The 57,671-nt window shown below is 40.3% G+C and carries 51 protein-coding genes and 1 riboswitch (2 of these 52 running past the window's edge); of the genes, 2 read left to right on the forward strand and 49 right to left on the reverse strand.

What is annotated here, in order from left to right:
- Positions 1 to 595 carry the 5' end (the start) of a cellulase family glycosylhydrolase gene (locus tag bhn_RS09050; RefSeq protein WP_071176391.1) on the reverse strand. The gene continues 1,004 nt to the left of window position 1, outside the view, so the window shows 595 of its 1,599 coding nt (coding positions 1–595); its start codon is at positions 593 to 595; its stop codon lies beyond the left edge, outside the window.
- A gap of 197 nt (positions 596 to 792) precedes the next feature.
- Between bhn_RS09050 and bhn_RS09055 the strand changes: the two genes are divergently transcribed.
- Positions 793 to 2,838 carry a HelD family protein gene (locus tag bhn_RS09055; protein ID WP_071176392.1) on the forward strand — a complete coding sequence of 682 codons (2,046 nt, stop codon included), beginning with the start codon at positions 793 to 795 and terminating at the stop codon, positions 2,836 to 2,838.
- Between the two features lie 65 nt (positions 2,839 to 2,903).
- Here the strand turns inward: bhn_RS09055 and bhn_RS09060 are convergent, their stop codons facing one another.
- The 47 genes from bhn_RS09060 to bhn_RS09290 form a co-directional block, all read right to left on the reverse strand.
- A complete protein-coding gene (locus bhn_RS09060; protein ID WP_071176393.1) occupies positions 2,904 to 3,959 on the reverse strand; it encodes a CPBP family intramembrane glutamic endopeptidase in 1,056 nt (351 codons plus the stop codon).
- A 27-nt stretch (positions 3,960 to 3,986) separates the two neighbouring features.
- Positions 3,987 to 4,592: a L,D-transpeptidase gene (locus bhn_RS09065; protein WP_071176394.1), complete on the reverse strand. Its 606-nt coding sequence runs from the start codon at positions 4,590 to 4,592 to the stop codon at positions 3,987 to 3,989.
- A 122-nt stretch (positions 4,593 to 4,714) separates the two neighbouring features.
- A complete protein-coding gene (locus bhn_RS09070; protein ID WP_071176395.1) occupies positions 4,715 to 6,055 on the reverse strand; it encodes an MATE family efflux transporter in 1,341 nt (446 codons plus the stop codon).
- 182 nt (positions 6,056 to 6,237) lie between these two features.
- Positions 6,238 to 8,007: an arginine--tRNA ligase gene (gene argS / locus bhn_RS09075; protein ID WP_071176396.1), complete on the reverse strand. Its 1,770-nt coding sequence runs from the start codon at positions 8,005 to 8,007 to the stop codon at positions 6,238 to 6,240.
- Between the two features lie 55 nt (positions 8,008 to 8,062).
- Entirely contained in the window at positions 8,063 to 8,554 is a 492-nt protein-coding gene (locus bhn_RS09080) for a prolipoprotein diacylglyceryl transferase family protein (protein WP_161487315.1), read from the reverse strand.
- A 125-nt stretch (positions 8,555 to 8,679) separates the two neighbouring features.
- Positions 8,680 to 9,264 (reverse strand): hypothetical protein, encoded by a 585-nt coding sequence (locus bhn_RS09085; protein ID WP_071176398.1) that lies wholly within the window; start codon positions 9,262 to 9,264, stop codon positions 8,680 to 8,682.
- Positions 9,257 to 9,973: an epoxyqueuosine reductase QueH gene (locus bhn_RS09090; protein ID WP_071176399.1), complete on the reverse strand. Its 717-nt coding sequence runs from the start codon at positions 9,971 to 9,973 to the stop codon at positions 9,257 to 9,259. The genes bhn_RS09085 and bhn_RS09090 overlap by 8 nt, the downstream gene beginning before the upstream one ends.
- Positions 9,970 to 11,370, reverse strand: coding sequence for a shikimate dehydrogenase (gene aroE / locus bhn_RS09095; RefSeq protein WP_071176400.1), 1,401 nt, complete (start codon positions 11,368 to 11,370; stop codon positions 9,970 to 9,972). Before aroE ends, bhn_RS09090 begins: the two co-directional genes overlap by 4 nt.
- 133 nt (positions 11,371 to 11,503) lie before the next feature.
- Complete coding sequence (locus bhn_RS09100; RefSeq protein WP_071176401.1) at positions 11,504 to 11,917, reverse strand: hypothetical protein; 414 nt, start codon at positions 11,915 to 11,917, stop codon at positions 11,504 to 11,506.
- Positions 11,918 to 12,064: 147 nt separating this feature from the next.
- Positions 12,065 to 12,820, reverse strand: coding sequence for an ABC transporter ATP-binding protein (locus bhn_RS09105; RefSeq protein WP_071176402.1), 756 nt, complete (start codon positions 12,818 to 12,820; stop codon positions 12,065 to 12,067).
- A gap of 10 nt (positions 12,821 to 12,830) precedes the next feature.
- The gene (locus bhn_RS09110; protein WP_071176403.1) at positions 12,831 to 13,631 is read right to left on the reverse strand and encodes an ABC transporter ATP-binding protein; all 801 of its coding nucleotides are present in this window, start codon (positions 13,629 to 13,631) and stop codon (positions 12,831 to 12,833) included.
- Positions 13,622 to 14,434: an ABC transporter permease gene (locus bhn_RS09115; RefSeq protein WP_071176404.1), complete on the reverse strand. Its 813-nt coding sequence runs from the start codon at positions 14,432 to 14,434 to the stop codon at positions 13,622 to 13,624. The genes bhn_RS09110 and bhn_RS09115 overlap by 10 nt, the downstream gene beginning before the upstream one ends.
- The gene (locus bhn_RS09120; protein ID WP_071176405.1) at positions 14,434 to 15,378 is read right to left on the reverse strand and encodes an ABC transporter permease; all 945 of its coding nucleotides are present in this window, start codon (positions 15,376 to 15,378) and stop codon (positions 14,434 to 14,436) included. The genes bhn_RS09115 and bhn_RS09120 overlap by 1 nt, the downstream gene beginning before the upstream one ends.
- 26 nt (positions 15,379 to 15,404) lie before the next feature.
- Positions 15,405 to 16,994 (reverse strand): ABC transporter substrate-binding protein, encoded by a 1,590-nt coding sequence (locus bhn_RS09125; protein ID WP_071176406.1) that lies wholly within the window; start codon positions 16,992 to 16,994, stop codon positions 15,405 to 15,407.
- A gap of 110 nt (positions 16,995 to 17,104) precedes the next feature.
- Positions 17,105 to 17,617, reverse strand: coding sequence for a transcriptional regulator NrdR (gene nrdR / locus bhn_RS09130; RefSeq protein WP_071176407.1), 513 nt, complete (start codon positions 17,615 to 17,617; stop codon positions 17,105 to 17,107).
- Positions 17,618 to 17,792: 175 nt separating this feature from the next.
- Positions 17,793 to 19,040 carry a cell division protein FtsZ gene (gene ftsZ, locus bhn_RS09135; RefSeq protein WP_071176408.1) on the reverse strand — a complete coding sequence of 416 codons (1,248 nt, stop codon included), beginning with the start codon at positions 19,038 to 19,040 and terminating at the stop codon, positions 17,793 to 17,795.
- 110 nt (positions 19,041 to 19,150) lie between these two features.
- Complete coding sequence (locus bhn_RS09140; protein ID WP_236845901.1) at positions 19,151 to 19,852, reverse strand: cell division protein FtsQ/DivIB; 702 nt, start codon at positions 19,850 to 19,852, stop codon at positions 19,151 to 19,153.
- Positions 19,853 to 19,970: 118 nt separating this feature from the next.
- A complete protein-coding gene (locus bhn_RS09145) occupies positions 19,971 to 21,113 on the reverse strand; it encodes an FtsW/RodA/SpoVE family cell cycle protein (protein ID WP_071176410.1) in 1,143 nt (380 codons plus the stop codon).
- Positions 21,114 to 21,134: 21 nt separating this feature from the next.
- On the reverse strand, positions 21,135 to 22,511 hold the full coding sequence (gene murD / locus bhn_RS09150) for a UDP-N-acetylmuramoyl-L-alanine--D-glutamate ligase (protein WP_071176411.1): 1,377 nt from the start codon (positions 22,509 to 22,511) through the stop codon (positions 21,135 to 21,137).
- Between the two features lie 31 nt (positions 22,512 to 22,542).
- Positions 22,543 to 23,508, reverse strand: a complete 966-nt coding sequence (mraY, locus tag bhn_RS09155; protein ID WP_071176412.1) for a phospho-N-acetylmuramoyl-pentapeptide-transferase — start codon at positions 23,506 to 23,508, stop codon at positions 22,543 to 22,545.
- Between the two features lie 18 nt (positions 23,509 to 23,526).
- Positions 23,527 to 25,764, reverse strand: coding sequence for a peptidoglycan D,D-transpeptidase FtsI family protein (locus tag bhn_RS09160; RefSeq protein WP_071176413.1), 2,238 nt, complete (start codon positions 25,762 to 25,764; stop codon positions 23,527 to 23,529).
- A 68-nt stretch (positions 25,765 to 25,832) separates the two neighbouring features.
- Positions 25,833 to 26,273: a cell division protein FtsL gene (locus bhn_RS09165; protein WP_071176414.1), complete on the reverse strand. Its 441-nt coding sequence runs from the start codon at positions 26,271 to 26,273 to the stop codon at positions 25,833 to 25,835.
- Between the two features lie 32 nt (positions 26,274 to 26,305).
- The gene (gene rsmH, locus bhn_RS09170) at positions 26,306 to 27,241 is read right to left on the reverse strand and encodes a 16S rRNA (cytosine(1402)-N(4))-methyltransferase RsmH (RefSeq protein ID WP_071176415.1); all 936 of its coding nucleotides are present in this window, start codon (positions 27,239 to 27,241) and stop codon (positions 26,306 to 26,308) included.
- A gap of 9 nt (positions 27,242 to 27,250) precedes the next feature.
- The gene (gene mraZ / locus bhn_RS09175; protein ID WP_071176416.1) at positions 27,251 to 27,691 is read right to left on the reverse strand and encodes a division/cell wall cluster transcriptional repressor MraZ; all 441 of its coding nucleotides are present in this window, start codon (positions 27,689 to 27,691) and stop codon (positions 27,251 to 27,253) included.
- Between the two features lie 270 nt (positions 27,692 to 27,961).
- On the reverse strand, positions 27,962 to 28,858 hold the full coding sequence (gene lgt / locus bhn_RS09180) for a prolipoprotein diacylglyceryl transferase (protein WP_083385872.1): 897 nt from the start codon (positions 28,856 to 28,858) through the stop codon (positions 27,962 to 27,964).
- Positions 28,859 to 28,870: 12 nt separating this feature from the next.
- Complete coding sequence (gene ychF / locus bhn_RS09185; protein ID WP_071176417.1) at positions 28,871 to 29,968, reverse strand: redox-regulated ATPase YchF; 1,098 nt, start codon at positions 29,966 to 29,968, stop codon at positions 28,871 to 28,873.
- A 364-nt stretch (positions 29,969 to 30,332) separates the two neighbouring features.
- Positions 30,333 to 30,539 (reverse strand): hypothetical protein, encoded by a 207-nt coding sequence (locus bhn_RS09190; RefSeq protein WP_071176418.1) that lies wholly within the window; start codon positions 30,537 to 30,539, stop codon positions 30,333 to 30,335.
- 39 nt (positions 30,540 to 30,578) lie between these two features.
- A complete protein-coding gene (locus tag bhn_RS09195) occupies positions 30,579 to 31,175 on the reverse strand; it encodes a helix-turn-helix domain-containing protein (protein WP_071176419.1) in 597 nt (198 codons plus the stop codon).
- A 328-nt stretch (positions 31,176 to 31,503) separates the two neighbouring features.
- Positions 31,504 to 32,277 (reverse strand): methyltransferase domain-containing protein, encoded by a 774-nt coding sequence (locus tag bhn_RS09200; RefSeq protein ID WP_071176420.1) that lies wholly within the window; start codon positions 32,275 to 32,277, stop codon positions 31,504 to 31,506.
- A gap of 254 nt (positions 32,278 to 32,531) precedes the next feature.
- Positions 32,532 to 34,379 carry a serine hydrolase domain-containing protein gene (locus bhn_RS09205; RefSeq protein WP_071176421.1) on the reverse strand — a complete coding sequence of 616 codons (1,848 nt, stop codon included), beginning with the start codon at positions 34,377 to 34,379 and terminating at the stop codon, positions 32,532 to 32,534.
- A gap of 60 nt (positions 34,380 to 34,439) precedes the next feature.
- The gene (locus bhn_RS09210; RefSeq protein WP_071176422.1) at positions 34,440 to 34,991 is read right to left on the reverse strand and encodes a flavodoxin domain-containing protein; all 552 of its coding nucleotides are present in this window, start codon (positions 34,989 to 34,991) and stop codon (positions 34,440 to 34,442) included.
- A 12-nt stretch (positions 34,992 to 35,003) separates the two neighbouring features.
- On the reverse strand, positions 35,004 to 35,606 hold the full coding sequence (locus tag bhn_RS09215; protein ID WP_071176423.1) for a TetR/AcrR family transcriptional regulator: 603 nt from the start codon (positions 35,604 to 35,606) through the stop codon (positions 35,004 to 35,006).
- A gap of 173 nt (positions 35,607 to 35,779) precedes the next feature.
- Complete coding sequence (locus bhn_RS09220; protein WP_071176424.1) at positions 35,780 to 36,358, reverse strand: xanthine phosphoribosyltransferase; 579 nt, start codon at positions 36,356 to 36,358, stop codon at positions 35,780 to 35,782.
- A gap of 41 nt (positions 36,359 to 36,399) precedes the next feature.
- Positions 36,400 to 37,392 (reverse strand): ABC transporter permease, encoded by a 993-nt coding sequence (locus tag bhn_RS09225; protein WP_071176425.1) that lies wholly within the window; start codon positions 37,390 to 37,392, stop codon positions 36,400 to 36,402.
- Positions 37,392 to 38,492, reverse strand: a complete 1,101-nt coding sequence (locus bhn_RS09230) for an ABC transporter permease (protein ID WP_071176426.1) — start codon at positions 38,490 to 38,492, stop codon at positions 37,392 to 37,394. The genes bhn_RS09225 and bhn_RS09230 overlap by 1 nt, the downstream gene beginning before the upstream one ends.
- Before the next feature lie 2 nt (positions 38,493 to 38,494).
- The gene (locus tag bhn_RS09235; RefSeq protein WP_083385874.1) at positions 38,495 to 40,027 is read right to left on the reverse strand and encodes an ABC transporter ATP-binding protein; all 1,533 of its coding nucleotides are present in this window, start codon (positions 40,025 to 40,027) and stop codon (positions 38,495 to 38,497) included.
- 99 nt (positions 40,028 to 40,126) lie between these two features.
- Complete coding sequence (locus tag bhn_RS09240; RefSeq protein ID WP_071176428.1) at positions 40,127 to 41,389, reverse strand: BMP family ABC transporter substrate-binding protein; 1,263 nt, start codon at positions 41,387 to 41,389, stop codon at positions 40,127 to 40,129.
- Positions 41,390 to 41,533: 144 nt separating this feature from the next.
- Positions 41,534 to 41,635: riboswitch (purine riboswitch) on the reverse strand.
- Positions 41,636 to 41,761: 126 nt separating this feature from the next.
- On the reverse strand, positions 41,762 to 43,495 hold the full coding sequence (locus bhn_RS09245) for an ABC transporter ATP-binding protein (RefSeq protein WP_071177491.1): 1,734 nt from the start codon (positions 43,493 to 43,495) through the stop codon (positions 41,762 to 41,764).
- 2 nt (positions 43,496 to 43,497) lie between these two features.
- A complete protein-coding gene (locus tag bhn_RS09250) occupies positions 43,498 to 45,276 on the reverse strand; it encodes an ABC transporter ATP-binding protein (protein WP_236845902.1) in 1,779 nt (592 codons plus the stop codon).
- Positions 45,236 to 46,699, reverse strand: a complete 1,464-nt coding sequence (locus tag bhn_RS09255; RefSeq protein WP_071176430.1) for an ABC transporter ATP-binding protein — start codon at positions 46,697 to 46,699, stop codon at positions 45,236 to 45,238. The genes bhn_RS09250 and bhn_RS09255 overlap by 41 nt, the downstream gene beginning before the upstream one ends.
- On the reverse strand, positions 46,696 to 47,406 hold the full coding sequence (locus bhn_RS09260) for an energy-coupling factor transporter transmembrane component T (protein ID WP_071176431.1): 711 nt from the start codon (positions 47,404 to 47,406) through the stop codon (positions 46,696 to 46,698). Before bhn_RS09260 ends, bhn_RS09255 begins: the two co-directional genes overlap by 4 nt.
- Complete coding sequence (locus tag bhn_RS09265; protein WP_236845903.1) at positions 47,406 to 48,011, reverse strand: MptD family putative ECF transporter S component; 606 nt, start codon at positions 48,009 to 48,011, stop codon at positions 47,406 to 47,408. Before bhn_RS09265 ends, bhn_RS09260 begins: the two co-directional genes overlap by 1 nt.
- Before the next feature lie 130 nt (positions 48,012 to 48,141).
- Positions 48,142 to 49,107 carry a helix-turn-helix domain-containing protein gene (locus bhn_RS09270; protein ID WP_071176432.1) on the reverse strand — a complete coding sequence of 322 codons (966 nt, stop codon included), beginning with the start codon at positions 49,105 to 49,107 and terminating at the stop codon, positions 48,142 to 48,144.
- Positions 49,108 to 49,318: 211 nt separating this feature from the next.
- On the reverse strand, positions 49,319 to 51,313 hold the full coding sequence (locus bhn_RS09275) for a right-handed parallel beta-helix repeat-containing protein (protein WP_071176433.1): 1,995 nt from the start codon (positions 51,311 to 51,313) through the stop codon (positions 49,319 to 49,321).
- A gap of 26 nt (positions 51,314 to 51,339) precedes the next feature.
- Positions 51,340 to 52,197 (reverse strand): carbohydrate ABC transporter permease, encoded by an 858-nt coding sequence (locus tag bhn_RS09280; protein WP_071176434.1) that lies wholly within the window; start codon positions 52,195 to 52,197, stop codon positions 51,340 to 51,342.
- Positions 52,197 to 53,108, reverse strand: coding sequence for a carbohydrate ABC transporter permease (locus tag bhn_RS09285; protein ID WP_071176435.1), 912 nt, complete (start codon positions 53,106 to 53,108; stop codon positions 52,197 to 52,199). The genes bhn_RS09280 and bhn_RS09285 overlap by 1 nt, the downstream gene beginning before the upstream one ends.
- 131 nt (positions 53,109 to 53,239) lie before the next feature.
- The gene (locus bhn_RS09290) at positions 53,240 to 54,700 is read right to left on the reverse strand and encodes an extracellular solute-binding protein (protein WP_071176436.1); all 1,461 of its coding nucleotides are present in this window, start codon (positions 54,698 to 54,700) and stop codon (positions 53,240 to 53,242) included.
- Positions 54,701 to 55,069: 369 nt separating this feature from the next.
- Here bhn_RS09290 and bhn_RS09295 point away from each other — a divergent pair, with 369 nt between their 5' ends.
- Entirely contained in the window at positions 55,070 to 56,056 is a 987-nt protein-coding gene (locus bhn_RS09295; RefSeq protein ID WP_071176437.1) for a helix-turn-helix domain-containing protein, read from the forward strand.
- Between the two features lie 26 nt (positions 56,057 to 56,082).
- On the opposite strand, the gene bhn_RS09300 is transcribed toward bhn_RS09295, so the two are convergent.
- Positions 56,083 to 57,671 carry the 3' portion of an ABC transporter permease gene (locus bhn_RS09300; RefSeq protein ID WP_071176438.1) on the reverse strand. Its footprint extends 733 nt past the window's final position, so only the last 1,589 of its 2,322 coding nucleotides appear in the window; its start codon lies off the right edge, out of view; its stop codon occupies positions 56,083 to 56,085.

Here is a 57,671-nt window from a genome sequence, read left to right on the forward strand (position 1 = left end):
ATTCCTGACCGTGTCCTACAAGTCTTGGCTCGTTCATTGTCTCGAAAATAAGGTGATAATCATAATCCTTGAACTCATTAGCAATCTGTGTCCAAACAGACTTAAAATATGCCTCAGAGCGGCTCTTATTTGCGTTGTTTGGTACATAGAAGCAATACTCAGAAGTAATATCATGATGTGTATTAAGGATTACATACATATCATTTGCGATACAATAATCTACTACTTCTTTTACTCTTTCCATGAAGAAATCAGGAATTTCGTAGTTATCTCCTGTAGTGTACTGGCCCCATGAAACCGGGATACGTATTGTATTAAAGCCAGCCTTAGCTACTTCATCGATCATCTCTTTGGTTGTCTTTGGATTTCCCCAAAATGTTTCAAGTGACATAGTGTAAGGAAAGCTTGATTTCTGTCCAACTGAGTCCAGAGTGTTTCCAAGGTTCCATCCTACTGTCATATCTTTTACAACTTCTGTAGCAGTTTTACTTGTACCGCCAGCAGCGTGAACTGTCTGTACAGGAATAGCTGTAAAGAATAAAAATAATGCTAATAACAATGTAAGTCTTCGTGTTCTGCGTTTTATATTTTGCATTATTACCCTCCATATATTCTGTCGCGACAACATTATAATATGTGAGGCTGGCTCTTACGTCAATAGATTTTTGACATTTTTTGTAAATATTTGTAATTTCTTGTAATAATCTCTTCATTGCTTTTATATGTTATACTTAAAAGATAACCACAGTAGTAACTTACGATATTTTTTAATCTTTATATGAGGATATTTTTATGGAACAAGAAATATTTGATAACGAGCAAAAGCACCTGACCAAGACCTACAACAAGCTCCTTGATATGAAAAAAGACTTGGAATCTCAGATCATGAACCTTGACGCTAAGGCAACTGATGAAAAGAACGATATTCGTGACAATATCCGTTTTGACTATGCTGATGCAGAGACTACCATGGAAACACTTGGTGAGATTGAAGTTTGGAACAGATACATCGACACCTACAATATCGAGAGCAGTTCTTTAGGCAAGCGCCTTGGAATAGTAAAAAAACTCCTGGAATCACCATATTTTGCCAAGATACAGGTTCAGTTTGATCCTTCAGAGCCTGTCGAGGATTATTACATAGGCCGCGCTGCCATCTCAGAAAATGGCTACGACCAGATGGTGATTGACTGGAGATCCCCTATTGCAGAAGTTTATTACAACCAGGAAAGCGGACATACAAGCTATAAAGTTGAAGACAGAGTGATTCCTGTAGATTTAAAGCTAAGGAGACAGTTCAATCTAAACAAGGATAAACTCATCTCCTTCTTTGATACTCAGATTGCTATCGAAGATCCAATGCTTCTTAAGTCTCTGTCACAGACTCACACAGACAAGATGCAGGCTATCACCGCTACGATCCAGAAGGAGCAGAACACTGTCATCAGATATCCTGATGTTCCAGTGCTTTTAGTAAATGGTATCGCCGGAAGTGGCAAAACTTCTGTCCTCTTGCAGCGTATAGCATATCTCTTTTTCCAGAAAAGAAATACCTTAAGGCCTGATCAGGTATGCCTCATGACACTTAATCCGGTATTTAGGGACTATATAGACAACGTACTTCCAGATCTTGGTGAGTCCAATCCTCTGACCATCACCTGGCAGGAATTCCTTGAAATGGTCCATGTACCATTTGAGGCAAAAGAGATTGATTCTACCGAAGCGGAAAATCTTAAAAAGATCCATGAAGTACTTCCTACCTTGATTCCAGAGGCAGAAGACTTCCATGATATCAAGCAAAAAGAAACACTTGTGATGACCAAAAAAGAAGTTCTATCAGTAATAAAGATGTTCAAGCAGTTCCCGATGGGAATGAGGCTTATCCAGACAGCTTCAGATGAACTGGAGCTCAGAGCCAAAAACTCATTAAGAAACATGGATAGAGACACTGATGATGAGACAACTTCAGTATCCAAGTCAGATTCAGCTGAAAACAACAGGATTGAAAATGACTTTGGCGGAGCTCTTAGAGATATCAAACACTGTAGCTTTGTAAATGTTACTCACATTGCTCAGAGAATTCTAGGAACTAAGCGCATAACTCCTTGCGAGTGGCTCTTTACCAAAATGGAGCTTACAGGAATGTGCGATAGGAACATGCGCTACGTAATGATAGATGAAGTTCAGGACTACACCAAGGCTCAGCTCCTTGTATTTAAGAAATACTTCCCTAATGCAAGATTCATGCTGCTTGGAGATGAGTTCCAGGCTATCAGAGAAGGCACTATTTCTTTTGACGAGATAAAGGAAATGGCAAAGGAAGATAATAAGAGCTTTGTAGAGCTTCCACTTATGACAAGCTATAGAAGCTCACCGGAGATCACAGATATGTTCGCAGCTCTTTTACCTGAAGACAAAAAGCTGATGGTATCATCTGTGCAGCGTCCTGGCGAATCAGTCACAATCAAAGCCTGTAAGAATGATGCTGAATATTATAAAGAGTTAAATGATAAAATAAAAGAGTTTGAGAAAAATGATGGCCTTACTGCTATTATCTGCAAAAAGCAGTCTACTATCGAGAACATTATCGTTAATCTTGGAGAAAAGGCACCTGTCATTGTATCTGGTCACGACTCTCTTCCAAAGGAAGGCGCGTTTATCATAGAGCTTCCTCTTGCTAAAGGTCTTGAATTTGACCATGTTATTCTGGCAGATGCTGATTCAGAAGGGTACCCTGATGATGAACTTGGAAAACACTGCCTGTATACTGCAATGTCCAGAGCAACTCAAAACCTCGCCATCTTATCAAATGGTAAGCTATCACCAAATATTAACTAAATAAGCTCAAAAAGCCCTTGCTCACTCTATGTAAGCAAGGGCTTTCTTATTATCTTCTCAAATTATTACGCATTCTTTTGCTCTTCTTTGTCTTTTCTTAGCTTGCCATAAACAGGTGCAAGGATAAACAAGAAGAACAATATATTCTGAACTAGCATGATAGGGAGCATTCCCCATGTAACTGTCTGGTTCTGAAGAACATTAGCATCACCGCCAGCAAATACAGCGATCATGTTATTGTTGATATAGTGCATGATTGAAATTGCCCATATGTTCTCTGTTTTCATGAATGCATAGCCAAAGAAGATTGCCATAGCAAGACATGTAATGATCTGGCTTACAAACATCTGAAGACCTGTCTCTTTTGCATAGAAAAGATAATCAACAAAGATGTGCCAAACTGCCCATACAAGACCAAGGAGTAAAACACCAAGTCTTAAGCCAAATTTCTTTTGCATAATGGGCTGAAGATAATATCTCCATCCATACTCTTCACCCAAAAACGCGATAAATGTAAGTGGGAAGTTGATGGCAAGTGCAATGAGCACTCTGATTATAGTAGGGTCCATCAAAGAACCGCTTAATGTATCAATATTTGATCCGCCTGTAAGGGCATCAAACATAAGACTTGAAATAAGACTTCTAAGTAAATATAAAACGATAAATAAGATTACAAGCAGGATACTAAGCTTAACCTTATTTCTGCTAAGTCCTGCGTTCGCTCTCTTTTCTTTGCCACATACCCAGAAAAGGATATATGCCACAAAGCTTCCTGCTATGAGCACATACTGTGAATAGATATTCCAGTTAGAATACTCTGTAATTCCATTATCGATCATCACTTCTGGGAGGAAAACTGAGAGAATAGCAAGTACCATCATAATGGCTGTTGTCACAAGAACTGTGATATATCCAGCCATAGGGAGCTTTTTGTCTTCTTCCCTAAAGAAAAGCTTACCTAAGATGACACCGCACATAGGGTAAGCCATCTGAACGTTAACAAAAGCTGTGAGATCCTTGCCGTTGTTCTTGCCAACGATCATAAGTAAACTCATTAACACTGTCACACCGTAGGCAATGGCAATAAACATCCAAAGCCTCTTTTTTTCAATACTTTTCATACCTTTTCTCCATATTATATCTAATAGTTAATGAACAATCACCGCTGTTCCAACATCTACCATATCATACAATGTATAGGCTACGCTAGTAGGCAAATTAACACACCCGTGAGAACCATCCGTTTTGTAGATGTTGCCCCCAAACTTTCTTCTCCAGCTGGCATCATGAAGTCCCACTGCGCCAGTAAATCTCATCCATTTATCCACCCACACATTCCAGGTAGGTCCAACAAGGTATTTTCCAGGTGTTTTAGTCTCAATATGATAAAATCCCGTGGGCGTGCCATTTCCAGAGCTAACATTACCTGTGACGCATTCAGAAACAAGAACCGGTTCACCAAGTTGATAGTAAACAACTGTCTGATTAGCAATATCTACGTCTATATACGTGGCTCCTGATAGGCCTGCAGGAATCCCAGCTGCCTCTTCCTCTGCATTCTGAAACCTTCCCTCAAAGATTCCATATTGCATATAGTGCTCATAAAGAGCTTCAGCACCATTTCCACAGGATGCCACTACATCCGGGTATCTCCGGCCATAGTAATCTGCATCAAATCCATCTGCTTTTACTGTTGTTTTGGGAATAATGACAAAGACAATGATCAAAGAAACTACAAATAATATTCTTTTCATAGGTTGTCCTCGCAATAAATTATTACACTCTTTTATTTCTTAAGAGTGTAATAATATTGTATTCCGAGAACTTCACACCTACGATAAACAAAGACTAAAAAAAGACTAAAAGTTTTTTGGGATCAGGAAACGACCTTGTGGATCCACTTGTTGCTCCTAAATCTGATCGTAAAGATAATACCTCTAACGCCCCAATCAGCGAACATACCGATCCATACGCCCATTGCACCAAGTCCTACTACTCTTATAAGGAATGTAGCAAGGGTAACTCTCAAAAGCCACATAGTAAGCGTAGCAACTATCATTGAGAATTTAACATCTCCTGCAGCCCTCATGGCATAAGGAGTAATAAATGATGGTGACCATAAAAGCGGCTTAACGATAGTGATCCAGCCCAACATAAACAGGCAGAGCTTCCTACTTTCTGGTGCCATACCTGCAAGTATCGTCACAGGTCCAGCAATTGCATAGGTAAAAAGACAGCTAACGAGTATTGCTATATATCCCCATCCTATCATCTTCTTGGTGTAATATATAGCCTCATCCTTGCGTCCGGCACCAAGGCACTGACCTACAATAGTCATAAGCCCGATTCCTACGCCAATTCCAGCAACACCATTAACATTTTCAAATATATTAGTCATGGACTGAGCTGCAATAGCTGCTGTTCCAAGGAGTGAAACAGATGACTGAATGGCAAGCTTACCAAATTGGAACATAGAGTTCTCTATTCCATTTGGGATACCCATTGCAAGGATTCTCTTTATCTTGCCACCATCTGGTCTTATCTTGTGATAATCCTTTACAAATATCTCAAGCTTATCATTTCTTAAAAATGCCAAAAGAACTATCGCTGAGAATATACGTGAAATAAGTGTAGCTAAAGCTGCTCCATAAACTCCAAGTCCAAAGCCCCAGATCAAAAGCGCATTACCAGCCACATTTAATATATTTGAAGCAATTGCGATATTCATCGGAAGTCTTGTATTGGACTGAGCCCTGAAAATAGCACTTCCAGCCGCTGCAAGGGCCACACCAGGATAGGATAATATCGTCAAAAGGAAATAGATGCCTGCAGCTTCCATAACGTCAGCATCAACAGTACCAAAGATAAGTCTTAACAGCTGCATCCTGAATATAAGACCAAGTATCATCATGGTAACTGAAATACAGGTAGACACAAGAAGTACCTGCCTTGCTGAATCTCTTGCTCTTTCTCTATCTTTCTGACCTATATAGGTAGAACAGATAATGACTCCACCTGTAGCCATGGCGTTAAATGCCTGTACCACTAAATTGTTGATGGAATCAACAAGAGATACTCCTGAAAGAGCCGCTGCTCCTACGTTACTAACCATCATAGAGTCAGCCATACCCATAAGGGAGTTCAGAAATTGTTCAGCTATAATAGGAATCAGCAACAGAAAAAGCTTCCTGTTGCTGAAAATGTGTTTATCTTCCATTTATCCACCATTTAGAGCGATATACGGATTGCTCCGCTTCGCTCTCGCAATCCTACGTCCATTCGGAAATCAATCCGCTCGCTATGCTCGCGTATCTTTTTTCCTCATGTCCGTTCAGTCTTCAGAAAAATCCAAATCTCTGTGCAAGCACAGATTTGGATTTCCCTTCATCCTTATATCGCTCACATCCTCTCAGGAGCACTGAATCCTAACAGATCAATACCTGTTTCAAGAATCTTGAGTGTTGTAGTAAGAAGTGCAATATAGCTGCTCTTCTTATTTTCATCAGCTTCTGCAAGGATCTTGGTTCCATGGTAGAAACTGTTAAATGCATTACTAAGGTCGTAGATATATGCACAGATTCTGTTTGGTGCAAGGTCTGCTGCTGCACTCTCTACTGAATCTGCAAATCTTGTAAGAAGGAGCATAAGTGCCTTCATAGCGTCGCTATCAGGGTTATCAAGCTTAGCATCCTTGACCACTCCACCTTCTGCCTCATATTTCTTGAGGATAGACTTGATACGAACCATTGTGTAAAGGATGTATGGGCCTGTATCTCCTTCAAATGAAGTGAATTTATCAACATCAAAGATGTAATCCTTAGAAGGCTGATTAGAAAGATCACCATACTTGATAGCTGAAAGGGCTACCTTGTGAGCTGTATCCTTAGCCTCTTCGTCGCTGATATCAAGGTTTCCTTCTTTGATCCTTGCATACATCTTTTCATCGATCTCAGCAATAAGATTCTCAAGACGCATTACGCCGCCCTGTCTGGTCTTGAATGGCTTGCCATCGCTGCCATTCATAGTACCAAAGCCTACGAAATGAAGCTCTGTCTCTGGAAGAACAAGCTTGGTCTTGCGTGCGCATCTAAATACCTGTGTGAAGTAAAGTTCCTGTCTCTTATCTACAACGTAGATAAGTCCCTCTGGATGGAACTCTTCCATACGCTGCTTGATAGTTGCAAGATCAGTTGTATTGTAAAGAGATGCTCCATCTGACTTAAGGATCATGCATGGTGGGATCTCTTTGGTATCTGTCTCTTCTGCTACGTCAACAACAAGGGCGCCCTGGCTCTCATGAGCATATTCGTGCTGCTTCATGTAATCTACCATTCCAGGAATAACCTCATGGACATCTGACTCACCTCTCCAGAGGTCAAAGTCTACAGAAAGCTTCTTGTAGTTATTTTTAAGATCAGCAACAGAAACATTTAAGATATGATGCCAAAGAGCTCTGTATGGCTTATAACCGTCCTGTAAGAGCTTGGTTGCTTCCATCGCTTCTGCCTTGAACTGCTCATCTTCTTTTGACTTCTTGCTGGCTGCAGGATAGATCTCTTCAAGCTCTGATACTGTAAATGGAGCCTCTTTTGGATAAGCTCCCTGATAATCAGGATCAAAATAGCAAAGATCTGGTTTTCTCTCTTTGAGACCTGTGATAACAAGGCCCATCTGAAGTCCCCAGTCACCAAGGTGAATATCACCGATAACCTTGTGTCCTGTATATTTAAGAATTCTCTTGATACTCTCACCAATAACAGCTGAGCGAAGATGTCCTACGTGAAGAGGCTTAGCAACGTTAGGTCCGCCGTAATCAAGGATAAATGTAGGCTCATGACCTGGAAGTGTAACTCCCATGTGCTTTTCATGAAGCATCTTAACGATGTAGCTTCTAGCAAAGTCTCCACTTACGATAATATTCAAAAAGCCTGGCTTAACAGACTCTACCTTATCAAACATTCCGTTGTTCTGAAGCTTCTCAGCTACTTCATCAGCGATCATAAATGGCGCCTTACCATATTTCTTGGCTCCAGCCATAGCACCGTTACACTGATATTCACAAAGATCAGGTCTGTTTGAGATAGTTACCTTTCCAAGCTCCCTATCATATCCGGCAGCTTCAAACGCATCTCCAACCTCTTTTGATATAAGTTCAAGTACCTTTTCCAAAATTCTTCCTTCTTTCAATCAATTTGATTATTTTTCGTTAACGTAAAAGATTTTATCAAAATAAAGCTTTTCTATCAATGGCAAAAATACATAGTAATATAGCAAATGTTACAAGGCATGCTCCCTGATTAAAAGAGATGATCTGCTCTACATGAGTATCCCTTAAAAAATCAAGTAAAAACTTAAGCACTGTGCAGACCATCACTAATACCACTGGCTTAAATGTGTCTTTTTTCACCAGATAAAAAGAGATCAAAAACAATATGATAAAGCTTATAGCCTCTATCACCTGAACAGGAACTCTCTTTCCGTGTATGATCGATCCGCCGCAGCATCCCTTGTAAGCGCAGGCAAGCTTACCAATTCCATATACAAGGGGCATGAGCAAAAAATACGACCTGTAGATAGCTTTCTTGGCAAGAGGAACTATTCTGCCCATAACAAAGCAGGCAAGTATCATTCCCAATGCTCCGCCTGTGCTGTCACACTTGATGGCCCTAAAGCCCGACGACAAGTACCCGCACATAACTGCAAAGTATATACCCATGCTCAAATTCAACATCACAGAAAACCCGATGACCTGCCTGGATACTTTTGCCTTATGAAGTTCAAAGCAGGCTCCTCCTATACCGGAAAAGCCTGCTAAAAGGATCAGAAAAATATACATAGTAATTATCCAGAAATACCTGAGCACACAGTTTCAATAAAATATACAAATAAAATAAATGCTACCACAATCAATACAACTCTCAAAACAAGGTCGGCTATGTATACCCACATAAGTCCCTTACCAAATCTGTTCTTCGGATACTTGATCCTGACATAGATCATAAGTACATAACTGGCAATTCCTGCAAGTCCGATAAGTGCCCCTGGAGTAAGTTTGATATAATCCTCGCCATCAAGCGATGAAAAAACATAGCCAAGGCTCCATCCACCAATCCTGCTGATGATCCAACAGATAAGAGATGACCAGCATAACTTCTTGGCCGTAGGATTGATATTATCTGGATGCTCTACCTGATTCATGTCTGGCTGAGGATACTGCTGATACTGTTGTTGTTGATACTGCTGCTGTTGATACTGTTGCTGTTGATACTGCTGTTGCTGATACTGCTGTTGCTGATACTGCTGTTGCTGAACCTGAGGTTCGATTACTGGAACCTCTACCGGCTCTGGCATTATAGGCTGTCCTGTCTCAGGATCATGCCCCATTCCACTAAAAACTCCATTTTCATTGCTCTGCTGATTATCCATTTAATTCCCCTTCTCTTTCCTTCTTTTCCTTTTCTCTCTGAGCCTTAGAAAAACTGCATCCACAAAAATCCTGTCTGTATAGCCCAAACTTTTGTGAAAGCTCTATAGAGCGCTTATAGCCGTTCTTTTTCTTAAAATCAGATGGTAAAAAAGTGATAGTCTTGCCTGATTTTTGTGACATGTCCCTTGCAGCCTCTTCTCCAACTTCATTTAGAACGTCGGCGTTCTTTAAAGGGCTGATAGTAAGCGTAGTTGTAAAAAACTCAAATCCGTTTTCTGCTGCGCTCTTTGCAGTCTCTAAAAGTCTAAGTTCAAAGCACTTTCTGCATCTTTCTCCGCCCTCTTTGCAGTCTTCATAGCCCTTAACTGCATCATAGAACACTTTAGGATCATGATTTCCCTCGATAATACCAATCTTTCTGGCATTCTCATCAGAGTTCATACCATCAAAGCATCCTTCATCTATCTGCCTGTTGTATTCCTCTATAAGCCTCTTTTCTTCTGCAACTCTTTTGCTATATTCCCCCTCAGATGTGATATTGGGATTATAGAAAAAGACTGTCACATCAAAGAACTCTCTTAGATACTCAAGGCAATAGGACGAACACGGCGCGCAGCACGCATGTAATAATAGCCTTGGATACTCCTTCTTTTTCTGAAACTCAGATATTTGATTTTCTAATTCCTTTGCATAATTTCTTTTGTTCATCTAATTCCCAATTTATCGACTATCTCATTAACTACTTCTTGGACAGTCTTATTATCTGTATCTACCACAATATCTGCGGCATCTTCATAGGCTTCCATTCGGGACGCCATCAGCTCTTTTATCTTAGAAAGAGGATCCTCGCACCTAAGAAGCGGTCTCTTGTCATCGCCTTTTACTCTCTCGTAGATGGTCTCAGGACTAGCTTTCAGGAACACGATCTTGCCGGCTTTTCTAAGAAGCCTTCTATTTTCCTCTCTAACAGGCATTCCACCTCCAAGTGATATAACGAATTCTCTCCAATGATCTCCTGTTATAGCTTCAAGAAGGTCTGTTTCCATGTCTCTAAAAGCCTTCTCACCCTCTTTTTCAAAAATCTCATTTATAGTGCTGCCTTCCGTCTCCTCAATGATCTCATCTGTATCGACAAGCTCCATACTAAGCTCATCAGCCAAAAGAGCTGAGACAGCGCTTTTTCCACTTCCCATAAAGCCTTCAAGTATGATATTGCTGGCTCCTACTACATCCAGCATAAGTGATCTATAGACAACGTCGGCCTGCTCCTTTGTGACCTTTATCCCGTCATCAGCATGCCAGAGCTCATAAGCATCGATTCCCTGATAAAGAAGCATCTTAAGACCCGAAAAGGTCCTAGCACCAGCTTCCTTTGCAAGCTTCATGAACTTGGTCTCCAGAGGTCTGTACACCTCATCAAGTGCACAGCTAATATGCTCGTAGAACTCTTTATCCTCAATAACTGCACTGTTCACATCCGGGAAAAGACCTACAGATGTGCACTGAAGGGCAATGAACTTATCATGTGCCATCAGCACTCTCTTGTAATCTTCAAGCTTCATTGGTATAACAACGTCTGTACCAAGAGCTGTGTTTACTTCGTCTGCTACACATTCAGCCTTTTCAAAGGTTCTATTAAGTATGTAGACCTTTTTAGCGCCTTTATCTGCACACAAAAAAGCTGTTGGTCTGGCAACTCCACCAGCTCCCAGGATTACCACCACTTCTCCTTCAAGATCAATGCCTTCATCCTGCATAGCGTGATATAAACCTGTTACATCAGTGTTGTAGCCCTTGAATCCGCCATTTGCGGTCCTTACAAGGGTATTAACAGCGCCTATACTCTTAGCCAGGGGATCTATATCGTCAAGATAAGGAATTACCTCACTCTTATAAGGAACTGTCACATTAAGTCCCTTTATATCAAGTGCAAGAGCACCCTTGACCGCCGCCTTAACATCATTCTCATTAACTTCAAATGGCACATATACCATGTTGATGCCAAACATGTCAGACAACGAATTATGAATAAGTGGAGATAATGTATGCTTAACCGGATTACCTATAAGTCCGCAGATCCTAGTATGTCCATCAGTGTAGTTCATGTTTTCCCCCTTTATGGCTCTTTTAGTGTAAATTTTACAAGGAAAAATCTTTTTAATCAATAAAGAATGTCATAAAAAAACCTCGACCAGTATCCGCTTTGGTCAAGGTTTCTTAATACTTTTTTCATTTGGATCAAAGTTTAATTACAACTCCGTCCTCTGTTCCGGCAATCACATTGCTGTCCTTACCTGTAAGGTCTTTACTTCCTACAAAATACTGATACTCATGAAGTATCTGATCCTTCTGCATTCCTGATATCGCACTCTTCATATTATCAGAAGCAAGTCCATTTCCACTAAAAAGATCTATCGAAGTATTATCGTAAGTTCCAAGAGATATAGCCACATTCTCGATCGAAGCATTGTTTTCTCTTTTTGGAACTTCAACAGTAAGGTCTAACTTATTATCTTGTTTAGGTTGTTCATCTTTAAGGTCGCTACTTATCTGTCCCTGAAGATTCTTTGGGTCAGAAAGCACTTTATCGCCGGCGGCTGGTATATTATATGCATCATAGCCTTGCATGAAACCAATTCTATTTACTGCCATAACATCCGCCCCCTTTCTATAAAAAAAATAATTTCCCCTAGATGATTAAAATATCGGATTTTTACTCAATAACTTAATACCATTATATTAAAAAAAGTCTCAAAGCCTCAGTATTTCTGAGAATTTTAAGACTTTTTTAGAGTTTTTTTATTCTTTTATTCCTGCGGCTCTAAGGAGCTGTTTAGTATACTCCTGTTTAGGATTTTTATAAACCTCTTTAGTTTTTCCATACTCCACAACTCTGCCATTTTTCATGATCATAACATGGTCACTTATCTGATAAACCACTCTAAGATCATGAGAGATGAAAATGATAGAGATTCCAAGATTCTTATGGATTCTTGATAATAGTTCCATTATCTGGGACGCTATCGTAACATCAAGCGCTGAAACCGGCTCATCTGCTATGAGAAGCTTTGGATTTCTCATAAGAGCAATTCCTATGCACACCCTCTGCCTCTGACCACCTGAAAGCTGTGATGGATACCTATCAAGCATCTCAATAGGAAGCTCGATCTGGGCCATGATTTCCTCAACTCTCTTCTTTCGCTCTTCGGGAGTCCATTTTTTCTTTTTATCAACCCTAAGAGGTTCCTCTAAAAGCCAGCCAATCTTCTTGGAAGGGTTAAGCGAATTGTAAGGATCCTGGAATACCATCTGCGGTCCCTCGTACTTTTGCCACATGGCACCCTCATAATCCTTGTTGATGCCCACGATTGCTCTTGCAAGAGTAGATTTACCACATCCCGATTCGCCAGCTATTGCCAGCACTTCACCTTCATCCATGTCAAAAGACACATCAAACAATGCCTGAACCTTCTTTTTGCCGGAAAAGAGCTTTCTCTTTCTATTCTTATAAAAAACATCTAAATGTGATACTTTAAGTACCTTTGTTTCTTCCATCTAAAATGCCTCACTCGCCAATATCGATCTTTGGTATAGCTGCAATCAGTCTCTGAGTATATGGATGCTTTGGAGCTTTGAATATATCTGCAGTCTTGCCAGACTCAACAATGCTGCCCTTCTGCATAACGATAACCCTCTCGCAGAGCTGATTTACAAGGCTAAGGTCATGGGAAATGAAAATAATGGATGTACCCATTTCCTTATTTAACTTTTTGAGTAGTTCTACTATCTGTGCCTGAACAGTCACATCAAGAGCCGTAGTAGGCTCATCTGCAATAAGTATCTGTGGACCTCCGATCATGGCTGCTGCTATCATAACTCTCTGTCTCATACCACCAGAAAGCTCATGAGGATACATGTAATACACTTCCTCTGCATTTGTCAGTCCCACGTCCTTTAGCATGTCGATAGCTTTTTGTTTTCTTGTCTTTTTATCTATCTCAGGATGATGGATATAAAGAGATTCCTCAACCTGCCAGCCAATCTTTTTTACCGGATTAAGACTTGTCATAGGTTCCTGGAAAATTATGGATATCTCGTCTCCCTGATAGGTACGAAGCTTACTTCTATCAATTGTCAGAAGGTCATCACCATTAAACATGATCCTTCCTGTCTTTTTCATAGATCCTCTGTTTAAAAGTCCTGCAATAGCAAGGGCACTCATACTCTTACCAGAGCCTGATTCTCCAACGATACCAACTATCTCACCCTTCCCAAGCATAAGATCAAAATCATCCACAGCTATAGTAGGAGTGTCGCCATCGTGAAATTCTATATGAAGATCAGTTACATCAAGTATTATTTCCATCTTCTAATTCCTTCACCTAAAAAAGAAAANCCTAAAACGATCAAGACGATCACAATACCAGGACACAGACAATAGCTTGGTACTGTAAACATATACTGCTGAGCATCTGAAAGCATCTTGCCAAGGCTGGCATATGGCGGCTGTGAACCTACTCCAAGATAGCTAAGACCTGCCTCTGCCAAAACCGCATTATTAAAACCGATAAGGATTGATGAAGCAAGAACTCCCTTGATATTAGGAAGGATATGTACAAATATCATCCTAAACTGTGATACTCCCTGAAGTCTTGCGCTCTCAACATAGTCCATTCCCTTGCATCTAAGGACTTCGCCTCTAACGATTCTTGCATAACTTGGAATAAATGCTATTCCAAGAGACATAAGAAGCTGAGCCCAACCTGTTCCAAACACACTGACTATAACAAGTGCCAGCAGGATACTTGGAAAAGCAAACATCGCATCAATGATCCTCATGACTACTTCATCAAGTATTCCGCCAAAATAACCTGTAAGTGCACCTATAATGGTTCCAAGTACAACACCGATCGTAACTGTACCAAGAGCAATCAAAAGCGTAATCCTGCTTCCGTACATAACTCTGCTGAACACATCTCTTCCCATATTGTCCGTACCCATGATGTGCTTCACAGAAATTCCCTGAAGCTTCTCACTGGCATTCATCTTGGTAGGTTCATATGGCATCCAAAAGAGTCCTACTATAACCATAAGGACTATAAGTCCAGTTATAATAAGTCCCGCTATCATATATGGATTTTTCTTAAGTTTTTTCAAAAAAGCCTTCATTAGTCTGTTATCTCAATTCTTGGATCAATGATCCTGTAAATTATATCCACTAAAAGATTTATTATTATTACAATAGCAGCTACGCCCATGATAATGGCCTCTACTACCGGATAATCTCTATTACTGATACTGGAAAGAAGTATTCTGCTGATCCCAGGAATGCTAAATACCTGTTCAATAACGATACTTCCTGCAACCATGTCTGCAAGCAACATTCCAAGGAATGTGATTACCGGGATCATGGCATTTTTAAGTACATGTCTATATAGAACACCGTTGGTGTTATTTCCTCTGCTAAACGCAGTCCTTGTATAATCCTTGGCTGCTTCATCAATCAAACTTCCCCTCAGCATCTTAACTGTCATTGCTATCTTTGGAAGCGCAATGGCAACAGAAGGGAAAATAAGATATCTCAAAAATCCCCCAAAATCCTCTGTATAGGACACAAAACCTCCCGGGGTAAAGAGCTTAAATATCATTCCAAAAATAAAAGTGATTATGATTCCTGAAAAGAAAGGAGGAATCGCCATTATGATCTGGTTGATCATAGTAATAGCCTTGTCAATAAAGCCATTCTCATATTTAGCTGTAAAGATTCCAAGTGGAATAGATACAAGTATAGTAAGAACAAATGACATAATAGCCATTGTAAGTGTGATAGGCACCTTGTTAAGGACCATGCCTGCGACAGGAACATTGTAATTGTAGGATGTTCCCATATCTCCATGAATGAAAGATGTAAACCAGTTAAAATACCTGACAATAAGAGGATCATCAAGTCCCATTTCATGTCTAACCTGAGCGATAAGCTCTGGAGAAGCTTCTGTTCCAAGCTTTCTAAGAGCAGGATCACCCGGTATTACATTAAAAGCGAGGAATACACAAAATGAAACCACCACCAAAGTAATGATCATAGAAAAAAACTTTTTGATGATATATTTCATATGCATATTCCTCGCAAATCTTTAAATTACTGAGCAGGTCTTATCTTTGCAATATCCTGAACATAAAGAGGATAGAAAACATAACCTGTAAATTTCTTGTTAAGTGCTACAAAAGCTGGAAGATCCTGAATATATACGTTAGCAGCATCTTCTGAAAGGATCTTAAGGCACTCTTTATAATATTTAGTCTTCTCTGCGTCATCATTAGAAGCTACTGCCTTGGCATATGCCTCGTCATAGGCAGCTGAGCTATAGTTAAATGTGTTCTTGCTTGAAGTAGATACATATCTTGCAAGAAGGGCTGATGCAGAAAGTGTTGAAGCATCAAAACCAACTACTGTTGACTGATACTTCTTTTGCTTATAAACTTCATCAAGCCATGTGTTCCACTCTACTTCCTGAATATTAGCTGTAACGCCGATATTCTTGAGTTCTTCAGAGATAACCTGTGCTGTATCAATATGCTGAGCATAGTTTGATGGAACTGTGATAGTAAACTCAAATCCATCAGGGTAACCAGCTTCAGCAAGAAGAGCCTTAGCCTTTTCTGTATCCTGATTGTAAGTGTCGTTAAGACTTGCATCATAATACTTAGTAAATGCAGGGAACATAGCACTACCAATCTCTGTTCCTGCACCATCTGATACAAAGTTCATGATCTCCTGTGGATCAATAGCGTAGCAAAGAGCCTGTCTAACTCTTACATCATCAAATGGCTTCTCGGCATTGTTGAGGTAAAGAGCCTGTACAAGGTTCATTGTTCCTTCGTAAATCTCAAACTTATCAGAAAGCTGAGCTGCCTGAGTACTTGTAATTCTAGCGATCATATCAATAGAGCCGCCCTCAAGATCCATAACGATTGCATCGCTATTAGCCTCTACCTTGAACACTACATCCTTGATATATGCCTTCTCGCCCCAGTAATCATCAAATCTGGTTACCACAAAATTCTCCTGTGGAGAACGTGACACAAACTTGTATGGGCCTGTACCAATAGGATTTGTATTTAAATCCTTGTTAGCCTCTGGAACAATTGCAACTGTAAGAAGTGGAAGGAAATCTGAATTAGCTTCCTTAAGCACTATCTCTACGTGACTGTCATCAATAATATTCACACTGTCAATACTGGAAAATGAAGAAATGAGTGGCTCACTGCCATCTGCTCCTCTATTACGATCAATAGAATACTTAATATCCTCTACCGTAACTAAACTTCCATCGTGAAATTTGATTCCATCACGAAGTGTGAATGTGTATACCGTACTATCATCCGAAATCGTGTAATCACTGGCTACAGCAGGGATAAGATTACCGCTCGCATCAGGCTTGACCAAGCCTTCATAGACATTAAACAATACCTCCTGAATACCTGCCCCTGTTGCTGTGTGGGGGTCAAGCTCGCTGATGTCCTGAGGTACTCCAACGATAAGCTTTGAAAGATCATCTGACGTATTGGTAACATCTGTATCGGCTGTGCTAGTCACTGTTTCAGTGCTTGCCCCTGTGCCCTGGTTACCTTCCGTAGATTCTCCTGCCTTGTCACTTGAGCATCCGCCCAATGCAACAGTCAGTGTTGTTAACACGACTAGTAATAATGAGGATACACTCCTTTTCATAAAACTCCTCTTAATCATGTTAAAATCTTCCTCCTATATTAAATTGTCTAGCTCTTGTTGAGCTCAAAGAAATATTATAGCCTTGACAACTTATTGTCAAGGCTATTAGCTTACTCTTTCTTAAGAAGCGGAATGTTATTATCAGCTGAATTAGATATGGTTCCATCAGCCTCTTTCTTGAGAACTGATTTAAGTTCATCCATAAATGTATTCACATCCTTAAACTCTCTGTAAACTGATGCAAATCTTACATATGCTACAGGATCAAGATCCTGCATCTTATCCATTACTATCTCACCGATAGCTCTGCTTGGAATCTCTTTCTGTTCCAGGTTGAAGACTTCTGTTTCAACCGCATCCACCATCTTGGTGATCTGCTCTGCACTTACAGGTCTCTTGTGACAAGCTCTGAACACACCTGCCTCAATCTTGGCCCTGTCATATGGCTCCCTGATATCACCCTTTTTAATAACAATAAGAGGAATAGTCTCTACCTTTTCATATGTGGTAAATCTTTTTCCACAGGAATCACAAACTCTTCTTCTCCTGATAGACGTATTTTCGTCAGCAGGTCTTGAATCAATTACTCTTGTATCATCCTTACCGCAAAATGGGCATTTCATAGCATTTCCTCCATTTTTATAAAAGTAATATCTCCACTATATCTTGGCTACCATATTAAGCATCACACAATTTATTGTAGCATTATTTTTACAATAATTCCACACTAAATAACGTTTTTGGCAGTAAAAAAGCCCTACTCCAATGCTGGAGTAGGGCTAAATGCCGATAAATCAATCACTTTCTCTGTAAGAAATCCGGAATCTTAAGAGATTTTGGTTCAACTGTGCTCTTGATCTCAGTTGGTCTATTGATTGTCATATTAGGTCTAGGAGTAGTTGCAACACCTTCAGTTGCAAATCCAATTGTTGAAACACCAGGCTGTGCCTGCGCGATTGGTGTAATTGGAGTAACTGGTGTAACAGGAACTGTAGTTGCATGAACTGGAGTTGCAGGAGTAACTGGGGTAGCTGTAGGCTGTGAAACAGGTGTAGCAACCTTATTTATCCTACTATTCTGTGTACCAGTTGCTGCCTTGTCATCAATTCCTGTAGCAATTACTGTAACTGTGCAAGAATCTGTCTTGCTCTCATCATACATAGCACCAAAGATAACGTTAACATCATCTCCAGCGAGGTTACGAACATAATCGGAAGCCTCCTGTGCATCTGTAAGTGTGATGTCACCAGAAATGTTAATAATAACATCTGTTGCACCATTAACCTTTGTCTCAAGAAGTGGACTCTCTACTGCCATCTTAACAGCATCAGAAGCCTTGTCATCACCCTTACCAGTACCGATACCGATATGAGCAATACCCTTATCCTTCATGACTGTCTGTACGTCAGCAAAATCAAGATTGATAACTGCTGGTACATTGATAAGGTCTGTAACACCCTGTACAGCCTGCTGAAGCACTTCATCAGCTTTCTTGAGTGCGTCAGGCATTGTAGTTCTTCTGTCAACTATCTGAAGAAGCTTATCGTTAGGAATAACGATAAGTGTATCAACATTTGTTCTAATATTAGAAATACCAAGCATAGCGTTCTGCATACGAACACGGGCTTCGAAACTGAAAGGCTTTGTAACAACGCCAACAGTAAGGATACCCATCTCCTTAGCAAGCTTAGCTACGACAGGTGCTGCACCAGTACCAGTACCGCCACCCATACCACAAGTAACGAATACCATATCTGCACCCTTAAGAGCTGCAGAAATCTCCTCTGAACTCTCCTCAGCAGCCTTCTGTCCAATTTCAGGCTTTGCACCAGCTCCAAGGCCCTTTGTAAGCTTCTCACCAATCTGTAAAAGCTTAGGGGCTTTGCAAAGCTGAAGCGCCTGTTTATCAGTATTAATACCGATGAACTCGACACCAGTAATATTCTCGTCTACCATTCTATTTACAGCATTATTACCTGCACCGCCAACCCCGACGACGATAATTCTGCAGGCGTTTTCTGCTTCATTTGACTTAATCTCCAGCAAAACAACTCCTCCTTCATAATCCTAAAGACTCCTATATGCTATGATACGATTTTTTTTGTTAATTATCAACCTGTTTTTTTTGAATAAATTTGTACCATTTAGTATACAATTTACTGCTTTTTCTCTTCGAAAGTAACATTTTTAGTGTCTTCATTAAAGTCTTTCATCTCCAAAATTCCACTCTTTCCTTCTAGGTTTGGCAAAATGTATTGGAGCTGGATTATTTTTTCATCAATGTAATCTTTTGTTCCTATGCTTACTTCAATACCATCGAAATACAGATAAACATTATACTCACTATCGAAGAAAATTTTGTTTGCGTGAAGATTGTATTTCGATAACAATTGAGTGATATCAAGTATTTCTTCAAAAACCTCCTGTTTTTCCACAGGAAGCTTTTCATGGATGATCACATAGTTAAAGCTAAGGCCCAACACTTCAGGAACATTACTTGAAGCCTCAAGTGAACTTTCTACCACTATTCCATCTCTGTCAAAGTACATATATCTTCCCAAATATGAGATATATCCGGCAACAGCCTTTTCATAAACATTTATCCTGACAGTCTCTGGAGATACGATCTCAACACTCATCTTCTCAATAAAAGGAACACCTTCAATAGATTTATTCCTGTACTTCAAAGAAAGATAGATAGAGTTATCGCACATCTTATCTGTCATGACCATATCTATGATCTCTTCATTCGTGTAATGAGTATTACCAGAAACATAGATATTTTTGATGGTATAGTTGTCCCTGATATAGATCACTCCAAGAACACCCGCGATAAGCACCGTGATCACAATGGCCATAATAATATAAAGACTCCTGCTGTATCGTAAGGAGTCCTTTATTATGTCGAAGATGCTTCTTCTATTTCTTTTTGTTTTAACTTTTTTGATCTTTCGTCTTTTTGCCATCAAAAACCAATCATCCTATATTTTTAGCTACATTAAGAGCCATTCCAATCTCTGCAAGCTGCATGATAACAGCTGAACCTCCGTAACTGATAAACGGAAGTGTGATACCTGTGTTAGGGATAGTATTAGTTACAACCGCAATGTTAAGAACAACCTGAATTGCAATATGTCCCATAACTCCAATGACCAAAAGAGCCCCAAACATATCAGGAGCATTATTGGCAATGATCATAAGTCTCCAGATAAGGAGCATGAACATAAGCATAACAGCTATAGCGCCAAAAAGTCCAAGCTCTTCACAGATAATAGAAAAGATCATATCATTCTGAGCCTCAGGGATGAATCCCATCTTCTGCATACTCTCGCCAAGACCTTTACCGAATATTCCGCCTGAACCAATGGCATAAAGAGCCTGTATAGTCTGGAAACCTTTTTCACTGGCGTAGGCTGCAGGATCAAGCCAAACCAGGATACGTTTAAAACGATAGTTCATACCACTTGAATTAGCTGAGTGAGCAACTATCAAAACGATCACAGTTGCCAGCGCAAGAACTGACAAAGCAGCGATCACATACTTTTTGTACCCGGGTGTTGAGATAAAAAGCATGACAACAGCGATTCCCATAATGATGATAGCTGAACTGAGGTTTTTGGTAATACCATATACCATCAGTGCCAAAAGAGCCGGAAATCCAAGAGTCGTTAAATACCCCTTTGGATCAAGGAGCTTACGCTTAAGTGTAACAATAATCGTTGCGGTAAATACAATAACCGCAAACTTTGCGACCTCTGCCGGCTGGATGGATATTCCCATGATGAAGATCCATCTTTTAGCGTGGTTGATCTCTCTTCCAAAAGGAATGAGAAGAAGCAACAGGACCGCTGCACCAATATAGATAGGAAATGCTAATTTTTTCAGTAGTCCATATGGAAAATAGGACATAACGATCATGAGTGCAAGGCCAATAAGTGTCGGCACAAGCTGATGTTTGAAATAATAGGCAGAATCCCCATAATCAAGATTAGCTTCGTATGAACTTGTAGAATAAAGCATTACAAGACCAAAGGCCAGTAAGAATAAAATAATAAAGATAAGGCTATAGTCAACGTATGATTCAACCTTTGGTTTTTTCAAAAATCTGGTCTTTTCCACTTTTACCCCTCAGACAATAAGTTAATCAGATAATTTATTTACATACTCCTTAAATCTCTTGCCTCTGGTCTCATAGTTAGGGAACATATCCCAGCTAGCGCAGGCTGGAGAAAGAAGTACTGCATCCCCTGGTTCTGCTGACCTGGTGCAGAATTCAAGAGCTTCTTCATAGGTATCTTTAAATACATACTTAGTAAAACCATGCTTTTTAGCACACTCTGCTATCTTTTCTCTGGTCTGGCCAATGAGAACAAGAAGCTTAACTGTATCTCCAAAGCACTCGATCCACTCATCGTACTCACTACCCTTGTCATAGCCACCGCCAATAAGTATAGTTGGCTTACTCATAGCTCTGATACCCTGGATAGCAGCATCTGGATTGGTGCCCTTAGAATCATTATAATAATCAACGCCCTTCTTGGTAGCCACATACTCAATCCTATGTTCAACTGCCTTAAAGGTTCTGATAACTTCAAGTATTGTAGCAAGAGGAACTCCCATAGCAAGTGAAATTGCTATAGCAGCCATTACATTCTGAACATTACACTCTCCTACAAGGTTCATATCATGAATATTCATGACTTTCATAGAACTTCCAGCTGTACTTAAGAAGATTTCTTCTCCATCAAGATAGAAACCATCCTGTAATTTTTCCTTAGTTGAGAAGAATACTACTTTTGCCGGGCAACGACTTCCAAAATCTCTTGTATATTCGTTGTCATAATTAAGAACGCAGGTATCATCCTTAGTCTGTCTGTTTGTGACATTCTCTTTCATGGCTGCATAGCATTCCATAGTGTGATGTCTGTTAAGATGATCTGGTGTGATATTAAGGATTGCTGATACATTGGCATGGAAGTTATCCACAGCTTCTAACTGAAATGAACTGATCTCACCAGTTGTAACTGAATCCTCTTTCATCAAAAGTGCGCTCTCAGCGTATGAAACACCAATATTACCAACAACATAAGTATCTGCAAAATGAGCTTTCATGATCTCGCCCACAAGAGTTGTTGTTGTTGTCTTTCCGTTTGTTCCAGTGATAGCAATAACCTTGCCCTTAGCAAAGTTGTATGCAAGCTCGATCTCGCTCCAGATAGGTATATTCTTTTCCTTGATCCTCATAACGGTGGGTGCATCAAGAGGTACCGCAGGGCTAGGAACTGTGAGAGCTATTGTATCAAGAACTTCATCTGATATCTCACCAATGATGATCTTAGTTTTGGCTCTATCCTCTTCGTGGAGCTTAGCTCTTATATCGTCTTCTGTAACCTTTGTGTTTTCTTCAAGCATCACAGGAACAGCTCCAACCTGATTTAAAAGTCTTACTGAACCAACTCCTGACAAACCTGATCCAATTACAAGTACATTTTTTCCAATGATATCTGCTGCTTTCATTTACTTCTTCCTTATTGTATCGTTCGTTATTTTATAGTCCCATATATGCTATAAGGCACAGCAACAATGTTACTGTGGTGAATACATTAACAACCTTAGTCTCAGACCAGCCACCTTTTTCAAAATGATGGTGAATAGGCGCCATTCTAAAAATTCTTTTACCATGTGTGATCTTAAAGAATGAAACCTGAAGAATAACTGAGATAACTTCAAACGCATAAATAAATCCAACGATCACGATAAAAATAGGCATATGCATAACATACGCTATTCCTGTAACAAATCCTCCTATTGCAAGAGAACCTGTATCGCCCATCATAACCTTACCAGGATATACGTTATATACAAGGTAGCCTAAAAGAGCTCCCATCATAGCAGAGGACATAACCTCTGCTCCTGTTGCTCCGTAGAACATACCGGCTATTGCGAAAAATCCAGCCACTACAGCAGTTACAGATGCACAAAGGCCATCTACACCATCTGTAAAGTTTGTTCCATTAACTGTTCCAAGTGTAATAAAGAAAAGGATTGGAATATTCCAAATGCCAAAATCTACCATTCTATCTGTAAAAGGAATCTTCATAGCAAGGGAAAGGTCTGTGAACTGTTCAACGTAAAGTGCAAAGATAACAGTTACAAGAAACTGACCAGCCATTTTCTGCCATGCACGAAGACCAAGATTATGCTTCTTGACTACTTTAATATAGTCATCAATGAATCCGATAAAGCCAGAACCAAAGGTTAATATCAGAACAGGAATGACCTCTTTATGAAATGCTCCATAGAACAGTCCTACAACCAGAAATGGAATAAGGAAAATAATACCGCCCATAGTTGGTGTTCCTGTCTTTTTCTGGTGGGATTCAAGGCCTTCCTCACGCTCTGTCTGTCCAGCCTTGAGCTTTCTAAGCATTTTTATGATACTTGGTCCAATTAGTACAGATGCTGTAAAAGATCCAAGTACAGGTATAAGTGTTCTAAGTAAATAACCGTTCATTTCTATAACCTCAAATAATTAATTACTGCTTGCTGATGACGCAGCGTTTGGTGCTTCATTAAAATCTGGAAGATCATCTCCTCCAAGAACAGCTCCGCTATCGGGATCCACCATGTTTCCGCTATTAGGATCAACAAGATAACCTGTTGAAGGATCCTTTGAGAATGACTCCCATATTGAAGATCTGTCCTTTTCTTCTACTTCTTCAGAAGAGCTCTCGGTAGCTGCCTCAGTTTCCTCTTCAGTATTCTCTGCTGTCTCTTCCTCAACATTTTCTGAAACATATGTTGTAACAAGCTGTTCACGAAGTTCTGCAAGTTCTGCCTGCTCTTTCTCTGAAAGTTCCTCTGTCATAGGGAAGTTGAGATAAGGAAGCGCCTCTGTAAGGATTGCTCTAACAATCCTTGTAGCATACTTGGCATCAGCCTGATATGTAACATTGGGTCTGTCAACTACTACATAGATTGCGATCTGTGGATCATCAGCAGGCGCATACCCCATAAATGATACTACATACTGATGATTTCCACGAGGAAGTGTCTGTGCAGTTCCTGTCTTACCGCCAATCATATAACCGGCAGGTCTGGCAGTCTTACCAGTACCCTCTTCACCTGCAACTACTTTGTTGCAATACTGAACAATCTTGTCTGATGTACTCTGTGATATAGTCTGCCTTAATATTCTAGGTTCAATATTCTTAATAGTAGCGCCGCTACTTGAAACAATCTTTTTCACGATATGAGGTTCATAATAATAGCCACCATTTATCAATGAACAAAATCCAGTGATCATCTCGATCATATCTACGTTGAAGCCCTGTCCAAAAGAGTTAGTGGCAAGGTCAGTAGGCGTCATGTTGGCTGCGCTGTATGTAAGGCCTTCTGTTCTGGCCTCACCTGCAAGGTCAATGTTGGTCTTAAGGCCAAAGCCAAAGTCTTTCTGGAACTTTGTAAATGTATTAACACCTGTAGCCTGTGCAACATACATCATAGCTACGTTACAGGATATCTCAATACCTCTTTCTACTGAAACCGCGCCATCACCATAAGTGTTATGGCATTTGATCTCCCATCCACCAACTTCCAAAAATCCTTTACAGTTATACACCTCATCGCCAGTAATCGATCCACTTTCAAGGGCAGTTGCAACTGTAAATGGCTTAGCGACAGATCCAGGCTCATAAGTATCTGAAATACAGTAGTTCTTCCACAATGCATTGTAGTTCTGATAAAGTACTTCATCAGAGAAGCCATCTATCATCTCCTGAGTAATATAAACACCCGAATCAAAGACAGATTCGCCCTTAACCTTATTTCCTTTCTCATCAACAACAGGCATGCCGATAAGTGCTGATGTATCCCTTGGATTGTTTAGATCAAAAAATGGATAACTGGCCATAGCAAGGATCTCGCCAGTGTTGACATCCATCATGATACAGCCTACGTTATTGGCACCATTACCCTGTCTCGCATTATTGGCGTAGGTATCATTAAATTCCTGAAGATGTCTCTCTACTATATTCTGAAGATTACCATCGATAGTAGTTACGATGCTGTCTCCATCAGTAGCAGGAATTGTTGTTCTCTCAAGGTTAGAGTCATCATCGAGATAACCATATTCTCTACCAGGTGTTCCGCTAAGCACACTATTATAGTACTCTTCCAGACCGTACATACCATTATTATCACTTGATGTAAATCCGATGATATCGCAGGCAAGAGTATTGTTTGGATACTTTCTGATATAACCAGCTTCAAACCAGACACCCTGGATGTTCTCATCATAAGTGTCAGATCCGATCGTTATAAGTCCTTGAAACTCGCTTATCTGATCATAAGTAAGTTTCTTGGCAAGAATATAATACTGTGAACCAGGGTGATCCTGAAGATATGATCTGATCTCACCAGCATCCAGATCAAAACACTTTACCAGCGCCTTGATGGTCGGTTCAACATATTTATCGCTTCTAAGAAGGAGCTTGGCATCAAGAATAACGTTGTAAACCTTCTCACTATACGCAAGCACAGTATTGTTGGCATCTAATATCTCTCCTCTTCTAAAAGGGAGCGTAGTAGAGTCATATTGCTGCTGTGACAGTACCTGCTTTTGGTATTCTTCACCATTATTCTTGGTAATAAGGATAAGCCTAACCCCTAACCCAACGAAAGCCAGTAGTACTAATACAAAAAGTACCACCAGCTTTTTCTTCATTCCTATAGTAAATTTCTGCGCGTTTCTAACTTTCCTTTGTTTCATTACAACATAAAATCCTTCCAATCACACCTATCAATTATATCCACTTTTCATAGGTTGTGGCAACTTTTTTAATTAACTGTTTCCTGTGGGATTGGAGCAAGCTGACGAACGTAGTCATTTCCGCCTCCATCGGAGTATGTTACGATCTGTCCTTCAGTAGCATAAGTCATTCCATACTCTGAAATAGCTATTCTCTTTACTTCCTCAAGATCAATGCTGCCGTTCGCTCTATTATATGCCTCATCATTATCCTGCTTAAGAGTGTTGAGCTGACTCTCAAGTTTAGCGATGTTTTTTACAGAATTCTGTACCTGTGACTGCAAGGAAATATACCATGCAAGTGTTCCAACCATCATCATCATTGCCAGTGATAAGAACACGAGGTACCCAAAGCTCATGTGATGTCTTTTTCTATTTGGCTGAGGCTCATGAACATGGACATGCTCTCTTCTTCTATCAGGCTCATTTACTTTTCTAACTGCGTTTCCGCGAATATACTCGTTAGCCATGTCGGCCTCCTTTCTCTTTTTCGTATTTTGTATCAGGCTTTTTCAAATACTCTCAGTTTAGCGCTCTGAGATCTCTTATTTTCTGCAAGTTCTTTTTCTGAAGGTAAAATAGGTTTTCTTGTTATTACCTTTCCCTTAGATACCTTGCCGCAAACACATACCGGAAAATCTGGCGGGCAGGTACAAGGATTTTCATTTTTCCTGAAATTGTTCTTGGTAATTCTATCTTCCAGAGAATGGAATGTTATTACACAAAGCCTTCCGCCCGGATTTAAAAAATCTATGAATCCGTCCAGGGAGTTCTGAAGCACATCCAGTTCTCTGTTAAGTGCGATTCTGATTGCCTGATAAGTTCTCTTGGAAGGATGTCCTCCCTTTTCTCTCATCTTGGCAGGTATGGCAGCCTTAATGATGTCGTTTAGCTGTCCTGTTGTCTCAATTGGAGCCTTAGCTCTCTCTATACAGATATGTTTGGCAATATTCTTGGCGAATTTATCTTCGCCGTAATCTCTTATAATATGAAAGATCTCTGTTTCAGAATAATCATTGACTATATCTCTTGCTGTAAGAGCCTGCCTCTGATCCATTCTCATATCCAGGGGAACATCTTCTTTATAAGTAAAGCCCCTCTCAGCGTTATCAAGCTGATAAGATGAAACTCCAAGGTCGAGCAATATTCCATCTACACCCTTAACTCCAAGTTCCTTAAGCCTTGTAACTGCATTTTCATAATTATCTCTGATGATCGTGACCTTATCCCCAAAAGGTTCAAGTCTCTTAGTAGCTGCTGCTATTGCATCCTCATCCTGATCTGTTCCATACAGGTGTCCGTTCTCACTAAGTCTCTCAGCAATGTGTGATGAATGTCCTGCACCTCCAAGGGTTCCGTCAAGATATATTCCATCAGGCTTGATATTCAGATTGTCCAGACACTCCTCAAGGAGTACCGAATAATGTTTAAATTCCATTTATCTTCCTTATATACTCAATCCGTACTCACTCATTTTCGCAGCGATACTATTGATGTCATCAAAGGTACTTGCCTTCTCCCACTCAGCCTTACTCCAAATTTCAGCTCTGTTACCAACACCTGCGATAACGGCTTCCTTTTCTATCTTGGCATGTTGTAAGAGGTTGGCTGGTAAAAGAATTCTTCCCTGCTTGTCAGTCTCTGCATCAATTGCACCTGCGATAAAGAATCTTCCAAGCATTCTGGCTTCTGGCTTATCCATAGGTAGTGACTGGAGTTTAGCTTCGAACTGTTCCCAGCCCTCTTCAGCAAACACAAAAAGGCATCCGTCAAAGCCCTTGGTAACTACGAATTGGTCACCCAGAAGCTCGCGGAATTTAGCAGGTATTATGAGTCTTCCCTTAGCATCGATGGAATGACTATATTCGCCTTTGAATGCTGTTCCCACTTATCTACCACTTTCAACCACTTTTTGCCACTTTTTACCACCTGAGATTATTATAAACTAACTTTTTGCTTAAAACAATAGATTTTTCCTAGGTTTCTATAAAAAAAAGATAAAGTCTGTTATTTGTGTTTTGGCAAAAAAATAACCACAAATAATTGTGGTTGGAAGTAAAAAAAAGAAAAAGTGGGCCTCGGGGACGGGGTTAGTGGTTCATTTTGCAAAGCAAAATGAACCACTAACCCCGTCCCCGAGGCCCACTTTTTCTTTTTCTCAATTTTCTTTTTCTATTTTCTCAGTAGCTCCAGCCCTCATAAGCCTGAGCCTTACCACCACTTCTGCAACAACTGCAAATATCACAAGGCAGATAGCAAGCATCTGTGATACAGGTAATCCTGTGGTATGCATAATAAGCTGATCTGTTCTAAGGCTCTCTATCCATGCTCTTCCAAGTCCATAACCACCAAGATACATAAGCATTATCTCGCCATCAAACTTCTTGTGCTTTAAATATAGAAGAAGCAGGATCAAAAGTCCTAAATTCCACATACTCTCATACAGAAATGTTGGGCTCACCTGAACGTAATTTGTGGCTGTGCTCATATGTTCCTTCATAAGCTCAGTAATTTCGCCACCTCTTACCATTTCTACAGGAAGTCTCATGGCAAAAAGGCCGTTTGTGTATTCACCAAAAGCTTCTCTGTTGGTGAAATTCCCCCATCTTCCCATAGTCTGGCCCAGAAGAAGTCCATACATGCATGTGTCAGCCATTTTGAGGAAGCTGGTCTTCTTTATCTTGCAATAGATCGCAGCTGTCAAAAAACCTGCTATAACGCCGCCATAGATTGCAAGGCCGCCATTTCTTATGTTCAGAATGCTGATTGGGTCATCTTTGTAATAGTCCCAGGCAAAAAATACATAGTATAACCTGGCACCTATTATAGAAAAGACAATGACATAAGTTGCCACATCCCAATATGTATCAGGATTCTGACCAGTCTTTTTAGCTACATTTGTGATCAGTATTAGCGCAAGGAAAAAACCAAAGCCAATGATCACGCCATAAAGAGCTATGGTAAAACCAAAGATAGTAAAACTTTTAGGGACATTCTCTAAATATATATTCAGATTAGGAAAAGCAATGTCCATCTTTCCCATTATATCTGGCATAAAATCCTCCTATTAGACGTTGAATCTAAACAGGATCACATCTCCATCCTGAACAACGTACTCTTTTCCTTCCATACGTACAAGGCCTTTTTCCTTAGCTGCAGGAATTGATCCTTCACGAAGAAGATCCTCATAATTGATAACTTCAGCCTTGATGAATCCTCTTTCGAAGTCTGTATGAATCTTACCAGCTGCCTGTGGAGCCTTAGTTCCAATCTTAATTGTCCAAGCTCTTGTCTCATCTTCACCAGATGTAAGGAAGCTCATAAGTCCAAGTGTTCTGTAGCTTGCTGCAATAAGCTTATCAAGACCTGACTCGGAAAGTCCAAGGCTCTCAAGGAACTCAGCCTTCTCATCCTCATCAAGCTCAGAAATCTCAGCCTCTATCTGAGCACTGATAACAAACACTTCGCTACCTGACTTAGCTGCAAGCTCTCTTACAGCTGCAACATACTTATTAGAAGCGCCATCATCTGCAAGGTCATCATCCTTAACATTAGCTGCGTAAATAACTGGCTTCCATGTAAGAAGATCAAGGCTGTTTACAAATGCCTTATCATCTGGATCTTCGATCTCAAGTTCTCTAGCCATCTTATTATCTTCAAGGACAGCCTTAATCTTTTCGAGAATCTCAAGTTCTTTGGCTGCAGTCTTGTCCATTCTTGCAAGCTTAGCAACTTTGGCAATTCTACGCTCAAGAACCTCAAGATCAGCAAATATAAGCTCAAGATTGATAGTCTCAATATCTCTTGCTGGATCAACAGAGCCGTCAACGTGAACTACATTTGTATCATCAAAGCATCTAACTACGTGAACGATAGCATCTGTCTCACGAATATTAGCAAGGAACTGGTTTCCAAGTCCCTCACCCTTTGATGCTCCCTTTACAAGGCCAGCAATATCAACGAATTCGATAGTAGCTGGTGTAACCTTCTTGGAATGATATAAATCTCCAAGAGCCTTAAGTCTCTTATCTGGAACTGCTACAATTCCAACGTTAGGATCGATTGTTGCAAATGGATAGTTTGCAGCAAGCGCTCCAGCGTTTGTAAGTGAATTAAAAAGTGTGCTCTTACCTACATTAGGTAATCCTACGATTCCTAGTTTCATTTTCTATATATCTCCTTTTAAAAATGCTTTATTTAAGCCATTTGTTATCTCAGCTTATTGTACCGAGTGCCACGCCATGCACCATTTATGTATTATGACACATTGTGACATAAAAATAGACCTGACACAGCGAATATATATTACCATGTCAGGACGGATTTGTAAAAACGTGTAGTGACAACTTTTCATACCTTCATCCGGAAGCAGCAGCTCCCGAATTTTCCTTTCTTGAAAATAGATTAATAGTTTCGGCTCATGTCCATTCCTTGCGCTAAAAATGGGCATAATAATAGACCAGTACATATCATCTGGGCGTCCCCAGAGGTACTGGTCTATGTAAGGTTCTATTTATGATGATTCGATATCATTCTTCAGTATGTTCTGTCTCTTTTTCTTTCTTTTCTTCTTTCATGATTTCATAGCTTTTAACTGAGAAATATCCTATAAGAAGAAATCCTGCAATAGCTGCGAGGACATTTAGTCCACTTGGGAAAATGTGAGCGATACCACATAATAATATTCCCAAAATAAATAAAGTAAGTAACTTCTGCTGCTCTTTTGAAAATTTCATTTTTATATCCTCCAATGTTGGTTGTTTTCGTTTAAATGATTATTTGAATAACAGAATGAGTGCTGCACCTATGCCACCGCATACCACTGCAGCTATAACGCCTGACAGTATTGCAAATATAGCTTTCTGATAAGGTCTTTTTGCCTCTTCTCTTATCTGATCTTCTTTAGAAAGCGCCTCTCCCTTTGTAAAAGCTACAATCTCCTTATAAGTTTGGACATTATACTCCTTTTTGCACTTTTCAATTCTAGTGGCAAAATACATTGTGCAAGCAAACAGCAATACAAATGGTATGAAAAACCAAAATCCAGTTGTGAATGCCAATACTGGCGTAGAGATAAGAAGTGCTACTATAGAAATCAGCATTCCTATCGCGTAGGTATTCATCTTGTTAATGTCTGCCTGCGTTTGTTCTGTGATGATTCTTTCCATCTTTTCAACATCTCCTTTTAATAGTTGGTCTACGGAGACATTAAAGATTTCACTTAGAAGCAATACGCTCTGAATATCCGGATAGCTTTTGTCATTCTCCCAATTTGAAATTGTCTGTCTTGAAACAAATAACTTTTCAGCCAATTCATCCTGGTTAATATTTTGTGCTTTCCTTAATTCTTTGATTCTGTTCCCAAGTTCCATTCTTATGTCTCTCTTTCCACCTCAGAATACCGAGATATTGATTTCGTCGCCATCAAAAAGCTTTGACATTTACGCTTTTTAGCCATGTCAAAATCTTTTTACATGCCGTAAAATAGGCGTTTCTACGCACTTTTATAATCTTACCATATTACGAATGTTAAAAGAATAGGCATAATAATAGACCAGTACTGTTTGGGCGTCCCCAGGGTACTGGTCCATGTAAGATTATATTCAAATCAACAAACTCGAATTTGTTCGATTAACTTCCGATTCAACTGTGCATACAATTTAAAAGCGGCAAGTCTATGTAACTTACCGCCCATAATCATCAACTTATCTTCTTTGCAACAATGAGATATCTGTGGATTGTACCTTCTACAAATCCATTCTTATCAATCTCTTCCTGCATTTCAAGAAGCTTGTCAAAGCATTTATCTACAGAAAATCCTGGGAACTCCCATTCTATGATGTGAGCAAACCAGACAAAAGCACCAACATCATAAAAGCGAATTGGTCTGAATGCTTCCTCTGCTCTGACAACCTGTAGTCCTGCAACCTCGAACTTTTTCTTCTGAATAGATAGTTCAAGCTCTGGGAATGGCTTTGGCACATCAGGCAGGACCATCTTTACAAGGTCTCTGTCATTCTCACCGCCCACCTGCTCAGTAATGAACAATCCGTTTGGTCTCAGCAGTCTGGCTGTTTCTACAGGATCAAAGTCGCCATGTCTATTTATAATCATGTCAAAAGAGCTATCTGCAAAAGGAACCTTTGAAGCATCATCACAAGACTTGAAATCAATTCCAAGCGGCAGCAATTCTTTCTTGCATAGCTCAACATTTGGTGCGTAACCTTCTGTAGCCGCAGTGTTGCTATAAGGATGTCCAAGAGATAAAAGGAACTCTCCACCGCCTGTATCAAAATCCAACAGTTTCATACTGTCTATGCGATTCTCGTCAATTATCTGCTTATAGTCCCAAGGAAGATCTTCCTCCTCTTCATATCTGTCATGAATATGAGAAAAATCCCAACCATGTATATGAGCTATCTTCTCCTCTGCTTCCCACTCTTTTCTTAATTCTGTTATTCTTTCTGTATTCATATCTGCTCCTTTTCAAATAATTGTTTATAGTCTTATTTGTTCGGTGCAGTATGTGACAGCAAAACATTTCCATTAGCCTCGGTACAACCTGCTGTCAGCACTAAAACTGCACCGAGTAGTTATCTCGTATTCTCATGATTACCTCCCATATGACCTCTGTTTATCCAGATTGTCACAACAATGAATATTATACTAAACTCAAAAGAAAGTGCAATTACTTGTTTTCTGAAAATCTTTAGTCGTTTATGCTGTAATTAAACACTCCAAAATTTCATTAGTTCAAATACTACCATTGCCGTCGCGAAAGAAGCATTGCCGAGTACGTTTACTATGTACTTGAACTTGCCCTTGCCGCCCTTTGTGAGAGCTTTGACGGATACAAATGCTGACGCGAGACATACTGCAAAGCAAAGCATCTGCACGAAGCAGCCAATGATACCCTGCGGCTTATACAGTCCGTACTGCGCTCTCAACACACTAAGCCAAAAACCGATGACACCGGCAGAGACAATCTTAGCGATCTGCGCTACCGTTATGATCTTTGAACCTGCGTAGGGCTTATTCTTCTTGGCAATTACTCTGATGAGCTTTATGATAAGAAGCACGGCTGCAACAAGTACGATCAACACATAAAGACACATCAATATAAGCTCAGCCACTAGTCCCTTCTCTGTAACATAACCGGAAGACGCGACACCGAACACGCGAGTGCCGTCATCGAGAACCTTATACTCCGCCGCCATTCCGAACGAATCATCTTGTAAGTAAAAAGCATCCTCGGCAAATCTTGTAATGGTATACATGCCCGCGACGTCGTACTCTTCTTCGCTCACACGTGTGATCGGCATGAGTCCCAACATCGACATAAATCTTAACGGACCGCGCCTCCACGACCTCGCGCTGATGCACAGCCCCGAAAGATCCTGTGAAGTAAAGTCGCCGCCTATCGTCTCCGGAATCTGAATGACAGGATCACCGAACACGAGCTCAGCCATGGCCTGATGAGGCTTTCCGCTGCCGTTCATAAGAGTAACCACACCGATTCCGCTTTCGGGATCGAATTCAAGGTTAGCGGAGCCGCCGTTGGTTCCTCCGTTATGACCCAATGTGGTTGCACATTCATAATCGTCAATCCAGAATCCATGACAGCCGAAAGCAATATCAGTACTGCCGCAGAACATCGTTGCAGAGAACAATTCATCTCTTGTGGACTCATTCTCGAACAGAGGATTCTCGTCTGACACAAGTGCGGAACAGTAAAGTGCCATATCCTCGATCGTACCGCAGGCAGCACCTGCAGGATACGGTAAGATGAAGCAAAGCTGATGACCGTTAGGTGCCCAGGAATCAGCGGCTCGTTGATAATTCACGAACTGCTGTCTTCTCTCGTAAACCCACTCGTTATCGTTATGTGCCGGTGCGATGGCAGTGTGCTCCATACCGAGCAAATCGAAGATATGCTCATGTATATAATCCACATAAGACTGGCCGGTGATGCACTCGACTACATAGCCGGCAAGTGCCGCTCCATAGTTGCTGTAGGAAGAAACCTCGCCCGGGCGGTACATTTGTACCGGCTCTGCATACTGCAAAGCTTCCCCCAGATCCATGATGTCATTCTCATCTGTGGACTGCATCGCCCATGTCGCCTCGCCCCAGCCGGCATTGTGGTTCATGAGGTTCAGCATGGTGATGGGATCGTCATATCTTAAGTTATGGAAGAAGCCTTCCGGCAGGTAATTACGGATGTCCTCGTTAAGGTCTATTCTTCCCTGCTCCCACAACTGCATTACACTAACCCAGACCATTGTCTTGGAGCAAGACCCCCACTCATAAACAGTATCATCAGGTGTCGCCTCGATTCCGTTCTCAATGTCGATATATCCGAACGCCCCCGAATAGACCAATTCATCGCCTTTTACGACAGCTACCGCGAATGACGGATACTCGTTCTCATTCTCTGAAGCCCACTGTTCGATACGGCTTCCCACTTCATCGATTGGGATGCCAGAGGGCGTCTCATTCTGGGTCGCCATCGTCGTAATGGACATACAGGCGAGCATCGAGGCAGTTGTTAAACATGCAATTATCTTCTTAAGCATATCTATTCCTCCATACTATTGCTTCAGGTAATCAATTATCCCCTGGATGATCTCCGATTTTTATACAGCCTTTTCCTCGTTTATTTCTGTAAGATATGCTGCAATAGGCTCTATATACTTGATATCTGATATGTCATAGGATGAAGCCATCCTCTCAAACATCTCTTTTTGTTCACTGGTTGCATCTTTTTTATTTTTTACAGCAGAAACAAACATCTTCATAGTGATCCTTGTAGGGGCACTCATCTTTTCGTAGTTCATTCCGCCCTGACAGTAAAACACCTTAATATATTCACTCTGAGCGTCAGTGAGCGCATTCTTAAGAAGTGCATCCACCTGAGGCTCTCCATTTGGTGTTCCGCCAACACAAAACATAGCAAGTTTCTTATTTTTCCAGCTCTCAGCTTTTTCAAGGAACCACTTTGACTTCACGATTTTTTCAGCCATAGCCCATCCGCCATAGCAAATAGCGTCATAGCCGTCAAAAAAATCATTTTCCTTTTTCTGCGCATCCTTAAGCTCAAGTACATCTCCGTCTACTTTACCAGCAAGCCACAGAGCGTATCTCTTTGTAAATCCGGTCTGCGATGTGTAAATAATAAGTGTTTTCATTTTTTCTCCTCCTCATTTGAATCCGTATCTTATCAAAAATGTATCTATATGCTTTTCTATTGTTTGAAGTGCTTCTTTCTTTTTCCTTGGTTCCCTGTCTATCAGTTGGATCATGATAGTTATCGGTGATAGAAATTCCAGCGCGATTATCTTCGCGTCACCTTCTATCATTTGTCCATTATCCATCATCTTTTGAAAAATCGAAGCATATAAATCCTGAAGATATGTTAGTTGGTGCCAGGTTGCCAGCTTAGCAAAAGTTGCATTTCTATATTGTTCCATGGTAACGAGTCTTCGCATCTTTTTAGCTGTGTCATTTTTAAGCGTAAAATCCAAAGACTTTAAAACATACTCCTTCAGTTTCTCTTTGGAATTGATCATATCTGGCAGTTCATCAGGCGCTCCGCTGATCATACCTTTGACATACTCCGCTTCTGAACTTTCTATTACCGCTTTTAAAAGTTCCTCTTTATTCTTGAAATATTTGTAAATCGTCGGTCCCTTTATTCCAATAGATTCTGCGATCTCATCAACACTTGTCCCATCATATCCTTTTATGGAAAAGAGATTTCTTGCCGCTTCTATCAGTGGTTCCTTAGCATTTGTCCTTGCCATATATCCACGCTTTCTACACTTTTTATCTTTTACTGGCGTTTTTTCTAACCATCGTTACCTATTATATGGTAACGCACGTTAACTGTCAATAAACCATAATGCCCGTGTTCATGGGTAAAAAAATAGGAGGCAACATATGCCTCCTGCTTTACATTTACCTGACAGTAAAGGATTCAATTTCTAAAATTAATCTTACCTGTTTCAGGGTTCATTCCATCAACTATTGCGAGAGATTCAAGTTTGTAGCCCAGATTTCTGATTATCTGTCCACCTGACTGGAAGCCCTTTTCAATAGCTATACCAATTCCTGCCACAGAGGCACCAGCGCTGTTTATTATTGAGATAAGTCCCTGCAATGCACATCCATTTGCCAGAAAATCATCGATGATAAGGACCTTATCATTTTCATTAAGGAACTTTTTGGATACGATCACATTGTTCTTGTTTTTGTGGGTAAAAGACTCTACTTCCGCAGTATACATTTCGCCATCAAGGTTTACACTCTGAGACTTTTTGGCAAATACCACAGGAACATTAAAATGCCTTGCTGCCACGCAGGCAATACCTATGCCTGATGCTTCGATAGTCAGGATCTTATTTATCTCAACACCTTCAAATCTTTTTGCCCATTCTGCGCCCATCTGATCAAAAAGCTCAACGTCCAATTGATGATTTAAGAAACTGTCTACCTTTAATATGTTGCCTTCCTTAACAACACCGTCTTTAATAATTCTCTCTTCAAGAAAATTCATCTCTCTACCTTCTTTGCTTGTATATTCAGAATAAAAGATCTTTATCTTTCTTCACGGAAATAATTGGTTCCAAGACTCTTTGGAGGCTGGTCTTCCTTTTTGTTTCTCATACTGGTAATAACAAGAACCACAAGAGTAACAATATAAGGGATCATCTTGTACAGCTCTTTGTATTCAGTATGTGTACCTGAAGGAAGATACAGGTATAAAATGTAAAGTCCGCCAAAAAGAATTGAGGACAAAATACCAATATCAGGCTTCCATATTGTAAAGATAACCAGCGCAATAGCCAGCCATCCTCTATCTCCGAAAGCATCATTAGACCATACACCGCATGCATAATCCATTACATAATATAATCCGCCAAGTCCCGCTATCATACAGCCAAGACATGTTGAGACATATTTGTATTTCTTTACATCAATACCAGCTGCGTCCGCTGCTGCAGGATCTTCGCCAACAGCACGAAGGTGAAGGCCTACTCTTGTCTTTTTAAGCACATAGGCACAGATCAAAGCAATGATAATAGCTACATATGCCAAAAATCCGTATGATAAGAACACTTTGCCAAACCAGCCTGTTTTTGATGCAAAAGGAAGGCTCTTACTAAAATATGCAGAGGTTGCTGACAATGAAATTGATGGAACATCAGCACCTGCAAGCTTAATCAAAGAACCGCCAAAGAAATTACCAAAGCCTATACCAAAGGTCGTCATTGCAAGACCTGTAACATTCTGATTAGCTCTTAAGCTAACTGTCAAAAAGCAGTATAACAATCCCATTAAAAAAGAACCTATAAGTGCACAGATAAGCGGTATAAATATTGCCAGGAAACCATTGAGCTGTCCTGAAGGAACTGACTGTTCATAGAAAAAAGATCCTATAACACCGCTTATTGCGCCAACATACATAACTCCAGGAATTCCAAGATTTAAGTTTCCTGATTTTTCTGTGATCGTCTCACCTGTACTTCCAAGAAGCAGAGGAACGCCCTGCTGTACAGCTCTTGGTATAAAAGCAACCAAACTAAACATTATGCGTTCTCCTTTCCTAAATCTTTACGTGCTACAATCTTATATCTTATAAAAAACTCACATCCAATAATAAAGAACAGGATTATTCCTGTAAGAATATCTGCAAAGCTCTGATTAAGCTCAAAGGCTGTAGATATTTCGCTGGCGCCTCTGCCCATGAAGATGATAAGAAGGCTAGTAAAGATCATTGCGATCGGATTAAACTTGGCAAGCCAAGAAACCATAACACCTGTAAAGCCCTGTCCATCAGAAATAGTTGTGGTTATCGTATGGTTAATACCTCCAACCAAAAGAAGTCCTGCCAAGCCGCAGATTGCTCCAGATAGTAGCATGGTCCTGATAATAACCTTCTCAACGCTTATGCCTACGTATCTAGCTGTATTCTGGCTTTCACCAACTACTTCTATCTCATATCCATGTTTGGTATATTTCAGATAGATCATCATTCCAATAGTTACAACGGTAGCAACGATAATACTTAAAAGATATTTGTTGCCAACATTTGGAAGCCAGCCAACGTTTGAATTCTGGTTAATGATACCAATCTTACCTGATCCCTTAGGGACTTCCCAAACTATAGTAAAGTACGCTACAAGCTGAGTTGCGATATAGTTCATCATCAGGGTTGAAAGAGTTTCATTTGTATTCCACATAGCTTTAAAAAGTGCTGGGATAACTCCCCATATAGCACCTGCCAATATAGAAGTAACGATCATAAGAAGGATCACAACTGCATTTGGAAGCTTATCCGCTAATGTGATCATACAAGTTGCAGCCGCAAGACCTCCCATAAGTACCTGTCCTTCACCACCGACATTCCAGAACTGCATTTTAAATGCAGGTGTAAGTGCCAGAGAAATAATAAGAAGAACAGCAACATACTGCAGTGTTATCCAGGTTTTTCTCTGGGTACCAAATGCCCCTTTGAAGATTGTTGCAAATATGGATATTGGATTGTCGCCTGTGCAGACCATAGTGATTATTGCGCATAACAAAAGAGCTGACAGAATTGCAACTACTCTAATGATCCACGCTTCTTTGCCGCTGATATCTGCTCTTTTTACAATATGATAACGAGGCTCTTTTACTTTCTGTTCCATTATTAAGCCTCTCCTTTCTGTGTCATCATTGATCCAAGTGTATATTTATCGGTATTTCTTCCATCTACGATTCCTGTAACCTTACCACCGCAAAGAACAAGGATTCTGTCGCAAAGTTCAACAAGGACATCCAGATCTTCTCCAACAAAGAGAACCGCTGCTCCTCGTTTCTTTTGCTGGTTGATAAGGTCATAGATCTGGTAGGAAGAACTGATGTCAAGACCTCTTACCGCATATGCTGTCAGAAGTACCTTAGGCCTTGAAGATATCTCTCTTCCAACAAGGACCTTTTGTACATTTCCGCCAGATAAAAGTCGTACTGGTGTGTCGATACTTGGAGTTGCTACCTGAAGCTTATCTACAACCTTCCTCGCAAGTTCTCTAGGCTGTTTTTTCTCAGTAAAGAATCTTGACTTACCGTTTCTATAGGACCTGAGCATCATATTATCAGCAAGATTCATGTTTCCAACAAGTCCCATTCCCAGTCTATCTTCAGGAACAAATGAAAGCTTTACGCCAAGTTCAGAGATCTCTCTTGGAGATTTACCAAGAAGTTCCTCTGTCCTTCCATCCTGATGGATATATGTGATCTTTCCCTCTTTAACAATCTCAAGACCTGCAATTGCACGGAGAAGTTCCTTTTGTCCACAGCCTGATATTCCTGCAATACCAAGAATTTCTCCTGTATTAGCAGTAAAAGAAACATCATCAAGCTTAACTAATCCCTCTTCGTCAACAACAGTAAGATTCTCTACTGTGATGCGAGGCTTAGGATCTACTGGTTCAGGTCTTTCAATATTAAGAGAAACAGAATGACCTACCATCATGTCAGTCATCTCCTGGGCATTGGTCTTGCTTGTCTTCATGTCATTGATAAATTCTCCATGACGCAGAACTGCAACTCTGTCAGATATGCTCTGTACCTCGTTTAGCTTGTGAGTAATGATAACTATGGACTTTCCATCATGTTTCATGTTGCGCATGACATTAAAAAGTTTCTCGGTTTCCTGAGGTGTCAGTACGGCTGTGGGTTCATCCAATATTAAAATGTCTGCTCCCCTATAAAGTACCTTAACGATCTCGACTGTCTGCTTTTCAGAAACGGACATATCATATATCTTCTTTTTGGTATTGATCTCGAATCCGTATTTGTCGCAGATCTCTTTTATCCTTTTCTCAGCCTCTTTTATATTAAGCTTTCCTTCAAGACCAAGAATAATGTTCTCTGTCGCATTAAATACATCAATAAGCTTAAAGTGCTGATGAACCATTCCTATTCCCAGATCAAAAGCATCTCTAGGAGAGCGGATAACAGCCTCTTTGCCGTTTATGATTATCTGACCGGCATCAGGATAATAGATTCCCGCAAGCATATTCATAAGAGTGGTCTTTCCACTTCCATTCTCACCAAGAAGAGATAATATCTCGCCCTTATAAACATCGAGATTAACATTACTATTTGCCGTTACATCACCAAAAGACTTTGTAATGCCACGAAGCGATATGGCTACTTCCCTATTTTCCACAATTATCACCTTTCAAAATTTCTTTATAGACTAAAAATAGGAAATCTTTGTGAGCACAGAATTATCTGTGCTTCTACAAAGATTTCCTCAAATTACATAATGTAATAATTAATATGCAGTATCAAGAAGTGAAATTCCGTCGATCTGTAAATCGAAGTAAGGAGCTGAACGGAATTCTGAACCAGACTCTGCAAAGTAACCATCAGTGATAACTTCTGTATCAGCTGTATAATCAGCATCTGTATCAACATCAGCCATGTATGATGTAAGTGTCTCACCGTTTACAGTAAATGTAGTTGTATCAAATACATGAAGTGTTCCTGCATTCATAGCCTTTTCAGCCTCTGCAATTGCATCAGCTGTACCCTCTGCTGCTGCATCTCCAAGGTCTGTAAGAACAACTGAACCTGTCTCAAGTGTTCCAACCCAGTCAGTATCAATTGCTTTTCCATTTGCTACAGAGTCGATGATGTATGCAAAATATGGAGCCCAATCAATTCTTGAAGAAACAATGAATGTGTTAGGGCAAGCAGATGCTGTGCTTCCGTTGTAAGATACATCAGGTACACCAGCCTTTTCACATGCTGTAGGAGCACCCATTGAATCAGCGTGCTGTGAAAGAAGTACGCAGCCATCTTCGATAAGCTTGTTAGCGCCTTCCTTTTCAGCTGTCTCATCGTACCAAGAACCTGTGAAAGTTACTTCCATTGTAGCTGATGGGCAAACTGAACGTGCGCCAAGGAAGAAGGATGTATAACCTGAGATAACTTCTGCATATGTGTAAGCACCAACATAGCCAATCTTTGTCTGGTCTTCTGTGATCTCACCATTTGCGATCATCTCATTGAGCTTCATTCCTGCAGCGATACCTGCAAGATAACGTCCCTCATAGATTGTAGCAAAAGCGTTGTGGTAGTTTGAAAGATTCTCAGTATGTGCCTTTGTACCTGTTGCATGGCAGAACTGAACTTCAGGATATTCCTTAGCTGCCTCGATCATATAATCTTCATGACCAAATGAATCTGCAAAAACGATATCGCAACCTGCATCTGCAAGCTCACATGCTGCTTCATAGCATTCCTGTCCCTCAGGAATATTTGTCTTGAACATATATTCAACACCTGCAGCCTTGCATGCCTCTGTAGCACCGTTGATAAAGTTAAGATCGTATGTTGAATTCTCATCGTGTAAGAAAATAAATCCAACCTTTACGTCTGATGCAGCTGTCTGCTCTGCACCTTCTGTTTCTGTAGCCTCAGATGCTGTTGTTTCTGCTTCTTTCTCTGCTTCAGCCTCGCTTGAGCAAGCAACTAAAGACATTACCATTGTGGCAGCAAGAACTGCTGACAGTACTTTTTTAATTTTTTTCATTTCATCCTCCTATTTTGATACCGACATAAGGTCATCAGCATGGAAGGATCTTCTGCGCTTTTTGTTTAAACAAAAATAGACGTAGAGCCAATGCTTCTACGCCTATCTGATTTGATATCTTTAACAATTAATATAAAATTATTGTATATGCATCAAACACTCGATAGTCCGGTAATTTACGGTAACCGGGTAGAAACATCAAATCCATATCATTTGACCTATATCGATAAAATCCCCGCTTATATTAGCAAAGTAACATCAAGATTACAAGCTTTTTTTAATCAAAATGTTTTTGCAAACTCTGCGGCAACTTTAAGATTTTTCACGTTTACAAAAAAGGGAGCAGCAACCGCTACTCCCAAAACATAATCCTCACGCAAGTTTCCAGTTATCTGACTGCATCTGCATAGAGATCATATGACTATATATTCCATTTTCTTCTTTTAATTTGACAGGGCTTCCAAACTCTGCAACCTTACCGTTCTTGAGCACTACTATCTTGTCGGCACCATCTACAGTACGCATACGGTGAGCAATGATGAGTACAGTCTTATCTTTTATAAGCTTACTGATAGCTTCCTGAATAACTGACTCGTTATCAACATCAAGAGACGCTGTTGCTTCATCCATGAGAATGATAGGTGCATCCTTAAGGAATGCTCTTGCTATAGATATTCTCTGACGCTCTCCACCCGAAAGCTCTGAACCATTTTCACCTATAAGAGTATTGTAGCCATCAGGAAGCTTTTCGATGAATTCCTCACAGTGAGCAAGTCTTGCAGCTTTTTTAACCTCCTCATCTGTAGCATCTTTTCTTCCTATTCTGATATTCTCAAGAACCGTATTATTAAACAGTGTTACATCCTGGAACACTATTGAGTACATTGATAAAAGAGTTTCCGGATCGATCTTACTAACGTCCATACCGCCTACAGTGATTCGTCCGCTTCCGATATCCCAGAATCTTGCTGCAAGCCTTGACACCGTAGTCTTGCCACCACCAGAAGGGCCAATAAGAGCTGTGACTTCGCCCTGCTTTGCTACAAAGCTGACATCACTAAGTACTGTCTCGCCGTCATCATAAGCAAACTTAACATTCTGAAACTCAATGTCATAGCCGTTATTAGAAAGCTTCTCTACTCCAATCTGCTCATCATGTGTTAATATCTCATCCATTCTCTCACACTGGGTATCTGTAGCGATAAGAGCTGAGAAATTCTGAAGGGCGATCTGAAGAGGCTCATACATTCTTGATACTACCAGCAGGAACATGAAGAATGTAACTATGTTGATATCTCCTTTTATCAAAAGAGTTGAACCAACGATAGCCACAGTTCCAATGCCGAATTTAAGGATCATCTGGGCATTGCACACAAATGCTGCATTAAGGAACTCTGAAAAGATATTGTGCTCTTCTACAGCTTTTATCTTTTTGTTAAGTCCTTCCAGGTATGTATCCTGTGCGTTATACGCCTTAAGATCACGTACTGTCTCAAGCGCTTCCTGAATACCATCAAGGCAGGCAACCCTGTATCTGTTACCTCTTCTGTTTACCTTGTGCATTACGTTTCTAGATGTAAATACAATGATAAAAGAAACAGGAAGTACCCAAACTGCTGCAAGAGCCATTCTTGGTTCATAAAAGAAAAGGCTGATAACAACAAGTGTAGTTGCAATGAAAGCTCCAACCAGCTCTGGAAGCCAATGTGAAGATGCTGTCTCAATCATTGCACAATCGGCCATTATTGTATTAGTAAGATCAGCCAGATCTTTTTTACCAAAAAATGAAAGAGGGATCTTTCTAAGTTTCTCAGCAAGTGAACGCCTTCTAACACCGCTCTCTACATATGTTGAAAAGAATGTTGCATTGTACTGAAGGTATTCTGTTCCAGCAACGGCAAGCAAACAAACGATAGTTCCAATTACATATATCATGATATGAGACTTTGGAAGTTCTCTATTAAAAAGATCACAGGTCAAAAAATAAAGAAGTCCAACAGGCATCATCTGAGCAAAATTTGCTAATGTGCATGCTCCGATTGCCTTTATCATATCCTTGGCTCCCTGCTCAGAGAGCGCGTATTTATGCTGCATTTTTTCTATTATACTCATGCTCCCTTACCTACCTTCCAATTTACTGATTTCTGGTACTCATTCCACATATGACTATATATACCGCCTCTAGCAAGAAGTTCTTCATGCTTTCCTGCTTCAGCTATCTTTCCATCTGTCAAAACACATATCTTGTCAGCATCAACTACTGTAGATAAGCGATGTGCGATCATGATAACCGTCTTATCCTTTGAAAGATTTGCAAAAGCCTTCTGAACCATTACCTCATTATCAGGATCAGCAAAAGCTGTTGCTTCATCAAGGATCAATATAGGAGCATTTTTAAGGAACGCTCTGGCAATTGATATTCTCTGAGCTTCGCCTCCAGATACATATGTGCCTTTACTTCCTATCATAGTATTTAATCCCTCTGGAAGCTTTTCTATGATATCCCAGCACATGGCATCCTTAAGAGCCTTGACCACCTCTTCGTCTGTAGCGTCCGGTCTTCCCATTCTGACATTGTCTAAGATAGACATCTTAAGCAGCTTACTGTCCTGGAAGACGTAAGAAACCTGTCTCATAAGCTCGTCGCTTGCAATATCCTTTACGTCAATTCCGCCAATCTTTATACTTCCCTTATCTACATCCCAGAACCTTGCAATAAGTGAAGCAAGTGTGGTCTTACCGCCGCCAGAAGGTCCTACAAATGCCACATGATCTCCAGGCTTTATCTCAAGAGATATACCGTCTATTGCATTACTCTTTTTCTCATCATAGGTAAAAGAGATATCTTCTATGATGATGCTGCTGTCCTTAGGAACCTTTGGATCCCTAGCTTCTGAAAGAGGTTCCTCATTAAGGATGGAGTACATTCTGCCAAGGGCATCTTTTACCACCATCTCACTCTCACCTGCATAGGCAACCTTCATAAGAGTGATCGTCAGTAGTGGAGTAATTATCAGGTAAAAGAGAATATTGTACAAGAAGGTATTAGTGATGCCTCCTCTGGTAAAGATGAAGCTGCATACAATAAGGGCTGCAAATACAGCATTGGCTGCTGTTGTAAAAAGAACCATCGGAATTCTCATAAGAACTGTGTATTTGATTGTCCACTCTTCATACTTATCAATAGCTTCTTTAAATCTCTTAAATGAAAATACCGACTGGCCAAAAGTCTTAACAACAGGAATACCTCTTACATACTCAACCGCTTCAGCTGACATCTCATCAAGGGCATTCTGGTATTCCTTCATATCATTCTGAAGTTTTTCTCCCATCATGCCGCCCATTGCAAGAAACGCCAAAACTGCTGGAATAAGGCAGATAAGGCCTATTCTCCAGTCAAAAATAAGAAGCATAGCTATAAGGCCTATAGGTGTTGCATAGCTTACAGCCTTATCAGGAAGGCTATGAGCAAGGAATGTCTCTGTTGCAGCAGTTGAATCAGCTACTACTTTTCTGATCTTACCGCTTCCTTCAGTCTCGATATAGCCAAGCGGAAGCTTCATGATATGCTGCATCAAAGATACTCTCATATTGGTCTGAACTCTAAAGGCAGCCACATGGGAACACATAAGCGCAGCTATGTAAACTATATAAGCTAAAACGCTCATTCCCACGGCTTTCCATCCGTAAGATACGATATGAGTTGCCCTGCTAAAATCAGGTGCCACCTCAACTACTTCCCTTATGATGCACCAGATAAAATAAAATGGCGCAAGGGATAACAACGCACTTATTGCAGCCAGTATCCAGGAACTGATAGTAAAATATTTGTGATTTCCGGCATACTTAAACAGCTGCGGTATAACACTTTTCTTCTTTTCTCCCATTTTCTCTCTTTTCTCCATATGTATATTTATTTGCTATGACCCCATTCTCCAGGCTAAGCACCATTGTGGCGCATCTCCTTACAAGATCCGGATCATGAGTTACAACAAATACTGTTTTTGAACCCCTAAGTGATCTGATAAGATCTGCAACCTTTTCCATGTTGTAAAAATCAAGACCGCTGGTTGGCTCATCAAACAATATAATGTCCTTATCCGACAGGATTGCACTGGCAACTGCAACCCTCTGTTTTTGTCCACCTGACAGGCTCATAGGATGTCTTTGGGCAAAAGAGCTAAGGCCAAGCTCATCTAGAACTTCAAGGACACGCTCTTCATTTTCCTCATCCATTCCAAGAGTCACCTCTTCCATTACTGTTTCGCTAAACAGTTGATGATTTACATCCTGCATTACCATATATGACTTCTTTAACAGTTCTTTTTTCCTGCATCTTTTACCATCTATAAGTGCATAACCCTTGAACCCCTTCATAAGTCCGCAGATGCACTTTGAAAACGTTGATTTACCAGCTCCGTTAGGTCCAACAATGGCAATCACTTCATTTTGAGGAATCTCTAAATGGTCAATATGAAGTGCATCATACTTTTTGTAGCTATAGGCAAAATTCTCAAGAACAATATTGTTAGCAAAAGAAATCTTCTCTTTTACAGGCATCATAGAAAGGTTTTCTTCTATTGATCTAAGGCCGTACTTTCTAAGGTCATCTTCTCTTAGAAGCCTGAATTCTTTCATAGGCATATCAAAAACAACTTCGCCTTTATTAAGGCAGATAACTCTGTCACAAATGTCTTTTAGCCAATACAGCCTGTGTTCAGCTACTACGATGGTTCTTCCAGCTTTTTTCCATCTCTTTAATGTCTCTTTAAGATCATCAATTGCTTCAAGGCTCAAGTTAGATGAAGGCTCGTCCAAAACACATACTTTCGGCTCAAGTGTATCTACAGAAGCACATGCTATCTTTTGCTTTTCGCCTCCAGACATATCAAAAATACTCCTATCCATAAGCTTTCTGATATTCATGGATTCAACTGTTCTTTCTATCCTTGCCTTTATATCATCTTCTGGAAGTCCCATGTTTTCAGGTCCAAAAGCAAGCTCTGAAGTACTATCAACGCAAAAGAACTGACTTCTTGGATTTTGGAAAACTGATCCGACTTTTCGGGCTGTCTCATAGAGCTCTTCACTAGTGATGTTCATTTCATCAACAAGAACCTGTCCCTTCATTTCTCCTTCATAAAAATGAGGGATGAGACCATTTATCATACGAACCAATGTTGTCTTTCCGCAGCCTGATTCGCCGCACAAAAGAACTGCCTCGCCTTCTTTAATTTCAAGATTGATATTCTTCACAGATCTGTCATCTGATTTTGAATAATTAAAACTCACATTCTCAAATTTGATCATCTCACCACATCCATAATCAGTAATATCCAAGGAACTATACAGATAGCTATTGCAATATAATCCTGGAAATGAAAGCCTACCTTGCAGATATTAGTTCTTTTAACCTTGCCTCCAAGTCCCCTTGTAAGGGCAGCTGCAGATAACTCCTCGCCAATGTTCACACAGCAGGTCATAAGAGGAACCAGCCTGTACTCGATCATCTTGGAAGAGTGTTTGCCCCCAAAGCTTATTCCTCTCATCTTCATGGCACTTCCAATTGAATCAGCTTCATCCATTACTGTGGGAAAAAAGCGAAACATAACAGAAAGTGGAATGATGATATTATCACTTACATGGATCTTCTTCATAGCTGCAGTGAATTCGCTCACAGTCGTGGATTCCATGAGATATCTTCCCATCATGATGCATGGAAGAAATCTTCCAAGTAATCCACAGCAGCCCAGGATCATGTAATACAAAAATCCGCCCATATTATGTGCGTTAGCACTTTCAAGAAGAATGCTGGATCCGGCAAAGAGGATGATTCCTATTAAAGCAGTTTTAAATCTCTTAGCTGTCAAAAGAAGCACGAAAGGCACCATGCATAAGACAGGAACCATCTTTGCAGTAGCTTCACCTCCAGCTCCGCCAAGAGCAAAGGTTGTTACTGTTATAAGTATCAGCAGCTTCGTCCTTGGATCCATAAGGATTCCACGATCCAATTTCATTAAACGATACCTGCTTTCTCAAAATGCTTTTTAAGGAAGTGCTGTCCAAGAAGTGCTCCAAGAATTCCAAATACAAATGAGCATCCAAAAATCACAGGTGCTGTCCATGGCTGAAATATCTTTGTAAGAGCTTCTATATATTCACTTCCAAATGAAGTTCTGGTCGAAAAATATCCGTTTATATCAAGATATAAAGGAAGGAAACATCCAAATATCGTAATGCTCATGATTCCATGGCTAAGTACTGCCTTTTTCTTACTTGTATAATTGCCGCTCTTTGCTACAAGATCAGCTAATACACCACAAATTATTCCAAAAATAAATGGCCAATAGCCCATTCCTGTCACCCACAAAAATGCTCCGATGATCACAGTGATTATGGTTATCATTCCAAATTTCTTTACCTTAGTAAAAAAGAGCATCATTGTAATACCGCCGAACAAAGGGCATAAAACTGATAGCATTGGCATCATGATAGGAATAAATCCAAGCATTGATACTGCAGTCATGATCACCAGATAGATTGCCGCATAAATACCAATGTTGATGAGATCCTTTCCGCTAAGCTTTTCTTTTTGACTATTCTGAGTCATTATTCCATCCATTTTCTTCTCCTCCTGCCTCATAAGGCATATTATTTGTTAGCAAGCGCTAACACCATCATATGATTTTATTTGCTCCATATCCTTTTTTCAACGCCGAAACAACAATTTTAGCCTTTTTAGCAATGGGTTGTTATTTTATTTTTTCTTTGAAATTTCTTCTCTTGAATTCCATAGGTAGAACTTTGTGATATTTTAAGAACGCATCTGAGAACCTTGATTGATTCTGATATCCAACATCTTCAGCAATTTCCCCAAGACTCTTCTTGCTGCTTATGATAAGTTCTGCTGCCTTTTTCATCCTGATCTCTCTTATCATATCGTTATAGCCTCTCCCATAAACTGCTCTAAAGTAGTTTTTTAGTGAGGATTCGCTTACTCCAAATTCCGATGCCAGCTCCGCTGCAGTATGCCTGATCGAGAGATCTTCCATTATGATCTCAAGAGCCTTTTTAGCTATATCCACCTGAGACGGTGTGCAGTAGGTCCTTCTCTTATCTGCATCAAAAGAAATGTCTCCAAGTAAAAGAAGAAGCTTTATTATGTCTGCCATCAAAAGATTGGTATCATAATCGCCCTGTATGTCTTCCTTTATCTCTTCAACACATCTTTTAACACGCTTATCTGCCACTGTTATTACAGGCTCATTTCTATGACTCAATTTTTCGATCAAATTATCAGCTGTCTTCTCAGCGCCAAATATGGAAATCTCACTGCTTAACTTTTCTGATGGAACGATTATAACTTCTATTCCCTCATACTCAGCTGTAGGGTAAAAGAATGCTTTTTTACCATCTCCAGAAGTTCCATAATCAAGGGCAATCTCATTTCCTGTAACAAAGGTCGTAGTTCCTGAATTAAGCCCAACTTCACATCTGCCCTTAAAGCAATAGTTGATCTTAAAAGGAACTGTTCCCTGCTTTCTAAAAGAAGGAGACCTGAACACACTATCTGGAAGGTACCTTGACCAGATATCTATATAGCCAATATACAGGCACTCATTTAACACTATCCATTTCATTTTTCCTTCATGTTCGTTATTTTCTCCAGGAATCGTAAACTGTATCTGGGTTCCTTTTTGTTTTTCGTTTCTTCCCATAATAATCCCTTACGCTAACACTTTTTCTTACTCCACGTTCAATCATAGCACTTCTTGTTAGCATCGGCTAACCTTTTTCACAAAAAATGAGCCCTAGGGACGGAGGTTGTGGCTCATTTTTGTAAAAGTGAGTCACACACTGCATCCCTAGAACTCAATACTTTGGAAAAATGAGCCACAACCTCCGTCCCTAGGGCTCATTTTGGCTCCATCAGAATACCTGCTTCTTCACGTCCTCTTTGGTTGCGAAAGGTCCAGGGATTACGTCTGCGCCTCTGTGCTCTCCAAGATAGTCAACATTGAAAGTAATTGGTGTTCCATCAGCATTCTCGTATTTTTGCTGAGGCTCAAAGGCTTTACCTAAGACTTCAGTATCGATCATATCTACCTTGAAGTCCTTAAGGACATCATAGATGTTGGTATCAAGATAGTATCCGCCATCCTTTTCAACTACATCCACATAAACCTTTCCTGATCCGTCGGTGAAGGAATTCTTCTCCTTTGCCCAGCCCTTGGCGCCTTCAAAGTAGGCATTTCCATCAATCCAGACAGGGAGATGTGCAAAGTGGAACTGGTCATGCTTCATCATATTTGGATATGGATCATCAAGATCAAACTGTGGAAGCCACTCATCATAAGTTGGATACTCATCAAAGCAGTATGTTCCAACCTTTCTGTTCTCTGTATACTTCTTGTCAGGCTCTGAATCATTTAAAAGAACCAGGTCATCAGAAGGCCACTTCTGGATGAAGATATTGTTGTAAATGCGGTCATCACCATGAAGGATAGTCATAAAGCCCATTACTTCTGTTCTGTGTGGCATATGATATGGTGTGTATCTCCAGGTTGTTCCCTCTCCAACCATAGTAAAGGATCCAGCACAGAGATTATGTACCATAGCTACGCCCTGAGTTGCTATGCGAAGTGAAACATCTGACAAAAGGATATTGTTATCGATAAGTGTTGGTCCATGGCTTACTTCTACGAAGATATCCTGACATGTCATTCCGCCCTTAAGCTGTTCAGCAAAGGAAGGTCTTTCATTATCATGTAAAAGATTCTGTGTGATCCTTGTACCCTGAGCTTCCCAGTCACACCAGATTCCCATTGTGCAGTGGTGGATGTGATTGCGACGCATAACTACATCGATAGCTGCATGCATCTTGATACCAGCAATCTCAGCTCCGCCAAGCTCCATCATATTGTTTATATGATGAATATGGTTATCTTCGATGATGCTGAATACGCCGCCCATACGTCCTATGATACCGCCCTGCTCACAGTGGTGGATATTATTGCGGCGAATGATATGGCCTCCGATCTTTTCTTTTAACCAGCCATAATACTGACCACGGCATACAGAATCTCTCTCCATCTGAGTAGGACTCTTTAAATGCTCTGTTGTGTAGTAGTTGCTGTTTTCAGGATCAAAATAGCGTCCAACGCAGATTCCTGCGCATTTACTTCCCCAGATCTCACAGTCTTCAATGATCCATCCCTTACTCCAATGAGGACTGATCATTCCATCCTGATAAGCTGCTGGTGGAGCCCATGTTGTTGCAGCTTTATTGATGTTAAAACCGCTGACTGTAATGAATCCCACGCCTTCTTTTTCCGGCATGAAGCACTCACGTCTTACTGTGATCTCAACGTTTTCTTTATTAGGGTCTGCTCCACCAAAGTTAGCGTAAAATACTGTTTCGTTATTTTCTTTATCCTGCTCTGCGTACCATTTTCTGGTGGATTTCTCAGGGACCCATGAACATTCATAGACTTTAGCCTCAATACACTCATCCACGCTCTGTGCCTCATAAAGAGCTTCATCGTTAAGCCATACGCAGCCTGTGTGCTTGTTTGGTGTAGCGAAATACCAGTCACCATAAACAAGTGTTGTATAAGGATTATATCCACCAAAAATGCTGTTCTTTACTCGAGTTTTCCACACATCGCCTTCATGCTTTTCCCATGAGCCAACCTTTTCTGCACCAGTAATGATGGCTCCAAGTGGTTTTTCACTTCTGTATACTATTCTTTTTTCTTCTGTTCCCGGATTAACAGGATTTACATATTCTCTGTACACTCCAGGTGCAACTACTATCTCATCACCTGGTAATGCGACTTTAGCTGCTTCATTTATTCGTCTGAAAGGCAGCTGCTTACTTCCATTTCCATCGTGCTTTGCGTTAACGTCTACGTAAATTGTCATAATTACCTTCTTTCTTTTGCTGTCTATTAGCCCTTAACCGCACCTGCCATCATACCTTTTACCAGCTTATCCTGGAATATGATGAAAAGAGAGATCATAGGAAGTACTGAGAGTGTCAGAACTGCTAAAATTATAGGAATATCAAGTGAATGCTCACCTTTGAACTGACCAAGTGCTAGTGGAAGTGTCTTTTTTGAAGGAGTAATGATAAGTGTATTCGCAAAAGCAAATTCATTCCACATTGCTACACCGTTATATATTGCCAGTGTAGATAATCCGGACTTTGAAAGTGGAAGTATCATCCTGAAAAAGTTCTGATAACGGTTGCATCCATCAATTTCTGCTGATTCCTCAATCTCTTTTGGAATAGTCTTCATAAATGCTGTAAGGATAAATACAGACATTGGAAGTGCAAAAGCTACATATGGTCCGATAAGAGCTTTAAGTGAATCATAGATTCCTATGTTTGTAGTAAGTTTAAAGATAGGAATAAGTGTAACATGCATTGGTACCGACATCATAGCAACTATGGTTGCATATATAAATGGGTTTAACTTGAAGTTCATTCTTGCAAGTGGATAAGCTGCAAAGGCTGAAATGATGAGCATAAGTACCAAAGAAACACCAACTACCACTACGCTTCTAAAGAAGAAGCCGAAAAATCCGTGGGTTACAACTTCTACATAATTGAGGAAGTACCAGGGATCTGGTAAATGAAATACTCCCTGCTGAAGCATATCGAACTGTTTGCGGAACGAGTTGATCAGCATAAAGCAAAATGGTGTAAGTGTAAGCACTAACTGTATAAGTGCAAATATAATAGCAATCGTCCAAGCGATCCTTGACTTGATCTTGGACTTTTTATATTCATTTTCAATTGTCATTAGTAATCCTCCTTAACCTTGAATACTTTGTTAAAGAGCAGTGCTATAGCTGTTATCAGAACGAACATTCCTGCTGCTACGCACGAACCATATCCCATATTAAACTGCTGAAATGACAGCTTGTACATATATGTGGCCATGAGCTCTGTGGATCCTGAAGGACCTCCCTGAGTCATATTCCAGATCATATCGAAATATTTAAGTGATCCGATCAGTGACATTGTACATGCAGTCTTAAAGATAGGTCCCAAAAGAGGTATTGCAATGTGGCGGATATACTGGCCTCTGGTGGCACCATCGATAATAGCTGCCTCATATATAGCAGTATCGATATTTCCGTATCCGGCAATGAAATATACCATATAAAAAGGTGTAAATTGCCATGCCATTACCCCAATAACAGTAAATAAGGCGTTTGGAGATGTTCCAAGAAGATCGACAGTAGTTCTTTTACCATTTATAAGTGTTGCAAGAGAAGAAATGATACCTCCATTAGTTGCAAGTGCGTATATGAAAAGAAACGCGATTGCAACAGAACTCATAAGATATGGTAAAAACCAGATGATCTTAAAGATATTAAACTTCTTACCACCTGCATCAAGAAAAGTTGCAAGTAACATTCCGATAGGAATCTGTAAAAGAATTGAGAAAACCATTACAGTCAGATTGTGTCTGAAGGATTTCCAGAACATCTCATCATGTAAAAGAGTTTTCCAGTTTTCAAAGCCTATAAACACCCTGTCTGCAGATATACCATTCCATTTGTAGCCGCTTATGGCAAATGTATCTATTACAGGATATACGATAAATATTGCTATCAGCAAAAGCGCTGGCAACAGGAATACAGTTGCTGCCTTGGCTGTACTCTTTGCTTTTGCCTGAGCAAGCCCTTCTTTTTTCCCTTTACTCACATTAGCTCCTTCCCTGCCGCCTAATAGACGAAACAATCTTAACTAGTGATTATGAAAAACCGCCCGCAGGAGGTTTATTTCCTGCGAGCAGTTACTTTTATAAGACTTCAGTAAAGACATTCCCCTTTGCTTTACTGTTCAGCAATCGCTTTCTGCATTGCCGCATCTTCTTCCGCACCAATCTCTTCTGGAGTCTTCTCAAGACCAAAGAGCTCTGTCATGCAGTTCTTGTGAACTTCTGTTACAGATGCTGGAAGGTACTGGTCATACCAAAGCTGTACGTTTGATGCGCTAAAGAATACGTTTGCTACAATCTTATCGTTAGGGTCATCAACAGTATCAGCACCGTAGCCCTTGATTGAAGGGATTGCACCTACTGCAACCTGCATCTGATTGTATGTATCATCGTTGTAGTACTGAGTAGCAAGAACGTAGCAAGCATCAAGCTTCTCCTGGTCAATAGAACCATCTTCCTTGAAGCAGTTGAATGAGAATCCGTTACCGATAGCTGTTCCGATCTCAACATTCTGAGGAACACCAGCTGCCTTAGCCTCTGTATCCTCAGGGAAGCGGAATACACCGATGTTCTCTGTGTACCACTCTTCATTGTCATTCTTCATTCCTGAAGACTGCCATGAACCATGAAGCATCATTGCTGCTGAGCCATCATACATAAGTGCTCTATCCTGGTTATCATCTGCTGTAAGAGAGTTAACACCATCTGGGAAATATCCCTTTCTTACCCAATCCTGGATCTTCTCAGCTGCATAGATGAATGCAGGGCTGTTGAATGAGCCGCCATTTTCCTGTGTATAAGCTGCATCGAACTCAGCATTTCCTGAGTGACGAGCTACAAGATACATGTAGTACATTGAACCTGTCCACTTGGAAGCATTTGCAAGTGAGAATGGAATGTAGCCTGCTGCCTTAAGCTTTTCGCAAGCTGCCTCGAGTTCATCGATAGTTTCAGGAACTTCGATTCCCTGCTCAGCAAAGATTGTCTTGTTGTAGTAAATGTCACATCCTGAAAGTCCACCGAAAGGAATAGCAAGAAGCTTTCCATCATATGAAGACTGTGCTATAGCAGCATCAATAAATTCAGGGTGATCATATTTTGCATACATATCTGTGATATCGATCGCATGACCTGACTTGTAATACTCAGCCATAGGACCGCCGCCCCAGTGCATGTACATATCAGGACACTGTCCTGAACTCATAGCAACAACCAGCTGCTGCTTGTAGTTATCATTCTGCTGATGAACCTGAGTAACCTTGATGTTAGGATAATCTGCCATGAATCTCTGAACTGCAGCTTCCTGCGTTGATTTTCCAGGATCATCTGTAGCGATATCCCAAAGAAGAATCTCTAAAGGCTCTGTAGTTAAAGTTGGAAGATTCTTTCCATCTGTCTGCTTACCTGTTGAAGCACTAGCACTATCTGTTGTTGTCTCTGTTGTAGTCTCTGTCTTTGTTTCAGATGATTTGCTATCAGATGTTCCTGAGGCAGGTGCTGAACTTGATCCGCAACCAGCAAGTGTTGTAACAGCAAGTACTGATGCAAACAAGACAGCCAAAAATTTGTTTTTCATACAATATCCTCCTAAATAAAGTTATAAGTTTCTTTGCATACCTTCTGAGAATATCCTTGTTTCGAAACATTGGATCGATCATTTGATAATACAACTTTATAATGATTCACCTTTTTTGGCTTGTGCAAAGTTGCTAATCACCATACCAAAATTGCTATTATGATATGTATATTGTTAATGTTTTTTGTGGCTATATTTTATTTTTACATCAATTTGTCGGTTTTTTTCACGTTTTCTAGGTGTATATATGTTATAATTCACATTAATCCTTAAAATACATTTATTGCTTTTAGGCAATATGTATTTTACCCATAGCAATTTTTAACCTATTAAGCATCTCAAAAACTACTTCAGGAGAATTTACAGAATATGAGAAGCGACTTAGACCTTGCAGCAAGCGCAAAAGAAAACATCCAGCACAAGATCGGTACCAATCTTAGGATGTTCATCAACAGACTCCACACCGATTTTCCCCCACACTGGCATACAGATATAGAGATCATATGGCCCAAGGAAGCACCTTACAGGGTTGTATGCTCCAATCAAACCTATGACGTAGAGATAGATGATATACTCCTCATCTGCCCTGCAGTTCTACACGAAATCTTTTCCCCTACTCCGGGATCAAGAATCTATATTCAGGCAGATTTTTCAGGCATTGTTTCACTAAAAGAAATAGACAAAGCCTTTCGCCTCATGTCTCCAGCCCTGCATATAAAGAAAAAGACCTGTCCACCAGAAATCTATGAACAGGTCTGCAATTATCTAAACAGTATCATGGAATTATATTTTGGTTCCGCTCCTCCAATCCATATTAGAGAAGGAGAAGTTGATGACGACAGTGTCGTTGCCTTTACTGAGCTTGCCCCTTTTGGTGAGCTTGAGATCTACTCTATTCTTTTGCAGTTCATTGCCTTTTGCAGCAAAAACATTGACATTTTTAGAGGTACAGATTCTGTCCTGGTTTCATCAACTTATAAGAACACTATCTCACTTAGCAATGTATGTACTTATATCTCTGAGCACTTTGCTGAAAATATAAGTCTTGAAAGCATCGCCACATATGCTGGTTTTAGCAAGTATCATTTTGAAAGGATCTTTAGTGAATACGCCGGAATGACCTTCTACCAGTATCTGCAGCAGATGCGTATTAACTATGCTCAGACTCTTTTGTCTAATCCTGAGCTATCTATTACTGATATATCTTTCCAGTCAGGTTTTGCCAGCTCTACTGCATTTACAAGAGCCTTTAAAAAAAGTACCGGGTACCCGCCCTCACAATTTAGAATGCTAAATGAGGCCAAGCACCCGTTATCGGCAAATCCTTTTTTTGCTAAAGCAAATAATGAGCCCTAGGGAGGTCGGTTGGAGCTCATTTTCCGTCACTCCACATTCTTCAATGCTTCATTCATCGGGATCTTACCGATCTTGCGGTACTCAATGATGGCAACGACTGCGTAAGTGATGATTCCCATCAGGAACATCTTTACATAAGCTGATGGATCAAGCCAGATCACCATCCAGCCGCTCATCATCTTTTTGAGCATCACTCTGAATATGCCAACCATCACGTAAGATAGTATTGGATATGAAATAAGGAGCGAAGCTACAACAACTAATGCTGTTGGGATTATGTAAAGAGTTGCGATCTCTTTTTTGGAGTAACCCAGGATCTTGGCCATTGAAATGGACTGCACGTTTCTCTCTATAATGAGCTTGGATAATATGTAAATAAGTACAATGAACATGATGACTGAGAAACCATCCACCATGTACATGAGATTACCCATAGATATCATGAGCTGCCTGGACACTCTTGTAAGAGATTCCTCATCAACCGTCGTTCCAATGTATTTCCCCTCTATATCAGTGATCTCGCTATCTGAGAAGTATCCTGAAAAGAACTCTTCGTCATAGCCCATAACATCATTTAGATGCTTCTTACTCATAAATACTGTGATTCCGCCGTCGTAATCATAGATTCCCGAAACCTTAAAGCCATAATATCTGTCTTCGTATGGCTCTTTTAAGGTAATGACATCACCCTTTCCAAGGCCGTATTTATCCGCATAGGCCGAGGATATAAGTACCATCTTCTCATCGAATTTGGCATCTATATATCTGCTGTCTTCCTGAATACCATAAAGAGTAACTTCCTCAACTCTTGTTCCACCTTCTCCTGTAGTTTTCAGACTGTAGGCCGAGAACTTTTCTGCATCAGGATTATTGGTTGTGATCTTACTTTGTAAAAAAGTATATGAAAAAGCTGCTGAAAGCTCATCATTTGAATCTATGGCTCCTGCAGGCATCTGCAAAAGATATATATGCTTAGCCAGCATGGACTCTGTCACTATTCCCTGATAGTGAACTAGAAGTGGTGGTAGCATCATACCAAAGAAAAGAAGCATGTTTGCAAATAAAAGACCTGCAAAAAGGATAATGTAGCTACTCTTATTTTGTATAAGAATACGAATGCGGAACCTATCAAAAAATCTGATCTTCTTATTTAGCCTAACCGCTGTCTTTTGCTTCTTACCTGAAAGGTCACGTTTTATGAGCTTTAATGGGCTAAGCGCAAGTTTTTTCCTAAGGATAAAATATGTGATCACCAGCATTATGACCATTGGGATTATTGTGGTTCTGATAAAAGCCTCAGCATTCCACAATGTCACATAAGTTGGAAGTGAGTAGCTTCCGTAGTACATTGCAGCACAAACGTCCTTAAAAAACGTATATCCAAGGATATTACCTATAATGGATGCGATTATAGTAACAACTAGTGGCATAGCCATATAGTGCCTTATGAGCTCATTAATGGTATATCCTGAAGCTCGTAGAGTTCCAATTACAGTTGCTTCTTTGTGGATCGTATTATTTATTGTGATACCAAATACGAAAGCTACAATGATAATAATGATGTACAAAAGAACTTCCATCATGGCCTTATCACTTCCAAGGTCCTCACCAGTAA

It is taken from the genome of Butyrivibrio hungatei (assembly GCF_001858005.1).
Lineage (GTDB): Bacteria > Bacillota > Clostridia > Lachnospirales > Lachnospiraceae > Butyrivibrio > Butyrivibrio hungatei.

Coding starts and splice junctions, on each gene's coding strand:
- bhn_RS09270 (WP_071176432.1), bottom strand. CDS start 49,107: ATGGGAAGAAACGAAAAACAAAAAGGAACCCAGATACAGTTTACGATT.
- bhn_RS09240 (WP_071176428.1), bottom strand. CDS start 41,389: ATGAAAAAAATTAAAAAAGTACTGTCAGCAGTTCTTGCTGCCACAATG.
- bhn_RS09225 (WP_071176425.1), bottom strand. CDS start 37,392: ATGTTTAGTTTGGTTGCTTTTATACCAAGAGCTGTACAGCAGGGCGTT.
- bhn_RS09125 (WP_071176406.1), bottom strand. CDS start 16,994: ATGAAAAGGAGTGTATCCTCATTATTACTAGTCGTGTTAACAACACTG.
- lgt (WP_083385872.1), bottom strand. CDS start 28,858: ATGCCAGATATAATGGGAAAGATGGACATTGCTTTTCCTAATCTGAAT.
- bhn_RS09060 (WP_071176393.1), bottom strand. CDS start 3,959: ATGAAAAGTATTGAAAAAAAGAGGCTTTGGATGTTTATTGCCATTGCC.
- bhn_RS09295 (WP_071176437.1), top strand. CDS start 55,070: ATGAGAAGCGACTTAGACCTTGCAGCAAGCGCAAAAGAAAACATCCAG.
- bhn_RS09140 (WP_236845901.1), bottom strand. CDS start 19,852: ATGGCCATTGTGATCACGGTGCTTATCGCGGGTGTTCTTGGAGTGATC.
- bhn_RS09065 (WP_071176394.1), bottom strand. CDS start 4,592: ATGAAAAGAATATTATTTGTAGTTTCTTTGATCATTGTCTTTGTCATT.
- bhn_RS09055 (WP_071176392.1), top strand. CDS start 793: ATGGAACAAGAAATATTTGATAACGAGCAAAAGCACCTGACCAAGACC.
- bhn_RS09210 (WP_071176422.1), bottom strand. CDS start 34,991: ATGAAAACACTTATTATTTACACATCGCAGACCGGATTTACAAAGAGA.
- bhn_RS09290 (WP_071176436.1), bottom strand. CDS start 54,700: ATGAAAAACAAATTTTTGGCTGTCTTGTTTGCATCAGTACTTGCTGTT.
- bhn_RS09275 (WP_071176433.1), bottom strand. CDS start 51,313: ATGACAATTTACGTAGACGTTAACGCAAAGCACGATGGAAATGGAAGT.
- bhn_RS09265 (WP_236845903.1), bottom strand. CDS start 48,011: ATGGATGGAATAATGACTCAGAATAGTCAAAAAGAAAAGCTTAGCGGA.
- bhn_RS09070 (WP_071176395.1), bottom strand. CDS start 6,055: ATGGAAGATAAACACATTTTCAGCAACAGGAAGCTTTTTCTGTTGCTG.
- bhn_RS09105 (WP_071176402.1), bottom strand. CDS start 12,820: ATGGAAGAAACAAAGGTACTTAAAGTATCACATTTAGATGTTTTTTAT.
- murD (WP_071176411.1), bottom strand. CDS start 22,511: ATGAAAGCAGCAGATATCATTGGAAAAAATGTACTTGTAATTGGATCA.
- bhn_RS09260 (WP_071176431.1), bottom strand. CDS start 47,406: ATGAAATTGGATCGTGGAATCCTTATGGATCCAAGGACGAAGCTGCTG.
- bhn_RS09080 (WP_161487315.1), bottom strand. CDS start 8,554: ATGGGTATATACTTTGCAGTTATGTGCGGGTACTTGTCGTCGGGCTTT.
- bhn_RS09230 (WP_071176426.1), bottom strand. CDS start 38,492: ATGGAACAGAAAGTAAAAGAGCCTCGTTATCATATTGTAAAAAGAGCA.
- bhn_RS09200 (WP_071176420.1), bottom strand. CDS start 32,277: ATGAATACAGAAAGAATAACAGAATTAAGAAAAGAGTGGGAAGCAGAG.
- aroE (WP_071176400.1), bottom strand. CDS start 11,370: ATGAACTACACTGATGGACATACTAGGATCTGCGGACTTATAGGTAAT.
- bhn_RS09085 (WP_071176398.1), bottom strand. CDS start 9,264: ATGGATAATCAGCAGAGCAATGAAAATGGAGTTTTTAGTGGAATGGGG.
- bhn_RS09220 (WP_071176424.1), bottom strand. CDS start 36,358: ATGAATTTTCTTGAAGAGAGAATTATTAAAGACGGTGTTGTTAAGGAA.
- bhn_RS09190 (WP_071176418.1), bottom strand. CDS start 30,539: ATGAAATTTTCAAAAGAGCAGCAGAAGTTACTTACTTTATTTATTTTG.
- bhn_RS09255 (WP_071176430.1), bottom strand. CDS start 46,699: ATGATCAAATTTGAGAATGTGAGTTTTAATTATTCAAAATCAGATGAC.
- bhn_RS09110 (WP_071176403.1), bottom strand. CDS start 13,631: ATGGAAATAATACTTGATGTAACTGATCTTCATATAGAATTTCACGAT.
- bhn_RS09165 (WP_071176414.1), bottom strand. CDS start 26,273: ATGGCTAACGAGTATATTCGCGGAAACGCAGTTAGAAAAGTAAATGAG.
- bhn_RS09250 (WP_236845902.1), bottom strand. CDS start 45,276: ATGGGAGAAAAGAAGAAAAGTGTTATACCGCAGCTGTTTAAGTATGCC.
- rsmH (WP_071176415.1), bottom strand. CDS start 27,241: ATGGAATTTAAACATTATTCGGTACTCCTTGAGGAGTGTCTGGACAAT.
- bhn_RS09205 (WP_071176421.1), bottom strand. CDS start 34,379: ATGCTTAAGAAGATAATTGCATGTTTAACAACTGCCTCGATGCTCGCC.
- mraY (WP_071176412.1), bottom strand. CDS start 23,508: ATGAACGGTTATTTACTTAGAACACTTATACCTGTACTTGGATCTTTT.
- bhn_RS09195 (WP_071176419.1), bottom strand. CDS start 31,175: ATGGAACTTGGGAACAGAATCAAAGAATTAAGGAAAGCACAAAATATT.
- bhn_RS09160 (WP_071176413.1), bottom strand. CDS start 25,764: ATGAAACAAAGGAAAGTTAGAAACGCGCAGAAATTTACTATAGGAATG.
- bhn_RS09215 (WP_071176423.1), bottom strand. CDS start 35,606: ATGGCAAGGACAAATGCTAAGGAACCACTGATAGAAGCGGCAAGAAAT.
- ychF (WP_071176417.1), bottom strand. CDS start 29,968: ATGAAACTAGGAATCGTAGGATTACCTAATGTAGGTAAGAGCACACTT.
- nrdR (WP_071176407.1), bottom strand. CDS start 17,617: ATGAAATGCCCATTTTGCGGTAAGGATGATACAAGAGTAATTGATTCA.
- bhn_RS09090 (WP_071176399.1), bottom strand. CDS start 9,973: ATGAACAAAAGAAATTATGCAAAGGAATTAGAAAATCAAATATCTGAG.
- bhn_RS09280 (WP_071176434.1), bottom strand. CDS start 52,197: ATGACAATTGAAAATGAATATAAAAAGTCCAAGATCAAGTCAAGGATC.
- bhn_RS09120 (WP_071176405.1), bottom strand. CDS start 15,378: ATGAAATATATCATCAAAAAGTTTTTTTCTATGATCATTACTTTGGTG.
- bhn_RS09100 (WP_071176401.1), bottom strand. CDS start 11,917: ATGGCAGTAAATAGAATTGGTTTCATGCAAGGCTATGATGCATATAAT.